At 42.1% G+C, this 57671-nt stretch carries 49 protein-coding genes and 1 riboswitch; of the genes, 31 read left to right on the top strand and 18 right to left on the bottom strand.

Features of this window, described 5'->3' with window-relative positions; translation table 11 throughout:
- Window positions 1-128: 128 nt before the first annotated feature.
- Window positions 129-320: a hypothetical protein gene (locus QAI40_RS00720; RefSeq protein WP_299978327.1), complete on the bottom strand. Its 192-nt coding sequence runs from the start codon at window positions 318-320 to the stop codon at window positions 129-131.
- A gap of 330 nt (window positions 321-650) precedes the next feature.
- Here QAI40_RS00720 and QAI40_RS00715 point away from each other — a divergent pair, with 330 nt between their 5' ends.
- Genes QAI40_RS00715 through QAI40_RS00705 form a run of 3 tightly spaced genes read left to right on the top strand, consistent with a single transcriptional unit; the run spans window position 651 to window position 4431 of the window.
- Window positions 651-2519 (top strand): bifunctional acetyl-CoA hydrolase/transferase family protein/GNAT family N-acetyltransferase, encoded by a 1869-nt coding sequence (locus QAI40_RS00715; RefSeq protein ID WP_299978330.1) that lies wholly within the window; start codon window positions 651-653, stop codon window positions 2517-2519.
- A gap of 15 nt (window positions 2520-2534) precedes the next feature.
- Window positions 2535-3167 (top strand): LysE family translocator, encoded by a 633-nt coding sequence (locus QAI40_RS00710; RefSeq protein ID WP_299978332.1) that lies wholly within the window; start codon window positions 2535-2537, stop codon window positions 3165-3167.
- Window positions 3168-3216: 49 nt separating this feature from the next.
- Complete coding sequence (locus QAI40_RS00705; protein WP_299978335.1) at window positions 3217-4431, top strand: glycosyltransferase; 1215 nt, start codon at window positions 3217-3219, stop codon at window positions 4429-4431.
- Between the two features lie 75 nt (window positions 4432-4506).
- Here the strand turns inward: QAI40_RS00705 and QAI40_RS00700 are convergent, their stop codons facing one another.
- The gene (locus QAI40_RS00700) at window positions 4507-4935 is read right to left on the bottom strand and encodes a universal stress protein (protein WP_299978338.1); all 429 of its coding nucleotides are present in this window, start codon (window positions 4933-4935) and stop codon (window positions 4507-4509) included.
- A gap of 173 nt (window positions 4936-5108) precedes the next feature.
- On the opposite strand from QAI40_RS00700, the gene QAI40_RS00695 reads away from it, so the two are divergent.
- The 4 genes from QAI40_RS00695 to nadA are packed head-to-tail and all read left to right on the top strand — an operon-like array spanning window position 5109 to window position 9185.
- Window positions 5109-6362 carry an O-acetylhomoserine aminocarboxypropyltransferase/cysteine synthase family protein gene (locus QAI40_RS00695; RefSeq protein WP_299978341.1) on the top strand — a complete coding sequence of 418 codons (1254 nt, stop codon included), beginning with the start codon at window positions 5109-5111 and terminating at the stop codon, window positions 6360-6362.
- Between the two features lie 3 nt (window positions 6363-6365).
- Window positions 6366-7532, top strand: coding sequence for a homoserine O-acetyltransferase MetX (metX, locus tag QAI40_RS00690; protein WP_304511420.1), 1167 nt, complete (start codon window positions 6366-6368; stop codon window positions 7530-7532).
- Entirely contained in the window at window positions 7522-8136 is a 615-nt protein-coding gene (gene metW, locus QAI40_RS00685; protein WP_299978347.1) for a methionine biosynthesis protein MetW, read from the top strand. Before metX ends, metW begins: the two co-directional genes overlap by 11 nt.
- Before the next feature lie 2 nt (window positions 8137-8138).
- Window positions 8139-9185: a quinolinate synthase NadA gene (gene nadA / locus QAI40_RS00680; protein WP_299978350.1), complete on the top strand. Its 1047-nt coding sequence runs from the start codon at window positions 8139-8141 to the stop codon at window positions 9183-9185.
- Window positions 9186-9248: 63 nt separating this feature from the next.
- Here the strand turns inward: nadA and QAI40_RS00675 are convergent, their stop codons facing one another.
- Window positions 9249-11144, bottom strand: a complete 1896-nt coding sequence (locus QAI40_RS00675) for a hybrid sensor histidine kinase/response regulator (RefSeq protein ID WP_299978353.1) — start codon at window positions 11142-11144, stop codon at window positions 9249-9251.
- Between the two features lie 321 nt (window positions 11145-11465).
- Between QAI40_RS00675 and QAI40_RS00670 the strand changes: the two genes are divergently transcribed.
- The 3 genes from QAI40_RS00670 (at window position 11466) to QAI40_RS00660 (ending at window position 14339) form a co-directional block, all read left to right on the top strand.
- Window positions 11466-12470, top strand: a complete 1005-nt coding sequence (locus QAI40_RS00670; protein WP_299978356.1) for a methyltransferase — start codon at window positions 11466-11468, stop codon at window positions 12468-12470.
- 72 nt (window positions 12471-12542) lie between these two features.
- Complete coding sequence (locus QAI40_RS00665; RefSeq protein WP_299978359.1) at window positions 12543-13958, top strand: pyridoxal phosphate-dependent decarboxylase family protein; 1416 nt, start codon at window positions 12543-12545, stop codon at window positions 13956-13958.
- 255 nt (window positions 13959-14213) lie between these two features.
- Window positions 14214-14339 (top strand): hypothetical protein, encoded by a 126-nt coding sequence (locus QAI40_RS00660; RefSeq protein ID WP_299978362.1) that lies wholly within the window; start codon window positions 14214-14216, stop codon window positions 14337-14339.
- 17 nt (window positions 14340-14356) lie between these two features.
- On the opposite strand, the gene QAI40_RS00655 is transcribed toward QAI40_RS00660, so the two are convergent.
- The 8 genes from QAI40_RS00655 to QAI40_RS00620 form a co-directional block, all read right to left on the bottom strand.
- Window positions 14357-14848, bottom strand: coding sequence for a hypothetical protein (locus QAI40_RS00655; protein ID WP_299978365.1), 492 nt, complete (start codon window positions 14846-14848; stop codon window positions 14357-14359).
- A gap of 66 nt (window positions 14849-14914) precedes the next feature.
- A complete protein-coding gene (floA, locus tag QAI40_RS00650) occupies window positions 14915-15901 on the bottom strand; it encodes a flotillin-like protein FloA (protein ID WP_299978367.1) in 987 nt (328 codons plus the stop codon).
- 18 nt (window positions 15902-15919) lie between these two features.
- Window positions 15920-16396 (bottom strand): NfeD family protein, encoded by a 477-nt coding sequence (locus QAI40_RS00645; protein ID WP_299978370.1) that lies wholly within the window; start codon window positions 16394-16396, stop codon window positions 15920-15922.
- A gap of 16 nt (window positions 16397-16412) precedes the next feature.
- Entirely contained in the window at window positions 16413-17873 is a 1461-nt protein-coding gene (locus QAI40_RS00640; protein WP_299978373.1) for an NfeD family protein, read from the bottom strand.
- A 66-nt stretch (window positions 17874-17939) separates the two neighbouring features.
- Window positions 17940-21062, bottom strand: coding sequence for an efflux RND transporter permease subunit (locus tag QAI40_RS00635; protein ID WP_299978376.1), 3123 nt, complete (start codon window positions 21060-21062; stop codon window positions 17940-17942).
- Window positions 21063-22115 carry an efflux RND transporter periplasmic adaptor subunit gene (locus QAI40_RS00630; protein WP_299978379.1) on the bottom strand — a complete coding sequence of 351 codons (1053 nt, stop codon included), beginning with the start codon at window positions 22113-22115 and terminating at the stop codon, window positions 21063-21065.
- A gap of 214 nt (window positions 22116-22329) precedes the next feature.
- Window positions 22330-22815: a pyridoxamine 5'-phosphate oxidase family protein gene (locus tag QAI40_RS00625; RefSeq protein ID WP_299978381.1), complete on the bottom strand. Its 486-nt coding sequence runs from the start codon at window positions 22813-22815 to the stop codon at window positions 22330-22332.
- A 25-nt stretch (window positions 22816-22840) separates the two neighbouring features.
- Window positions 22841-24055, bottom strand: coding sequence for a PAS domain-containing sensor histidine kinase (locus QAI40_RS00620; RefSeq protein ID WP_299978384.1), 1215 nt, complete (start codon window positions 24053-24055; stop codon window positions 22841-22843).
- A gap of 391 nt (window positions 24056-24446) precedes the next feature.
- Between QAI40_RS00620 and QAI40_RS00615 the strand changes: the two genes are divergently transcribed.
- Both QAI40_RS00615 and QAI40_RS00610 read left to right on the top strand, forming a co-directional pair.
- Window positions 24447-25352, top strand: a complete 906-nt coding sequence (locus tag QAI40_RS00615) for a glycine cleavage system protein H (protein ID WP_299978386.1) — start codon at window positions 24447-24449, stop codon at window positions 25350-25352.
- Between the two features lie 15 nt (window positions 25353-25367).
- Complete coding sequence (locus tag QAI40_RS00610; RefSeq protein WP_299978389.1) at window positions 25368-26285, top strand: glycine cleavage system protein H; 918 nt, start codon at window positions 25368-25370, stop codon at window positions 26283-26285.
- Here QAI40_RS00610 and QAI40_RS00605 read toward each other — a convergent pair.
- From QAI40_RS00605 to QAI40_RS00585, 5 genes are all read right to left on the bottom strand, one after another.
- Entirely contained in the window at window positions 26266-26814 is a 549-nt protein-coding gene (locus QAI40_RS00605) for an archaemetzincin (protein ID WP_299978392.1), read from the bottom strand. The genes QAI40_RS00610 and QAI40_RS00605 overlap by 20 nt on opposite strands.
- Window positions 26815-26835: 21 nt before the next feature.
- A complete protein-coding gene (locus QAI40_RS00600) occupies window positions 26836-28188 on the bottom strand; it encodes a sigma-54-dependent transcriptional regulator (protein ID WP_299978395.1) in 1353 nt (450 codons plus the stop codon).
- A gap of 336 nt (window positions 28189-28524) precedes the next feature.
- Window positions 28525-28986 (bottom strand): CBS domain-containing protein, encoded by a 462-nt coding sequence (locus QAI40_RS00595; protein ID WP_299978398.1) that lies wholly within the window; start codon window positions 28984-28986, stop codon window positions 28525-28527.
- 288 nt (window positions 28987-29274) lie between these two features.
- Complete coding sequence (locus QAI40_RS00590) at window positions 29275-30120, bottom strand: DMT family transporter (protein ID WP_299978401.1); 846 nt, start codon at window positions 30118-30120, stop codon at window positions 29275-29277.
- Between the two features lie 18 nt (window positions 30121-30138).
- On the bottom strand, window positions 30139-31074 hold the full coding sequence (locus QAI40_RS00585) for a LysR family transcriptional regulator (protein ID WP_299978403.1): 936 nt from the start codon (window positions 31072-31074) through the stop codon (window positions 30139-30141).
- Between the two features lie 115 nt (window positions 31075-31189).
- On the opposite strand from QAI40_RS00585, the gene QAI40_RS00580 reads away from it, so the two are divergent.
- The 5 genes from QAI40_RS00580 to QAI40_RS00560 all read left to right on the top strand — a co-directional run bounded on the left by QAI40_RS00580 (window position 31190) and on the right by QAI40_RS00560 (window position 35861).
- Entirely contained in the window at window positions 31190-32029 is an 840-nt protein-coding gene (locus tag QAI40_RS00580) for a DMT family transporter (RefSeq protein ID WP_299978406.1), read from the top strand.
- A gap of 113 nt (window positions 32030-32142) precedes the next feature.
- On the top strand, window positions 32143-33042 hold the full coding sequence (locus QAI40_RS00575) for a TRAP transporter TatT component family protein (protein WP_299978409.1): 900 nt from the start codon (window positions 32143-32145) through the stop codon (window positions 33040-33042).
- Window positions 33043-33065: 23 nt separating this feature from the next.
- Window positions 33066-34085: a TRAP transporter substrate-binding protein gene (locus tag QAI40_RS00570; protein ID WP_299978412.1), complete on the top strand. Its 1020-nt coding sequence runs from the start codon at window positions 33066-33068 to the stop codon at window positions 34083-34085.
- Complete coding sequence (locus QAI40_RS00565; protein WP_299978415.1) at window positions 34075-34584, top strand: TRAP transporter small permease; 510 nt, start codon at window positions 34075-34077, stop codon at window positions 34582-34584. Before QAI40_RS00570 ends, QAI40_RS00565 begins: the two co-directional genes overlap by 11 nt.
- Window positions 34581-35861, top strand: coding sequence for a TRAP transporter large permease (locus QAI40_RS00560; RefSeq protein ID WP_299978418.1), 1281 nt, complete (start codon window positions 34581-34583; stop codon window positions 35859-35861). Before QAI40_RS00565 ends, QAI40_RS00560 begins: the two co-directional genes overlap by 4 nt.
- Here QAI40_RS00560 and glnE read toward each other — a convergent pair.
- Window positions 35858-38749: a bifunctional [glutamate--ammonia ligase]-adenylyl-L-tyrosine phosphorylase/[glutamate--ammonia-ligase] adenylyltransferase gene (glnE, locus tag QAI40_RS00555; protein WP_299978420.1), complete on the bottom strand. Its 2892-nt coding sequence runs from the start codon at window positions 38747-38749 to the stop codon at window positions 35858-35860. The genes QAI40_RS00560 and glnE overlap by 4 nt on opposite strands.
- Before the next feature lie 172 nt (window positions 38750-38921).
- On the opposite strand from glnE, the gene QAI40_RS00550 reads away from it, so the two are divergent.
- From QAI40_RS00550 to QAI40_RS00500, 11 genes are all read left to right on the top strand, one after another.
- Window positions 38922-39086, top strand: a complete 165-nt coding sequence (locus QAI40_RS00550; protein WP_299978423.1) for a YjbQ family protein — start codon at window positions 38922-38924, stop codon at window positions 39084-39086.
- A gap of 365 nt (window positions 39087-39451) precedes the next feature.
- Window positions 39452-40594 (top strand): glutamine-hydrolyzing carbamoyl-phosphate synthase small subunit, encoded by a 1143-nt coding sequence (carA, locus tag QAI40_RS00545; RefSeq protein ID WP_299978426.1) that lies wholly within the window; start codon window positions 39452-39454, stop codon window positions 40592-40594.
- Entirely contained in the window at window positions 40581-43823 is a 3243-nt protein-coding gene (carB, locus tag QAI40_RS00540) for a carbamoyl-phosphate synthase large subunit (protein ID WP_299978428.1), read from the top strand. Before carA ends, carB begins: the two co-directional genes overlap by 14 nt.
- Window positions 43816-45231, top strand: coding sequence for an amidophosphoribosyltransferase (gene purF, locus QAI40_RS00535; protein ID WP_299978459.1), 1416 nt, complete (start codon window positions 43816-43818; stop codon window positions 45229-45231). Before carB ends, purF begins: the two co-directional genes overlap by 8 nt.
- A gap of 1 nt (window position 45232) precedes the next feature.
- Window positions 45233-46228: a radical SAM protein gene (locus tag QAI40_RS00530; RefSeq protein ID WP_299978431.1), complete on the top strand. Its 996-nt coding sequence runs from the start codon at window positions 45233-45235 to the stop codon at window positions 46226-46228.
- Between the two features lie 66 nt (window positions 46229-46294).
- Window positions 46295-48496, top strand: a complete 2202-nt coding sequence (locus tag QAI40_RS00525) for a cache domain-containing protein (RefSeq protein WP_299978434.1) — start codon at window positions 46295-46297, stop codon at window positions 48494-48496.
- A 92-nt stretch (window positions 48497-48588) separates the two neighbouring features.
- Window positions 48589-49260: a response regulator transcription factor gene (locus QAI40_RS00520; RefSeq protein WP_299978436.1), complete on the top strand. Its 672-nt coding sequence runs from the start codon at window positions 48589-48591 to the stop codon at window positions 49258-49260.
- A 335-nt stretch (window positions 49261-49595) separates the two neighbouring features.
- The gene (locus tag QAI40_RS00515) at window positions 49596-51221 is read left to right on the top strand and encodes an AMP-binding protein (RefSeq protein WP_299978439.1); all 1626 of its coding nucleotides are present in this window, start codon (window positions 49596-49598) and stop codon (window positions 51219-51221) included.
- Between the two features lie 120 nt (window positions 51222-51341).
- Window positions 51342-51629 (top strand): hypothetical protein, encoded by a 288-nt coding sequence (locus tag QAI40_RS00510; protein ID WP_299978442.1) that lies wholly within the window; start codon window positions 51342-51344, stop codon window positions 51627-51629.
- Between the two features lie 12 nt (window positions 51630-51641).
- Window positions 51642-53279 (top strand): solute symporter family protein, encoded by a 1638-nt coding sequence (locus QAI40_RS00505; RefSeq protein WP_299978445.1) that lies wholly within the window; start codon window positions 51642-51644, stop codon window positions 53277-53279.
- A 102-nt stretch (window positions 53280-53381) separates the two neighbouring features.
- A complete protein-coding gene (locus QAI40_RS00500; RefSeq protein ID WP_299978447.1) occupies window positions 53382-53930 on the top strand; it encodes a hypothetical protein in 549 nt (182 codons plus the stop codon).
- An 18-nt stretch (window positions 53931-53948) separates the two neighbouring features.
- On the opposite strand, the gene QAI40_RS00495 is transcribed toward QAI40_RS00500, so the two are convergent.
- A complete protein-coding gene (locus QAI40_RS00495; protein WP_299978450.1) occupies window positions 53949-55184 on the bottom strand; it encodes a DEAD/DEAH box helicase in 1236 nt (411 codons plus the stop codon).
- Between the two features lie 230 nt (window positions 55185-55414).
- On the opposite strand from QAI40_RS00495, the gene QAI40_RS00490 reads away from it, so the two are divergent.
- The 3 genes from QAI40_RS00490 (at window position 55415) to QAI40_RS00480 (ending at window position 57135) form a co-directional block, all read left to right on the top strand.
- Window positions 55415-55735: a PadR family transcriptional regulator gene (locus QAI40_RS00490; protein ID WP_299978453.1), complete on the top strand. Its 321-nt coding sequence runs from the start codon at window positions 55415-55417 to the stop codon at window positions 55733-55735.
- Window positions 55728-56240, top strand: a complete 513-nt coding sequence (locus QAI40_RS00485; RefSeq protein ID WP_299978456.1) for an ABC transporter ATP-binding protein — start codon at window positions 55728-55730, stop codon at window positions 56238-56240. The genes QAI40_RS00490 and QAI40_RS00485 overlap by 8 nt, the downstream gene beginning before the upstream one ends.
- Window positions 56241-56373: 133 nt before the next feature.
- Window positions 56374-57135, top strand: coding sequence for an ABC transporter permease (locus QAI40_RS00480; protein WP_304511423.1), 762 nt, complete (start codon window positions 56374-56376; stop codon window positions 57133-57135).
- 91 nt (window positions 57136-57226) lie between these two features.
- A riboswitch (cobalamin riboswitch) is annotated at window positions 57227-57418 on the top strand.
- Window positions 57419-57671: the final 253 nt, after the last annotated feature.

Here is a 57671-nt window from a genome sequence, read left to right as displayed (position 1 = left end):
TACCCGATTCGATGTCCCATATCGGCCTATGCCAAGGGGATATATCAGAAAGAACAATGCTGCCCTATAGTCAAGTTAATCTAGCGCTGTTTGATTTGTCAAACGCTGCTATCTAAAGTGCAATATCCTCATTTCAAGCCATCAATTGCTCGGAATATTTGATCTCTTTGCCCTGCGGCTACATTAGCTCTGTATTCTGCGGGGCTCCATTTATTTTCAAACTTGACGCCCTTCTTTTCGTCGTACTTGTGGTGACAAGTAGAAGTGCAAAATTCGAAACCATCTTCAAGTTCATCGCCACATCCTTTACATTTACCCATGGTCTTTCCTCCTAGTAGTGTTATTGCCCGTGCTAGATTCTTCTTGAATCGAACAGTGTTAATAAGTGGAAACTTTCCATGATATTGATTGTAATAGATACTATAATTTTCCACTTATTTTGATAATAAGTTAAAAATATGGAAAATTCTGCGCCCCTATAAAATTTTGCTTATTTTTTCCATTTATAATGCTATTATCATATCAGACATAGAAAACAAACCAAAATTTAGTCCCAATCCAAAGCTCAAGTTGATGGATCAGGGCCGGGAACGAAGACATCACGTCATGGAGTCCGCTTGAAGGTCTGAATTTGTGAAGGCAGAGGATATATGATGCTTAAAAAAACACCATCATGGAAGAAAAAGATCGTCTCTCCGGGCGATGTCTTAAAAAAAATTGAACCGGGAATGAACATCTTTATCGGCACGGGTGCTGCTGAACCCCGAACCCTTGTGAACTGCCTCATGCATGCAAAGGGATACCGCCTGCAGGACCTGACCCTGATCCAGCTTGTCAGTTTCGGGGATGCCATCTCATACAAAGCATTACAATCCAAACGGTACCGCCTTAAAACCTTTTTTTCCGGATGGGTATCGGCTGAAGCCATCTCAGCCGGCCAGGTCGATCTGGTCCCCTCAAGATTTTCAGCCATCCCCCTGCTTATGAAGGAAGGACAGATTCCCATTGATGTTGCCTTTATTCAGATAACACCTCCCAACAAGGCTGGTTACTGCAGCCTGGGTGTAGGAGTTGATGTGGCCCGCAGGGCAATGGCCCAGGCTGATCTTGTGGTGGGTGAAATCAATCAGGAAATCCCTTTTACTTTTGGAGACACCTTTGTTCCCTTTGATTCCTTTGACATGGTTATTGAATCCACTGATCCGCCGTTTTATTTCCCCAGGTTTCCGGTGGAGCCTGTATTTGACAAGCTGGCTGCCAATGTTGCATCGGTCATTGAGGATGGTAGCTGCCTTGCCTTTACCTTTGGTCCCATTTTCGAGGCTCTGCCCAGACATCTTGCCAATAAAAAAGATCTGGGTATTCATACCCCTTTTTTTACTGATGCATTAATGGAACTTGTAAAAAGCGGTGCCGTTTCCAATCGGAAAAAAGGCCTTTTCAGGGGAAAGTCTTTAACTGCCTATGCCCTTGGCAGTAAAGAGTTAATGCAATTTCTTGACAAAAATCCCATTGTTGAATTTCAAAGCATTGACAAAGTCTTCCATCCCCTGGAAATCGGAAAAAATCATCGGTTTGTCTTTATTATCCCGGTAAGACGAGTTGATCTTTCAGGCCGGGTGGTCCTTCATAGCACCAAAGGGCATGTCACAGCAGGCCCCGGACAGATGGCCGACTTTTTTAACGGGGCAGAAATCTCCCAGGGCGGTTATACCATTGTTGCCCTTCCCAGCCGAAACCGTCAGGGAGCTCCCAATATCCGCCTCTCAGTGGAGGACTCTCCTGATTTATTAAGTCTTCCCGAATCCATTGATCTTGTGGCAACAGAACAGGGGATCGCCCATCTACGGGGGAAAACCTTAAGAGAACGGGCCCAGGCCCTTATTGAAATTGCACATCCCGAGGACCGGCCTGCACTTGTTGAAGGGGCCAAAAAAACCAATATCCTGTACAAAGACCAAATATTTCTGGCAGACAGCGCTCATTTTTATCCTGCTGATATTGAAACCCGGCATAGGTTCAGGGATAACATTGACGTGCGTTTCAGGGCGATCAAACCCTCTGATGAAGACCAGATGAGACGGTTATTTTACAGATTTTCCGATAAGGCCATCTACTACCGGTATTTCAGCCCCATAAAAACCATGCCCCATGAAAAAACACAGGAATACGTGAACGTTGACTATCGGGATGCGCTCTCCATTGTTGCCCTTGTAGGCGAACCGGGACAACAGACCATTATCGCCGAAGCCAGGTTTGTCAAACATCAGAACAAACCCTTTGTGGATACTGCATTTGTCGTTGATGAAGCATATCAGGGATACGGGATTGCCACCTATCTGTATCAGATGCTGGCAAGATTGGCAAAAGACAGGGGTGCACAGGGCATGACCGCTGATGTTCTGGCATCGAACCGGGCCATGCTCAAAGTATTTGAAAAAGGCGATTTCCCGGTTCAGGCCAAGGTAGAACAAGGCATTTATGAATTAACCATTGATTTAACTGGCCCAAAAAACTAGAATAGGACAATAAAAATGACATTTCAATCCTGGCTGATTTACCTGACTCTGGTCTTTGTGGCAACCTTCACACCCGGCCCCGCTGTATTTTTCATCATGACAAAATCAACATTATATGGATGGAGAAAGGCAAGCTTTGCTGCTCTTGGAAATATTACCGGCCTTTTTTGCCTTGGGATTATTGCAGTCACCGGTCTTGGGGCAATTTTAAAAACCTCTGCGATTATATTTGATATGGTGAAATTCGCAGGTGCTGCCTACCTGATCTATTTAGGGCTGGTACAATTTTTCACCAAAAACTCTGATAATGCCCTGGCAGACACCCCCTTAACCGCAAAGTCTGTTGCATCCGGGAAAATCTTTTTTCAGGCACTGGGCGTTGCTGTCAGCAATCCAAAAGCCATTATATTTTTGACCGCTTTATTCCCACAGTTTCTTGATGTAAGTAAAGCTCTGGCCCCGCAATTTTTCATTTTGGTATCTGTGCTGATGACCTCTTCATTCTGCTTTTTAATGTTCTATGCCATTGTCGCACACAAAATAAAAGACTGGCTAATAGAACCCTCAAGGATAAATCTGTTTAGAAAGGCCACCGGATCTGTTTTTATTAGTTTTGGAGTATTGCTCGCCGCAGCATCAAGGGACTGAAGCTCTTCCTGGGTAATAATCCGGATACCAAATCCTAAAGGTGATTTCAATGAGAATAGTACTTGCAACCTGTGGGTCCAGAGGAGATGTTCAGCCCATGATCGCTCTTTCCCTGGCTTTACAATCCGCAGGACATGATGTTCTTCTTGTGGGCCCCCCGGAAAAAGCTCTGTGGGCAAGGCAACTGGGATGTTCATACATGAAATTCGGCAGGAATGTTACCGCTTTCTTAAACAATATGAAGGATGCCATCAGCCTTCGCACGAACATGGCTGCCATATTTTTTGTACGGCAGGAACTATATTCTCAATTTAAAATTTTGCCCCCAATTATTAAAAACGCGGATCTGGTAATTGGATCATCTTTAATGTTTGCTTTGTCTTCAATTGCCCAGGCCATGAACATAAAGTATCGATATATTGCCTTTACTCCACAGCTTTTCCCTTCAGGCGACCATCCGTTTTTAACCATAAAAACTCAAACGTTCCCTCGATGGTGCAATGAGATATCCTGGAAAACTGCCAGCCTGCTGGACAAGTTCAATATCACTTTTTTGATAAACCGGCACAGAAAAAAAATGGGGTTGGCACCCATTGATAATGCATGGGACCATATTTTGGGAGACCATACCATTGTTGCCTGCGACAAAGAGGTTGCCAGGGTACCATTGGATGTTAAAAAGACCTTTGTTCAAACCGGATATCTGCATCTGGATTTACCCAGTGAGCCCCAACCGGATCTTGACCGGTTCCTTGAAAATGGTTCCAAACCAATCTATGCAGGATTTGGAAGTATGCCCCCTGAAGACCAGGCCAAAAATATCCCTTTGCTTGTAAAAGCAGCAAGGCGCGTTGGCAAACGAATTATTATTGCTAAGTTCTGGGAAGAATCGTCAGAACATAAATTTTCCCGGGATGTCTTTTTTATTAAAAACTATCCCCATTTAAAACTTTTCCCAAAAACAGCCGCAGTCATCCATCACGGAGGCGCCGGAACAACAGCCGCCGCAGCCATATCAGGCGTTCCTCAAGTGATTGTCCCACATATCCTGGATCAATACTTTCACGGACAAAAAATTTACAGGTCCAAGATGGGACCGAAATCTATCTGGCGTGCAAAATTAACCGCAGATAAATTAGTCGCGGCGCTGGAAAATTGCCTCTGCAACCCAAAAATTAAACAAACTGCTAAAAAAAAAGGAGAATCAATTAATCGGAACAAATCTTTACAATTGACCGTTAAAACAATTGAGCAGTCTTTTTGATCTGATCTGTTTTGTAAACAATCCCTGCAAAGATCCTCGGTGCCTTAGCAGCATCTGAACTATAGTGAAAGATCATCAGCCTTTTGCTATAAAAACAGGACAGTCTGATTTATGAAGCACCTGGTGCGCAACACTGCCAAGAAACAATCCGGTAAAATTCGTAACACCTCTTGACCCCATAACAATCAGGTCAATTTTCTCAATTTTTGACACATCAGTTATTATGTTTCCAGGAGTCCCTTCAAGAATACGCACATCAAACTTCACTTCTCCCTGCTCAAGCATTGTTATAAACGGCTCAACAAGCTCTTCAGATGCTTTGTTGATTTCATTAATTGCCTGCTGGAAATAGGGTTCTGCCAAGACAATCGGGAACCTGGCATGGCAATGCAGCAGAATAATTTCGGCATCTAAAAGTTTTGCAAGTTTAATGGCATACTCGGTTGAACGGATTGAATGATCTGACCCGTCGACAGGGTTCAGTATTGTTTTTATCTCCATCATATCCTCCTTTCCAGCCTGTTTGTCAGGCCAGCATAGATATAGGATAAGTATACTATTGTCCTAACACGATGTCACTTGATTTATTAAAAAATCAAGTAAATCTTGACAAAAGCCTACCACAATGTGATACTTATTGCTTCTTTAAACAACCTGACGAATTAAGGAAAACGATCATGAACAAAAAAGGAGATTATCATTTTGAAACAAGAGCGATTCATGAAGGGTTAAAAGACACCCCCTGGGAAGGAGCCACCCTCCCACCCATTTTTCAGACTGCGGCCCATTACCATGAGAGTGCGGACAGCTTAAGCAAAACATTTGCCGGCCAGACCCAGGACCATATTTATATGCGGTTGAGCAATCCCACAAACCGGTTTCTTGAACAAAAACTGGCCTCCCTGGAATCAGGAGCAGGCGCTGTTGTGACCGGCTCCGGAATGGCAGCCATTAACAATGCCTGTATGACCCTGCTTTCCGCCGGAGATGAATTTGTAGCCAGCAGATCGCTTTTTATGTCTTCATATACGCTTTTTACAAACATTTTTAAAAAATATGGTATCCGTGTAAAGCTTGTTGATCCGCTGAACCTTGATGAGATTGAGCAGGCTATCAACGAAAAGACGCGATTTGTCTATATGGAAACCATCACCAACCCGGGAATGGAAATTGCCGATATCAAAAGTATTGCTGACATTGCCCATAAAAGCGGAATACCACTTCTGATTGATAATACATTAGCTTCCCCCTGGCTTTGCAGGCCCATTGAACTGGGTGCTGACATTGTGTTGCATTCAACAACCAAGTACCTGTCCGGCCATGGTGCTGCCCTGGGGGGTGTGGTGGTGGATGCCGGAAACTTTGACTGGGCTCGGGAAAAATTTTCTGATTTTGCTCCTTTTGTTGAACAAAAAGGGAATCTTGCTTTTCTGCACAGACTGTTTAAAGAGTATCATGTCAACTTTGGCACCACTCCCGCTCCGTTTCATTCTTTTCTTACCGCCATTGGATTGAACACATTAGGCCTTCGCATGGAACGCCACATGGATAATGCAATTAAGGTTGCCCGTTTTCTAAAAGAACAGCCAAAGGTTGAATGGGTCAATTTTCCTGGGTTTGAAGACCATAAATGTCATGAAATCGCCAAAACTCAGTTCAATAATAAGGGCTTTGGTGCCATGCTTACTTTCGGGCTAAAGGACCAGGAATCCTGTTTCAGGCTCATCGATCATCTTGATATGATTTTAAACCTGGCCAATCTCGGGGACTGCAAAACCTTAATTATTCATCCCTACTCATCCCAGTACATCTCCTTTCCCGAAGACCTGAAAAATAAACTTGCCGATCCTAAACTACTGCGGTTTTCCCTTGGAGTGGAGCATGCCCAGGATATTTGCAATGATCTGGCACAGGCTCTGGAGGCTGTTTAACAGATGAGTGAGTATATCGACCAGGATCAGACCGGAGCTAGTGTGGGCATTGTTGAAAAACAATTCTTTACCTTTGCTGCCCCACCTGGCAGGCTGAAGCTTGAAGGCGGTGCCAGCATCGGTCCTCTCACCATTGCCTATGAAACCTGCGGGACTTTGAACAAGGATAAAAACAATGTCATTCTCGTACTCCACGCACTTTCAGGAGATTCCCACATGGCGGGATATTATGATCCTAAAGATACCAAACCGGGCTGGTGGGATATCATGGTGGGCCCTGGAAAAGGAATAGATACGGACAAGTATTTTGTGATCTGCTCCAATATTATCGGCTCCTGCTCCGGATCAACGGGTCCGGCATCCATAAATCCTGAAACCAGCAAAACGTATGGAACTCATTTCCCCCTCATTACCATTGGCGACATGGTTGAAACTCAAAAAGCTCTGATCGATCATCTGGAAATTAAATCTCTTTTATCAATGATTGGCGGATCAATCGGGGGCATGCAGGTTCTTGAATGGTGTGTCCGGTATCCGGATATGGTCAAATCAGCCATTCCCCTCGCAACAACCACACAACATTCAGCCCTTGCCATTGCCTTTAATGAAGTTGCACGGCAGGCCATCATGGCTGATCCCAACTGGAATGACGGACATTATTATTCAGGCAAAAAACCGGATATGGGTCTTACCATTGCCAGGATGATCGGACATATTACTTATCTTTCCGATGAGTCCATGCGCCTGAAATTCGGCCGGAAGCTTCAAAACAGATCTGCATTAAGTTTTGAATTTGGTGCCGAATTCCAGGTGGAAAGCTATCTTCAACACCAGGGCAACAAGTTTATCGAACGGTTTGATGCCAATTCTTTTTTATATATCACCAAGGCTGCAGATTACTTTGATCTGGCAAGACAATATGGTTCAGGGTCTCTTGTTAAGGCTTTTTCAAAATGTAAATCAAAATTTCTAGTCGTCTCTTATACCTCTGACTGGCTCTACCCTACCTATCAGTCAAAAGAAATGGTTAAAGCTATGAAAAAAAATAATCTGGATGTCAGCTTTTGTGAAATTGATGCTCAATGGGGGCATGATGCATTTTTGCTTCCCAGTGACAGGCTTGATAATCTGATCAAAGGCTTTTTAAGGAGTGCATCCCATGAAACCTGATCAGCTCAGATATGACTTGAAAATCATTGCCTCCTGGATTGAACCTGAATCCAAAATACTAGGCCTTGGTTGTGGAGAAGGAGATCTGCTTTTTTGGCTTAAAAAAGAGAAAAATGTCAAGGAAAGGGGCATAGAGATAGAAGAGGCAAAGGTCGTAAAATGTATTGAAAAAGGGCTCTCGGTTTTACAGGGAGACATTAATGAGGAAGTTGAAGATTACCCGGACAATGCCTTTGACTATGCCATCTGTTCCCAGACCCTTCAACAGGTCTATGAACCGCCAAGCCTGATCCATTCCATGATGCGGGTGGCAAAAATGGGTGTGGTCAGTTTCCCGAACTTTGGACATATCAAGGTCAGGATGCAATTGGCATTTACCGGCAGAGCACCGGTGACAAAAGAGCTTCCCTATTCATGGCATGACACCCCTAATATCCGGGTCTTAAGCCTGAATGATTTTGAAAAATTTTCCAGTCAGGTCGGATTTAAAATTCTGAAAAGGGCTGCCATTAATACAAGGAACAACCATCGCCAAGGCAAAATGGTAAACTTTTTGCCCAACCTGTTTGCCACCTATGGCATCTTTTTAATCGGTAAGGAATAAACATGGAAAACACTAAAGCAGACAAAAAAATAATTGATAAAATCATCAAAATCAAACAGGGACTTGGAAACAGGCTTATCATCTTGACCCATCATTATCAAAGAAAAGAGGTCGTTGATCTCGGGGACCACCGGGGAGACTCTTTTGGCCTTTCCCAGCAGGCGGCCGGGGACGAGAGGGCTCAATACATTATTTTTTGCGGGGTCCATTTTATGGCAGAAAGTGCGGCTATTCTTGCCAAAGACCACCAGACCGTACAAATCCCTGATATGAATGCCGGTTGCTGGATGGCGGATATGGCAGATGCATACCTGGTTGAAAAGGCCTGGAATGACGTTGCAGCCATTGTGGGAAACGATATTGTAACTCCCTTGGCTTACATGAACTCTGACGCCTTTATCAAGGCCCATTGCGGGAAAAACCAGGGGGCTGTCTGCACTTCTTCCAACGCGCCCAAAGCTTTTAAATGGGCATTTAGACAAAGAGAAAAAATCTTTTTCTTCCCGGATGAGCATCTTGGCAGGAACACAGGAAACCATCTCGGGATCCCGGAAAATGAAATGATTGTATGGGACCCTGAAAAACCATTGGGTGGCAATACTGAACAAGATATTAAAAAGGCCAGAGTCTTTTTGTGGAAAGGATATTGTCTGGTTCATACACGGTTTACCATCGATGACATGGAAACCATTCGAAAAAGCTTCCCTGACGCAAAAATTGTTGTACATCCGGAATGCACACAGGAAGTTGTCAAGGCGTCTGATGCAGTGGGTTCTACAAGTTTTATCGTCACCTATGTGGCCGATGCCCCAACAGGTTCCACGATCATCATTGGCACCGAAATCAACCTGATCAAACGGCTTGCCATGGAATATCCAGACAAACAGATTCTTCCATTAAAGGATTCACTCTGTCCCAACATGTATAAAATCAATTTAAAAAATCTTTTAGCCTGCCTTGAAAACATTGGGAAAAAAAACATTGTCAAGGTTGATGAAACAATAAAAAAGGATGCCTTTACCGCACTTGAAAATATGCTGAGCTTGTAAGCTTGAACGACCACTATTCCAGGGCTATCACAGTAAGCTTTTAACCTTTACTTTTAAAAATTATTATTTCCCAAGTTCTTCTTTGATCACAAGGCCGATTTTTTCAACGGAATATGGTTTTTTTATATATTGGCCTGCCCCTAGTTTCTGGGCCTCTTTTATCCTCTCGCTCTCTAAGAAACCACTTACAATGACAACCTTTTGACCGGGTTTTAGCTTTATAATTCTCCTATAAGTTTCAAGCCCGTCAATACCGGGGTCCATTATCATATCCAATAACAAGAGGTCATAAGAATAATTTTTCAAATATTCAACAGCCTCTTCTCCGCTTGAAGCAGTTTCAACTGTGTAGTTCAGCCGGGTCAAAATGGTTTTTACAATCTGTCTTTGTTCTTTTATATCGTCTACAATCAGTATGGTTTCTTGATTGCCCATGTATTCTTCGATAGGGACTGGTTCATTTTTCTTTACAATTTGCTGTCTTACAATTGGAAAATACAGATAAAATTTTGTGCCTTTGTTTTGGATGCTTTCAATATTAATATAACCGTAATGATCCTGAACAGTTCCCCACACGACTGCCATGCCAAGCCCAGTTCCACTACGTCCCATTATTTTTTTTGTATAAAATGGTTCAAATATCCTTTGCAGATCTTTACCATCGATCCCTATCCCCTTGTCTTCAATGGTAACAACAACAAACTCTCCTTCTTTTATCGATTCATATCCTTGTATGGGTTTATCAATATGCTGATTCCAGGTAGAGATTATAATTTCCCCTCCGGACGGTTGGGCTTCTGCAGCATTGGAGACCAGGTTCATGATTGTTGTTCGCAAGTGGATCTCGGACCCATTTATGTTAATCAAATTTTGAGCAAGGTTGGTTTCTATCCTAATATTAGTATAATATAATAACAGTTTATGATGTTCGGGAGACTTTAGGTAATCCACAATAATGTTATTCAGGTTTATTACTTCGGTAGCCATCACCCCTCGCCGTGCAAGAGTCAAAAGATCGCTAACTATGGCAGATGCCTTTAACCCGGAGGTGTGAATCAAATCCAAAGGCCTTCTAAGACGATGATCTTTGGGAAGGCTCATCAACAAAATCTCGGGATAAGATACAATCCCTGAAAGAACATTATTCAAATCATGGGCGACACCACCAGCCAGAAGACCTAAAGCCTCCATTTTTTCCATGTGAACAAGTCGTTTCTCCAATTGTTTTTTTTCTTTTTCAGCCTTTTTTCTGTCAGCGATATCAAGGATTGCCGTCTGGGTAGCAGGCTTACCTTCCCATGAAATCAAAGAAGATCTTATCTCACAAATTATCTCTTCCCCATCTGGTTTTACCAACCTTACTTCATAGGCATCAGATATTTTTTCCCCTTTTATCCGCCGTTGGTATCTGTCGAGTACATTTGCCATATCATCAAGATGTATAAAGTCTAAAAAAGAAGTTTCAACAATGCTTTCCAGCGTTAATCCCAGTTTGTTTCTTAAAGTTTTGTTGATAAAACAAATTTTACTATCTCTTACTACAACGATGCCTTCAGCAAGATTTTCCACTAGCTCCCGATATCTTTCTTCACTCTTTTTTAATGATTCCTCATGTACTTTGTTTTGAGTTTCATCAATCAGAAATGAAATCAGGGCCGGCTTTCCGCAATATTCAACAATCCGAGACCTGATTCGGATCCAAAAGATATCCCCTTTTTTACCTATGATTCTATACCTGAGTTTCTTAGAATGGTACTGGCCTGTCATTATATCATTTTGTCTGGTGATAATTTTTTCATGGTCTTCAGGGTGAATCAATTCAAAAAAAGATTTTTTTTCGACTTCTGTAGCTGAATATCCTGTAAATTTGTATGCCCATTCATTCATATGGCAAATATTGCCATCCTGTGTCAAAACCACTCCCAGAGGAATATTCTGGGCAATTAGATCACCTAACATCTTTACCTCTTAAAAAATTGGATGATTAAAAAAATCCTTAACTTCCAGTCAAGCATGATTATAAAATCTCCTATCACTTTTAAATCAAATTTACAAAACAAAAAAATGTTGGGAAGCCCAGCATCTTATATTTGACTTTAATTGTAAAAACTCCAAGGATTTTAATACAAGTCTTTACTTTCAAATCCTGAAGTCTTCCCACATTCCGTCTTGTTTGAAACCGGATTGTCCGGTATAATCCTTTTGTTCCATTCTTATGACAAAGCGAGCATCGGGATTAACGTAATTGACAATCCATATTTTTTAAAGAAAGGGGAATACATGAAACAGTTTAACTGGAATCCGGGAAGTCTTCTTGAAATGTCAGGATATTACTGGAAAACCTGCACACTTCACACCGGTGTAAAACTTGATATTTTCACAGCTATCGGATCAGATGCCTTATCTGTTGATGACATCAATGAAAAGCTGAAGGTAGACAGAAGAGGCCTTTCCATGCTGTTAAATGCGCTGTCTGCATTAGAGCTCCTTGTAAAAAAAGAGGGGACATATTCCAATTCTCCCCCAGCCTTAACCTTTCTTTCAAAAGACTCCCCGCAATATCTCGGATTTATGATCATGCACCACCATCATCTGATGGAGTCATGGCATAAAATGGACACGGCCATTATTGAAGGAAGGCAAACCAGGCGCAGGTCTTCCTTTTCCGATGAAAAACGGCGGGAAAGCTTTTTAATGGGCATGTTTAATATCGGCATGGCCGTTGCGCCCAAGCTGTCAAAAGAGCTTGACCTTTCAAGTTGTAAAAGACTTCTTGATTTTGGCGGAGGCCCCGGAACCTATGCTATTCATTTCTGCCTTGCCAACCCTGAATTAAGCGCGTCTGTCTATGACCTTGAGACCACCCGTCCCTTTGCTGAGAAAACAATCAATAAATTTAATGTTTCAGACCGGGTCGATTTCATATCAGGAAATTATATCGAAGATGGATTTACTTACCCCGGTGCCTTTGATGCTGCCTGGCTCTCCCACATCCTCCATGGGGAAGGACCGGAACAGGCTCAAGAAATCATTGGAAAGGCAGTTTCGGCTTTAAAGCCTAAAAGCAAAATTTATATCCATGATTTTATCCTGAATGACAATATGGACGGCCCGTTATTTCCGGCTCTTTTTTCCATCAATATGTATTTGGGAACACCAGAAGGCCAGTCATACAGTGAACCCCAAATATCCGACATGCTCAAAGCACATGGGGTAAAAAACATTAAACGACTTTCTTTTGAGGGGCCGACGCAATCCGGTATTTTAAGCGGTATTACTTCATAAATAAAAGCCTAGGTTCTGGCTTCATCAACAATGGCTAAAAGAAACGATATGATCTGCAAAATGGAGTAAGATATGAGTTTTTATGAAGACGGAAAAAGTGTTTTAAGTCACCTCGATGAATATTATAATCAAAGTATTAATATAGAAAAACCGGTCATCAGACAACTGACCATCAGCGAACTTCATGAAAAGCTAAGCCTTGCCACCCACCTGGAAAACGGGGATTTGTCCGGTGGAAGGCTTGATTCTTTCTTAAAAGACTATCTTGACAATACAACAAGGCTGCATCATCCGGGGTATTTGGCCCACCAAGTAGGGATATCCCATCCAACTGGAGCTCTTGGATCATTGATTGACGGATTTACCAACAATGCCATGGCCATCTACGAAATGGGTCCGGCGGCAGCGGCCATTGAATTTTTTATGATCAACTATTTATTGGAAAAAATCGGGTGGAAACCCATGCCCAATGATATTGAAAAAAGACTGTCTTTTTTTCATGGTGGCGGCGTGTTAACCCATGGGGGCTCTCTTGCTAATATGACCGCGCTTTTAACCGCCAGAAATCATCTGGACAGCACCGTTAGAGAAAACGGCAATCCATCTGATCTTGTTATCCTTGCCCCTGAATCCTCCCATTACTCAATTGCAAAGGCTGCGGGGATTATCGGAATTGGTGAAAATAACGTGATTCGCCTTGAGACAGATATCCATGGCCGTGTGATGGTTTCAAAAATAGACAACGCCTTTCAAAAAGCCGTCAACAATGGAAAGCGGATTGTCACTCTTGTTGCCAATGCCTGTTCCACGGGCACGGGCCTTTATGATCCCATTGATGAAATTGCTGATTTTTGCAGAGAAAAAGATATATGGTTCCATGTTGACGGTGCCCATGGCGGAAATGCGCTTTTTTCCAATAAATACAAAACATATCTTCATGGCATCCTAAAAGCAGACTCCATGATCATTGATGCTCATAAGATGTTAAGAACCCCTGGTATATGTGCTGCTTTGCTGGTAAAAAATGCTGCTGCCCTGGACCATACATTTGAACACAAGGCCAGCTATCTTTTTCATGAAAAAAAACAACCTGGGTTTGATTTTATCGGGCAGGTGATTGAATGTACAAAGGCGGGACTTGGTTTAAAATTTTATATGACACTTGCAGCCATTGGTGAAAAAGGAATGGAAGTCTATATTGACAACACATATGATCTTACCCGGCAGGCTTTTGAATACATAACTGCACAACCTGATTTTGAAGTGCCTGTGCGACCTGAAAGCAATATTCTCTGTTTCAGATTTAAGGCGCCCGATGATGTCCAGATCATGTTGCGAGATCATTTAATTGAAGAGGGCAGCTTTTATATTTCTTCCACTGAGTTAAATGCTAAACGGTATCTTAGAATTGTTATTATCAATCCTGCAACAAAAATGAATGATATCAAAAAATTGATCTCATCAATCCGAAGTGCGGCCACAACTTAATTTTCCTCTTCTTTCTTAAACGAATTGCAGTAAATAATTTTTGACTGGTTATATACCTTGATGTATACTTGCATTATATATTGAGCTTCATACTATTCTTTTTTCATTTGATCGCAAATTCAGTAATAACTTCAAATAGTTAACGTTTTATAAACTCATAACTTTTTTATATAACACCTAGCATTTATCAATAAGAAAGGATCAGCAAAAAGAACACCAAATCTTAAAGAAAATATTATCCGGACAAAAAAGGAAATGAGGAAACGGGCAGAAGGTGAACTATTAAAACGGGTCGATGCCATTCGCCAATATCTTACAGATCCTGACAGGGAAATATATATCTCCCATGAAAAAATATTTAAAAACTATATGGCAAGATAACATCCCGAAAAACTTTTCTATTTATCCTTCAATGCCAAGGGTTTGGACAGGATTTCAGACCAGATAACGGCATTTTGTAATGGATTGAATTTAAAACAATACTTTTCCCGCAAAGGATACAAAGGCTCTTTAATGTAAGGTTCTTGTACGGATCTTCGAGAGTGAATCCTCTTTTTTAGCGGGCGGTCTACTTCTTTAGGTTCAGGCTCCCTGAAATCAGCATCCTCACCGACACTTTCAAAGACAGGGGGGGATTCTTCATCTTCTGCAAGAGTTTCCCAACCCGTATCCTGTTCCTTAATCCCTTCCTTTTGTTGCCGGGCCTGTTCTTCAAGGTCCTTGACAAACTGGCGGATCTGCTCACCGATCCGATCAATTATGGATGGATTTTTTTTAATTGTTTTTGGTGCAGCCGTCTTTTTCTTTCTGGCCAGAATCTGCTTTATAAGTGACGGCAATACAAAAAAGGCCATGACAAAAAGAAAGACAATGATTTTATCAAAATCCATGGATCAGTCCTTTATTGGTCACCGGTCCCCGCCCTTTGAAAAGGTGAAGGGACCGGTTTGTTTGAGTTATTTTTTAGGGTCCTGGTCTGAGTCTGACTCAGGTGTTGCAATCTGGTCTCTCATTTTGGTATCTGCGGAAATATTCTGCATCCTGTAATAATCCATAATACCCATATTACCGCTTCTAAAGGCTTCTGCCATTGCCAGGGGCACCTGGGCCTCTGCTTCTACTACCTTGGCACGCATTTCCTGAACCCGGGCTCTCATCTCCTGTTCCTGGGCAAAGGCCATGGCACGCTTTTCCTCGGCTTTTGCCTGGGCAATTTTCTTGTCTGCCTCGGCCCGGTCAGTTTCAAGTTCGGCCCCTATATTTTTACCCACATCCACATCTGCAATATCAATGGATAAGATTTCATAGGCAGTTCCTGCATCCAGGCCTTTTTTCAAAACTGTTTTTGATATCGAATCAGGATTTTCAAGCACCTCCTTATGGGTTACAGCCGACCCGATGGTGGTCACAATACCTTCTCCCACCCTTGCAAGAATGGTTTCTTCTCCAGCCCCACCTACAAGGCGGTCGATATTGGCCCGAACAGTGACTCTTGAGATGGCTCTCAGCTGAATGCCATCTTTTGCCATGGCTGTCACAAGGGGGGTCTCAATAATCTTTGGATTGACGGACATCCTGACGGCCTCAAGCACATCCCGGCCGGCAAGATCTATGGCAACAGCCCGATTAAAAGTAAGTTCAATATTGGCTTTGTCAGCTGCAATGAGTGCCTGGACAACACGACCGACATTACCACCGGCAAGAAAGTGGGACTCAAGACTGTCAGTGGGTATTTCAATACCAGCTTTGACGGCCATGATTTTGGATTCAACAACCAGCTTTGGCGGAACCTTTCTAAGCCTCATAAAGATAATATTTAGCAGCCCGACCTTTGCACCGGACACCAATGCCTGTAGCCACAAAGCTATATATGAAAAAATAAAATAAAACAGTGCCAGGCCGATAATTCCTGCAATAATTAACAAAACGAACATAATATCCATTGTACCTATCTCCTATATTTAAAGTTGTTTTCCTACTATAATCTGATTACCTGTGACACCTGTGACAACAATTTTTGTATCCGCATCAATATATTCCCCATCAGTCACCACATCCAAACGTTGTGAGTTTATCTTGGCTATTCCTGCCGGGCGAAGATTGGTGACTGATTTTCCTTTCATATTAATATATGCTTCCAGCCCCTGTTTTTGTGAAACCACCCCGTCCTGTTTTGATAATTTCCGCCTCAGTGCCAAAGGGGACTTGGCCAGTATTTTCAATCCGACAATAATTAACAGGGGCACAAGGACAATGTCCAGGCCAATAAAAATCAATCCAGTTGTCGTGGATATGGTTGTAAATACAAGGTATAAGGAATAAAAAAACACGCTGAGTGCAATTGCCGACAGCAGCCCCAATGATGGAATAAAAATTTCAGCAATGACGACCAAAATTCCAATTATCTGAAGAAGAATGGGAAAGATATAGGGTTTCATTCAGGGCCTTTATATTTTAAGACGTTTTGAGTTTAACTATTACACGATTATGTTCAACCCTGTCAATCACAACCGGTGTTCCCCGGTCAATAAATTCAGCCTGGGTGATGGCATCGATTTTTTTATTGTTTATCATTACCTTTCCTGAGGGACGAAGAAATGTATGGGCAATCCCTGTATCTCCCGCTTTCAAACCTAAAGGCGTTGTGGAGTCTACATGAGAATTCGATAAAGTTGCCTCAAGATATGGTCCTTTTACTATTTTTGAAACTCTTGGCAAAACAAAACGAATCATGAACAGAGAAATTAAAAAGGCAAGCATAAAAGATCCCAATACCTGGGCCAGATTTTTCATCAACAAGGCGCCTTCCCAGGGAAAGGAAGGATCAGGAATCACAAACCCCTGAAAAGAAAGAACAAGACCTGCCGCAATCACTATCAAACCGGTAATACCTGCCACACCAAATCCGGGAAGGACAAACACCTCTACACCAAGAAGCAGAACACCGATCATCAGGAGCAGCAATTCCGTATAGTCGGCAAGACCCACCAGGTATTGACCAAAAAAGACCAGGCCAAGACATGTAATACCGACAATTCCGGGTATGCCAAACCCGGGGGCCTTTATTTCCGTATATATGGCACCGATTCCTATGAGCATAAGTATTGGTAAAAACGGCTGCAAAAACCTTACAAAGGTTTCAGACCAGGATTCTTCAATAGTAATGATCTGGGTTGATTCATAGCCTAAAATTGAAAGCACTTCCTCTATATCGTTAACACTTTTTTGAGAAAATCCAAGATCAACGGCTTCAATATCATCCATGGTTAAAAGCTCTCCCTTGGCCACAATTGTCTTTTTAGATGTGATCTTTTTTTTCTCATCTTCTGTCAGGTCGTCATAGGCTTTTTTCCTCATAAAACTTTTTTGGCCGTCCATAACCACCTCATAGACTTCCATATCAATAGTGACCATGGACTCTGCCAGAACTACAGGATAATTGTTTTTCTTTGCCAGGGCACGAAATTTTGCCCTGAGAACAGTTTGAATTTTTTCTCCGGCCATTTTCTGGCCTTCCTGGGTCTGGATGATGGGAGCACAATCCCCCAGGATGGTATTATCTTTCATAAATAACAGATTTGAGGAAAGCGCAATCAGGGCGCCTGCGGAAATGGCTCTTTTTTCCACAAATGCAATGGTTTTACCTTTTGGGACATTGGAAATCGTGTCCACAATCTCCAGTGCCGAATCAACCCTTCCGCCAAATGTATCCATTTTAAACACAAAAACAGCATCTGTTTCGTTTTTGATCTCTTCCAATGCTCTTTTGACATAGGCAGCCATGCCCGGTTCCACCGTTCCTGAAACAGGGATGATATAGATTTTTTGCTTGTTTTGAGAAGCATAAATAGTGTTTCCCAAAAAAAGAAACCAAAAACCGGCCAGGATAAAAATTAAATATTTTTTTTGATTCATTTGAGCTTTTCTCTTTAAAATAAAGGACTACCTTATTTTACAAGATAAATAATTTTCCCTTTAAGGTCAAGAGAGCTGTTCTGAGTTCTTGATTTTATCTGTTTCGGAATCAATGACAAAAACGAGCAGGGAAGGGATCACAAAGAGGGTAAAGACCGTTGACATGGCGATACCGCCAAGCAGAATCGATCCCAGTCCACGATACAGTTCGCTGCCTGAACCGGTAGACAATACCATGGGCAGCATGGCCAGAAGGCTGGTTGTGGCGCTCATGAAAATAGGTCTGATTCTGATTTTGACAGCATTTGCCACTGCTTCTTTTCCGAAGAGGCCGTTATAACGGACATTATTCAATGATTGGTGGACAATAAGAATCGCATTGTTTACCACTGTACCGATTAAAATAATAAACCCCAGCATGCTCAGGACATCAAACCCCTGGGGAGCAATAAAGGTGTTAACCGCATAAAGCCCGACAAAACCGCCAGCCGCAGCCAGGGGTACGGTGAAAAGAATGATAAAGGGATATAAAAAGTTTTCAAACAAGGCTGCCATCAAAAGATAGGTAATGATCAAAGCCAGAAGAAGGTTCCACTGAAGAGCCTGCCGTGTCTCCACAAGTTTGTCTGCATTGCCGCCCACACCCACCCTGACATTTTTGAGTTTTCCTGTCTTTTCCAAAGAAGGGATAATATCATTTTCAATCAGCTCCATGGCACTCTGTAGGGCCAGATCGGCAGGCGGGGTAACCTGCAGGGTAATGGTACGGCTGCGCTCCAGGTGATTTATCTGGGGCATGCCCTCTCCATATTCTATCCCTGCCACATCCCTGACCCGGATCAGATCTCCAAAGCTGTTGACAATGGTGGAGTTTAAAATATCTTCCGGCGAGCTGGCAAAAGAGGGCCGGCCTTTGAGTACCAGGTCAACCTGTTTGATTCCCTCGGGACGATATTCCTCAATTTTACGGCCATCCATCAGAATATCGACATATACACCCAAATCTTGGGCTGTAAGACCATTGGCAGCCAGTTTTTCCTTATTTGGAATGATTTTTACTTCAGGATAACTGGCTTCAAGGGATGGCACGGGGCGGACCTGGGTGTTTTCCATTTTTGCGGTTATGGTCCCGAAAAGAGCATATGCTGCCTGGATAATATCATCCATACCCTTTCCTGAAATATTGACATCCACTGTTCTGCCTTTTCCAATACCAGACTCGAAAATTCCCGCCTGAATGCTCACGCCAAAGACCCCGGGAATTGAGCCCATTACCCGGCTGAAAAGGGGGATGAGCTCTTTGGCACGGGTTTCATGGGTGCTGATCCCGCCAAAAAGAGTGATACGATCAGCGCCCACAAAAAACATATGTTTAATCTGGGGGAACCCATCTTTACCATCTTCTTTGAAATAAGGTTCTGTTTCTTTGTATATATATTTACCCATGCTTTTGAGTTTTTCTACAGAATAGCCAGGCGGTGGAATGAGAATATTTAAAATAAGGTTTCTGTTGCCCTGGGGCAGATATTCGGCACTTGGCAAAAGATAGAAGGTCAAACCAATGGAAAGACTTGTAAATAAAATAATGGTTGCCAGCCGGGTAAGGGTATTTTTCATGCACAGGGTGCTTAATTTCAAAATCCCGCCGGCCAGAAGGGAACCCACAACGCTTTTTTGCAGCCACCCGGTTTTGATATTGTTTTTTTTCCTGTAAAACAGATTAAACAGGGTTGGAATCACGGAAATGGAAACAATGAGGCTTAAAAAAATGGAAGAAGTAATGGCAATGGCAATATCCCGGAACAATTGCCCTGCCTCTTCCTGGATAAAAATGACCGGCAAAAAAACAGCCACAGTGGTTGCAGTGGAAGCAAGGACTGCCCCCCACACCTCTTTTGTCCCTTCATAGGCAGCATCAAAAGCGCTTTTGCCAGTCTTGCGGTGCCGGTCAATATTTTCCAATACCACAATGGAGTTATCCACCAGCATGCCCACGGCAAATGAAATCCCTGCCATACTAACAACATTCAGGTTCCTTCCCAGCAGCCATAGAAAAACAAAACAGCCAATGGCAGAAATGGGAATGGCAATGCCCGTGATCAATGTGGTCCTTACACTTCTTAAAAACAGCAGAAGAACACAGATGGCCAGTAGGCTGCCGATGAGGATATTGCGTTTAACCAGGTTGGTGGCAGTATTAATGTATGGCCGTTGATCATAAACCATTTTCAAAATCAGCTTGTTGTCAGCAAGGATGGTTTTATTCAAATCATGAACCGCTTTTTCCACGGCATCTGTCATGCTAAGAACATTGGCTCCCTTTTCCTTTCTCACTGCAACCACAACCACCTGTTCTCCACTGTGCAGTACTGAGGCATCTTCTTTTTTATAGCCTTTTTCAACCTGTGCCACGTCTCCAAGGTATACCCGATTTATTCCATCATCAAAAATGACCACATCAAGGGCATCCTCCGGGGTTTGAAACTGGCTTATGGTCCGGATGCGATAATTTTTCTTGGCCATGCCCAGAATTCCTGCGGAAATATTCTGATTTGCTCTGCGGATGGATGCAATGATCTGGTTGATGGACACATTATAACGGGCCATTTTCTGGGCATCAATGATCACATCCAGAGTGGTATCAGTGCCTCCAAATACAAGGAGAGAGCCAACTCCGTTAACCCGCTCCAGATGCTGCCGGACATTATCTTCAAAAAAAGTCTTGAATTGATTGATAGGCTCTGTGTTGCCTGGTATTGTCTTTAAGACCATCCAGATAATGGGAGAACTATTGGCCCCGGAAGACTCTATGGTCGGCCGGGTTACGTTTTCCGGATAATTGCCCACCTCGGACATTTTATTGGACACCCTAAGCAAAGCGTCATCAAGGTTAGTTCCGATTTTAAAGGACAGAGTGATGGTACCCAGGCCGTTGTAACTGGAACTCTCCATTTTGGTGAGACCCTGCAGTCCTTTTAAAACTTTTTCCTGCTTTTCAATGAGCTCTTTTTCAATTTCATAGGGTGTGGCACCATACCAGGCCGTGTTCACGGTAATCAGCGGGGTTTCGACATCAGGCGTAAGCTGGACCGGAAGCTTTTGAAACCCGATAAGACCGAACAGAACCGTCAGGATGACGCCCACTGCCACAGTTACGGGTTTATGGATAAAAAAACGGATAATATCCATCTAATCTTCTCCAACAATGGTAACGGACTGACCAGGGCGCAATCGTTCGTTCCCTTCAACTATTACGGGCAGACCCTCTGTAAAATGCTTATTATCCGCACCGATCCTGTTACCCAGATAGGTCACGATATTTACCGGCAACTGAACCGCCTTTTCTTCTTTTATCGTATAAATAAAATCCTTCCCCTGAAACTTGATTAATGCGTCTCTTGGGATAATGGCCAATTTTTGTCTGCTGCCAGTGGAAATAAACACAGTGGCCGACATGTTCTGCGCCACCTTGGTTAACATGGGAATCCGTATTTTTATGAAAACATTTTTGGTTTTTGCATCCGCTATCGGAGACAGATTATCAATGGTTCCAGTCATTTCTTTGTTATAGGCGTTGATGGTTACCGGTACGCTTTGACCGATGGAAACAAACTTCAACAAAGTTTCCGCCACAGGTACTTTTATAAAAAGGTCATTTATGGACCCGATACTGGCAAGTGGTTTCCCCTGCTGGACCCAGTCTCCTGAATCCACATTTTTTTCAAGAATAATGCCGTCAAAAGGAGCATTAATCACACTTTTTCTTTTTTGAATCATCAATTTTTCCAGAATTATTTTGGCAGACATTTTTTTTAAAAGGGCCTCTTGATAAACAAACCTGGCATCATCATAATCTTTTTCACTGATCCCGCCTTTTTTATATAAAGACTCCATTCGTTCATAATTCTTTTTTGAATGGGTTATATAAAGTTCAGCCTGATCAATCTGGTTTTTGCGAATTAAAATTTCTTTTTCAAGTATTTCAGTGTTCAGATATACCAGAGGCGTTCCTTTATTAACCCGATCGCCGGCCTTGACATCGATTTGGGTTACCAGTCCGGAGACTTCTGAAGAGACATGACTGATCCGTTCATAATAAAGCGTACCGATAAAAGACCGATTCTGGGCCACCTTTTGAAAAACAATTTTTGAAATGACCACCCTGGCAGGGGGCTGCTCCCGGGCGTAAACCATGGAGCCATTAATGATGACCAGAACCAACAGAGCTTGAAAAATACGCATACATCCTCTCATTATACTATTAAAATTTCATTTTCCATCGTTCCCATATTATTTGAACCGGCTTTTGACCGGGATAATACCTACCACCACGACCTTGAAACAAAAAATATAAGTTAATTTTAGAATAGTTATTTTTTACCGGAATAAAAGTCAAGATTAAAAAGACGCTGTCTTGCTCATTAAGAAATAAAACTTGTGAGCTTTACAAAAATGGTCAGACTATTTTGTTCAAATCTATTTTTATTCTCTTATCGGTTGTTCTGGAATTGTCTGACAGAAAAATTTTATCCGGATGAAAGCAATAGAGATGTGATTTGAATTTTTCTAAAAAAAAGTGCTTGTTTTCAATTATCTGGTGACCGAATATCTGCTTTAAAAAACTGAACTTGGCGACATATTTTTTGACAATCGTGAGATATAATTTTTTTTTTGATACTTTCTCAACCCCCCCTGACATCTGGAATCCAAAAATTTGGTCCATCCGGTCTGAGTCCTGAAAAATAGAAGCAGAAATGATTTTCTGATCTTTTGCGTATTGTATATGCCTGGAATTTTCATTGGAAAAAAAATAGAAGGCATTGTCGTGAAACACAAAATAGACCGGGGATGACCACGGGATATCATTATCTGAAACAGCAAGGGTTAGGACCCTTGTTTCCCTGATAAGACATCTTGCTTTATCTTTAATTTCTTTTTCCAAATAGTAATCCGTGCCATCATAGATATTAGGTGGTTAATTTATCCGGTGGCGTGCCCGTGGACAAAGGGAGATTTGATTTTATTTTTTGGGGATCCAGCTCCTGGTAAAGGGTGATTGAAAAACAGGTTCCCTCTCCTGATACAGAATCCACATAAATCTTCCCACCGTGTTCCTGGATAATCCCATATACCACAGAAAGGCCCAGCCCCACACCTTTGCTTTTTTTCTTTGTGGTAAAAAAAGGTTCAAAAATTTTTGATTCGGTTCCCTTTTGGATACCAGACCCGGTATCTTTAATCTGCAATCCAATGGCTTTTTGATTTTTTTTACTAAAGGTTTTAATAGTCAGGTACTTTGTCCTGGAGGTTGACATGCTTTCCACAGCATTGGAAATCAGGTTCATCAGCACCTGCTTTAACTGATCCTCAGAACCGCTGATCAAAGGCAGGTTATGTTCAAGTTCTTCTATGATACGGATGTGGCTTATTTTTAGAAGGTTGGAATTTAATAGCAAAGTCTGTTCAATCAGATCGTTGACATCAAATTTGGTCAGTTCAATTTTCGACTGACGCGCAAACACCAGAAGATTACTGACAATACGGCTGATCCTTCGTGTTTCAGTCTCCATCAGTTCCAGGTATTGTAAAAAAAGATCAATCATTTTTTGATCAATAGTGTCTTCTTTTAATATCCGTTTGCTGAGTATCACAAGATTTAATATGCCGGCAACGGGGTTGTTGATTTCATGGACAACAGACGAGGATAATTTGCCCAAAGAGGCCATTTTATCCTGGTGAAGAAGCCTTTCATGGGTTTCTTTCAACTGGCGGGTTCTTTCCTCCACTATTTTGACAAGATAGGCTTCGTCCAGCTTACGCTTGGTAATATCCCGGCTGATTTCAATGAATTTAGCAATCTTTCCTTTTTTTTCCCAGATGGGGAATATGGTCAACTCCGTGTACCGGGGTTTGTTATCACTGTCCAGCCTTGTCAGCTCAATCTGGCAACGTCTTTTATTCCTGATAACTTCTTCAAGGGGGCATATATTGTGACAATTGCTGGGTTTCCTTTTATCCTCCTTTAGCACTTCAAAACATTTTCGGCCGATGACATCCTCTCTGGAACATCTCATATGTTTTAAAAAAGCCGCATTTGTTTCCAGGATCTCCCTTTCCGGGGATATGATTAATACAAAATCTTTAATACCACTGAGAATGGTTTGTAACTCTTTTTGAGGCATTTTTACAATCACATCCTTTTAAAAAAGGGTTATAAGCAATCGGAAATATAGTTAATTTTTAACACGGGATGAATTATGAAAGCAAGGTTCTGATAAAAAATAAAGTGTTGGAAAATTAGAATCCTGTGTTGGAAAATTCAACGGCATTGAAAACGCCTGCTGATGAATGGATTTCATCGCCTTGATTCGCAAGGAACATTATGGGCTGTGGTAAAATTCTACAATTTAAAATGTCGGTAATCTGCTGCATTTATTTGTCAGCACATCTCAAATCCCTCAACTCGCGCGGGTATCAATATTAAATTTGTCTTTTTTTTCAGGCTGGTATTCTTTTTGCTCTCTTAAATAGGCAAAAGAACAAAAAAATAAATCATAAAAAGGAGAAAAGACAATGACACAATTAATGAGAACCAAAAAATCCGAAAACATCTGGAAAGCCCAAAAAGACAAAAACGATCATCCCTGTATCTGGATGCAGGCAGGCGTTGCAAAGAAAAAAAACTGTAATAATTTTTATGATTGCACCAATTGCAAGTACGATGATTCCATGGCCAAAATGGCAAAGGCCGGCAAACACATCTCCTGGCAGGAGGCCTTGAGAAACAGGGACAGCACGGACAGAACCTGCAGGCATGCGCTGACCAACAGGACCGAAAACAAGATCTGCCCCATGAACTACAATTGTCAGCGGTGTGATTTTGATCAGTATTTTGAAGACATCCTTTCCCCGAAAACCGGTCATTCCATGGTGGTTATGAAAGATGTCAAAGGCTTTGATATTGCCGACGGATATTATTTTCACGACGGTCACACATGGGCCAGCATCGACAGCGGCGGCCTTATCCGTATCGGGCTTGATGACTTCTCCTTCAAGGTGCTGGGTGGCCCGGACGCCTTTGACCTGCCCCTGACCGGCCAGGAACTGAACAAAGACAAGGTAGGCTGGGGCTTGAAAAGAAAAGAAAACCTGGCCGATATTCTTTCCCCTGTGAACGGGGTCATCACTGAGGTCAACAACAATATCAGAAAATCGCCGGATCTTTCAAAAAATCATCCTTATGGTGACGGATGGCTCTTTACCATTCACAACTCCGATATAAAAGGAGCCGTAAAAAATCTTATGGCCGACAACGACAGCATGGAATGGCTGGGAGAGGAAGTGACCACCCTTGAAAGCATGATTGAAAAAGTAACAGGCCCTTTGAGCGCAGATGGCGGTCTGTTAAAGGCAGATGTATACGGAAATCTGCCGACGCTTGGCTGGCATAACCTGACCCGCACCTTTCTTAGAACTTAAAAAAGGAGGCTGTAAATGGAAACAAGATTAAAAGAAAAAACTCCTGCCTGTCTCTGGATGCAGGCAGGAGTGGTTAAACAAAAAAAATGTATAAGGGATTTTTTGTGTACAACCTGCAGATTTGACCGGGCTTTAAGAAAAGTCTGCCACGAAAACGAACATCATCAAAAACAAAGTGCGATCTTACAAGGAAAAAAGGACAATCTTGTTTTCTGGAAAGAAAAGCTTAAAAAACAGCCCTTGGCGAGAAGGCCGTGCATCCACCATATGAAAGGCCGCATTGACTTTAAAACATGTCCCAAAACCTATAATTGTATTGATTGTGAATTTGATCAATACTTCCATGATCAGTTTAAAGTATATACGGTCTTAAAACCTGTAGAGTTCAATGATATCAGTGGAGTATCCCTGCCTGTAGGGTATTATCTCCATTCGGGACATACATGGGTGAAAATAGAAGACCACAACACTGTTCGTATCGGCATTGATGACTTTGCTTCAAGGGTTTTGGGGAAATTTACCACCATTAAAACTCCTCTGATGGGCAAACAGGTTTTCCAGGGAAAAAATGCCATTCATATATCCAGGAACGGGCATAAGGCATCATTTTTTTCACCTGTCAGCGGGGTTATCACCGAAGTCAATTCACAGGTGAATCAAAACCCGGGCCTGATCAACCATGATCCGTATATAGACGGATGGGTATTAAGTCTTTATTGCCCGAATCTGAAACAAGACCTGAAACAATTGATGTTTATGGATTCAAACAAATCGTTCATGAACAGAGAAGTAGACAGGCTGTATGCATTTTTAGAAGAAGAAACGCAGCTTGCGGCAGCAGACGGTGGAAGGCTGGGCTCCGATCTTTTTGGGAACCTGCCAAAAATTTCATGGAACAGGCTCTTAAAGCTCTTTATCTGCAAAGAGCCTTGATGTTGTCGGCCAAAAAAATGTTGCAATACCGGCAAAACTGGCTTGATTTCCTGTCAACATCATCAAGCCTTCTGCAATAGTGCATAATGCACATTTCATCTTCACAGTGCCGAAGGTCAAACGTATGCCCAAGTTCATGGATAGCTTCCTTTACAATCCTTTTGCACCCCTTGTTTACAATCTCAACTTCAAGGTCGGCAATCAGCCTGGCAATCGATATGATGCAGGCTTTTCCCCCAAGCTGGGCCTCACCATAGACATGGGTGAGAATAGGGATGAAAAGGTCTTCCTTGGTCACGGCAATAATCTTGGTGCAATCATTGGGTGCATTTTTCGCAAGCTTATCAAGGATTTTTGTTGAATGATACTGATTGCGCTCTGCATCATACGCAAAAAAGATATCATCTAAAACCTTCTCCACCCTGGCGTTGAACTTGAAAAACCCCCCTACATCCGTTGCAATGGTGTCAGTCATCCAGAGCGGGATATCCCCAATGGGCGAAACAATAATGGTATCAATATTATTCATTTGCCAATGCTGTGACCATCGCTATTTGTCACGATAGTCTTTCAGGCCATATCGTTTGATCTTATTGTACAGGGTTGATCTGTCAATACCAAGGATGGTGGAACTCTTGGAAATATTCCAACTGGTTTCATCCAAAATTTTGGTAATATGATGTTTTTCCACATCAGTCAGTGAGAAATACTTCTTTTTCAGTTCGTTTTCCAGCGTCTTTACAATGGGAAGATCCAATGGGGTAATGGTACCGGTTTTACAGACCACCACCGCTCTTTCAATGGCATTGGAAAGCTCCCTTACATTTCCGGGCCATTCATACAGCATGAGTTCATCCATGGCATCCCTGCTGATTCTTTCCACCCCCCTGTTGATCTCCTGGGTGGTCTTCATCAAAAAATGCTCGGCCAGCAAAGGAATGTCTTCTTTTCGTTCCCGTAAAGTCGGCATGGTAAAAGCAATGACATTCAGGCGGTAATACAGGTCTTCCCGAAATGTTCGATTTTTAATGGCCTGTTCAAGGCTCGCATTGGTCGCCGCAATCACCCTGAAATCGGCTGAAAGGGGCTGGGTACCCCCAACCTTGTAAAATATTTTATCCTCCAGAACCTGGAGAAGATCAATCTGCATCCGCATGCTGATCTCACCGATTTCATCCAGAAACAATGTCCCGCCGCTAGCCATTTCCAGGCGGCCTTTCCGGGTTTCCTTGGCATCTGTAAAGGCCCCTTTCTGATGACCGAAGAGTTCGCTTTCCATGATATGTTTTGGAATTGAGCCGCAATTCACACTGACAAACGGGCCGTTGGAAACCCTGCTATTGGAATGAATGGCCTTGGCGGCAAGGCCTTTTCCCGTTCCGGTCTCACCCGTGATCAGAACCGTGGTATCCGTGTCCTTGACATCTTCTATCATGTTGAAAATTTCCTGCATGGGCCGGGACTGACCGATCATACTTTCAAACCGGGTTCTTTGCTCGTACTCTTCCTTTAAAAACAGGTTTTCTTTTATTCTGGCCCTGTGATCAATCAATTTCTGGATGAGCACCCCGAGTTCATCCGGATCAAACGGCTTAAGAAGATAATCAAAAGCATGGGATTTCATGGCTTGGACTGCCGAAGGGATGGAGCCGAAAGCCGTGATCATAATCACGTCAATATCGGGATAGTGTTCCTTTACATGCGTAAGGACATCCATTCCACTGATGCCATCCATCTGAATGTCCAGCAAGAGTATGTCAAAGCTATTAATTTTTAGCGTTTCAATAGCTTCTTCACCACTTGACACACTGCTTACATGATACCCGTCTCTTCTCAACCAGCCGGAAAGGGATTCGCGAATAATCAACTCATCATCAACCACCAGAATTCTTGTTTGTTCCATCCAAGTCTCCTTCTTTGTTGACACGATTCGAAAATAAAGACAAATATTAAAGAAAGTATATAAATATTAAATACTTGTTGTCAAACAAAGTTTATCACCTGTAAATATTCTACCATATCAATCAGGGTGCAAATCATGTGAGCTGATATGTGCGATCAAACAGGAAGCCGCTGCAAAACTGCATGCAACAAGCCATAAGGTTGCTCTGAAGAGTGCTAAAGCAAAAAGTCTGGCACATACACTGGTAAAAAAGATCAGTTCCAGGACAAGGACAAGGACAACCCCTGAGGATTGTGCTTTCAGGATTCTTTATTATCTCCTATGATAAATTGAAATTCATGAAAAAAAATGAAAATAAATATCAGAGAGATATACAATACCAATAGGCCTCCCACCCTTTAATACAGGAAGTCTATGGTATTTATTTTTTACCATGCGATCCAGTATAACCATGAGATGTTCATCAACTGAAGCTCCAACTATATTGATGCTCATAAGTTGACGTACTTCTTTTTCTTTAAGATTTTTCATGGCTATATCAAATTGTTCATCCCATGATACGTGTTCCCCGCTTATCCCATAATTTAAAAAAGCGGGCCGCAGATGATAAAGAATATCAGCCATTGTTATTATCCCCACAAACATCATCACTTTATCAAGCACCATAAGGCTGATGGTCTTATCACCTGTTTCTCTGATTTTGCCATTTAAAATCATTTGAATGGCTTTTTCAACAGTTTCATCAGAACGGATTGTATCAAATTCAGTGACCATAATATCTTTAACAAATGTTTTCATGGTTTCCTCCACGAATATTAATCCACAAAATCAAACCTCCTGAATAATTTATCTAAGGTAAGCCATACGATATGGGATTGCAAGTACCATTTGGCCTGGATTGAAATATCGAAAAAAGGTGGCGGTGGAGAACCAGGATGCACAAACAGATGTTTCCATTTTCATTTCCTTTTTGATCATATTGCTTGTTCGTAGTTATATTATGCGCAACTATATAATGCATGGTGTATTAAAATATCAAGCCCATTGTTACAAAATTAAATCTTTTTGGGGGAAAGCGACTTTTTATTAAGATTTTGAGTATAGGGCTACAAGAACGGCGGAAGATAAAATCAATGCTGTTCCTGCCATCTGCAACCATCCGATATGCTGTCCTAAAAAGAGTGATGCAAGGACCATTGTCGTTACCGGTTCAAAAGTGGACAGCATGGATGCATTAATGGCACCGGACAATTTTATTCCCTGAAAATAGGCATATATTGCAACCGCGGTTGAAAGAATGGCAATGGCCATGATGTTCATCCAGTAGAACCCTGCTGTTGGGAAAAAAAACCCTGCCTTTATATTATAGAGAAGATAAAAGCATGCAGCAGAAGCAATGACAACAAGGCTGGATGTAAATGTGTCATTTCTTTTCATCACTCTGGCTCCGGCAATGGTATAGACGGAGTAAATCAATGCAGCACCAACTCCGAGCATGATTCCTTTCATGTTTCCATTGGTATCAACCCCAATGACCAGTATGACCCCTGAAATGGCAATACATAAAGCAAAAAGCTTATTTTTTGTTAAGATTTCATCCAGGAAAAAAACAGACAGGATCGCAACAATGACCGGATATAAGTAAAGCAAAATTGCCACAAGTGATGGTGGAATGAGTGTAAGTGCCTTAAAATAACAATATGATTGCCCCGCATATCCTATGGCTCCCATGGCAATGAGTATATAAAGGTCTTTTCCTTTTGGAAATTTTCTTTTTTGTAACACTGCGATGGGCAGCATGACCATCACTGCAATGACAAACCTGAAAAAAAGCAGGGAATGGGTACTGATCCCGGACAAGTATGCGAACTTTGCAAAAATGGCCATGGCACCAAAGGATGCCGCTGAAATCAATATTAAACCTATTCCCAATGAATGACCCATATCTGATTATTTCAAACTCTCTTTTGTCTTTATCTGTTTTTTAAAAAAGGTTTGAAACGTTTCTTCAGTCAGCGTGGGCTTCTTGTCTCTGAGTTGTACAAAAGAAATTTCATTAATCACTTTTTCTTTAGTGGGAAAAATCGGAACTATTTTTCCTGTTTCAATTTCATTCCAGATAAGATGATCTGCTGTAATGGCCAGCCCCATTCCAAGTCTTACACAATTTAAGAGTGCCTGGTGGCTTTCAATGGCCATGATGATATTAAACTTTGAAATTGATTTTTTAAAATAATGCCAGAACCAGTGTTTCAAAATAAAGGGTTCATGTTCGTCTGTAATAAAGTCCATTGACATAAGGGTTTCAAAAGAAATATTTTTTTTCATCGTATTTTCAAAATACTCTTTTGAACTTGCCAGAACAAAGGTTTCTTCTGCCAGGGGATCTATTTTGTATTGTTCCGGTCTTCCCAAAAACTGGTCTTTGGCTGAAAAATAATCAATCACCGCAAAATCAAGCGACCCCCTATTTAACATATCCAAGAGCTGGTCCGGCTCTTCAAGCCTTATTTTAAAGGTCACCTGATTGTATTTTTTTCTAAAGGTTTGACAAATGGCCGGGAAATATGTCTTTCCAAATTCAAGAGGTGCGCCAATTCTGAGCAGTCCGTAGGGGTGATCCATTGGTTTTGCAATATTTTTAATTTCACTGCCTAAGGTTTCCATAAATGGTTTGACCATGTCAAACAGCTTATCTGCTGCCCGGGTGGGAATAATTTTTTTGTGACGTCTGATAAACAAAGGGATTTTTATTTCAAATTCAAGTTTTTTTATATGCTGGCTTACGCCTGGCTGGGTAAGATGAAGATTTTTTGCCGCCATATTAATGCTTTGCAATGAATAGACATGGTAAAATACTCTTAATCTGTTTAAATCGGGTAACATAATCAATACTTATCCAATCGATAATAAAGATTAATTTTACTAATCTATAACTTTAATCTACTTTTAAAACAAGAAAAAGAACCATTTAATTACGAACACCCATGAGGGCCAGCAAGTGTTACCGATTACATTATCCATATTTGCCTGTTTCGGCTGGGGCATCGCAGATTTTATCGGAGGGCTTAAAAGCCGTAACCTGCCTACACTCAGCATTTTGATGATCTCCTCGTTGGTGGGGACTTTTCTTCTTGGCGGTATTCTTTTTTTGTTGAACAAACCCCTGCCCAATGATCCGCTGCTTTTCTGGGCCATTCCGGCAGGTATCATAGGGGTTGTCGCCATATTTCTATTATATCGCAGCCTTGCTGTGGGGACCATGTCCATCCTGGCTCCCATTAGTGCGACAGGCGTTATTCTGCCGGTCATCTGGGGAATTTTTTTTGGAGACACCCTGTCCGGTTTAAGCCTGTTGGGTATTGTCATTGCCATTTTGGGTTCGTTAATGGCTGTCATGGAGAATAATTCGGGGAAAACCGGAGGGAAACTCACCAAAGGAGTCGGGCTTGCTGTCGGCTCGGCATTTTTAGTGGGATTCTATTTCATAACAATGGACAAGGCCTGCACCAGTCACCCGATCTGGGCATCCATGATCATGAGATCATCCGCACTCATCCTTTTGATCCCTTCGCTCTTTTTTGCAAAAGTTAGCGTTAACGTCGGAAAAGTTCAACTACCCTATATTCTTCTAATGGGCTTCATGGACACCATGGCTGCGTTTTGCTTTGCCTTGGCGACCTCAAAAGGAATGCTCAGCCAGGTTGCTGTCATAAGCTCCATGTATCCTGCCGTTACTATTATTCTTTCAATGATTATCGCAGGTGAGAGAATACAGAAAATCCAGTTTTCCGGAATCATTCTCGCCATAACAGGTATCGCGCTTATATCTGCATTTTAATGATTTACCGTGAATCCCTAGTTGCTTTTTTTTATCAAACAAGTTAATTTTCAATCTGAATAATAAATTGCTGTTATTAAAATCTCCAAATAGATAAAGGATTTGATTTATTGATGATTCTTCTTCGGTTGGTGAACCATAATTTCAAACAATCCGTATCATCTGCTGTTGTCTTTGTTTTTTGTATAATCAGTCTCTTTCTCTCGTCAGGATGCGCGGTCATCATATCATCCGCCACATCAGACATGATGGAACATCTTTCCGACACGATTTTAAACAATGACGATTTATCCATGGTAAAAACCGGAGCCCCGGCATATTTGCTGATGATCGACAGCCTGATCAGCAAAGACCCGAAAAATGAAACCCTGCTGTTCACGGCTAGCATGTTATACACTGCCTATGCAGACCTGTTTGTAAAAGATGTTGGCCGATCCCGAAAAATGGCTGCCAAAGCCTTGAATTATGCCAATCAGGCCATTTGTCTTGAAAAAAACAATGCCTGTATGCTTAAATCAGAAACATTTAAAGAATTTGAAAAAATCATGTCAACTATGGAGAAAAAACATGTCCCCGCCCTTTTTGCCCTCGGCAATGCCTGGGCAGGGTGGATCATGGCCAATAAGAATGACTTTAATGCCATCGCAGACATGTCACATATTGAAATGATCATGCAAAGAGTAATTGAACTTGATGAGACGTATAAAGACGGGGCTGCATATTTATACATGGGAACGTTGGCAACCTTGCTGCCGCCTGCTCTTGGGGGCAAACCCGAGCTGGGGAAACATTATTTTGATAGCGCTATCAAATTATCCCGGGGGAAAAATCTGATGGCAAAGGTTCTTTATGCAAAATTGTATGCAAAGATGGTATTTGACAGAAAACTTCATGATCAATTGCTAAAAGACGTAATAGCTGCCGACCCCTATGTGCCGGGCTATACCCTTGTAAATACCCGGGCTCAAATACAGGCCAAAGAATTGATAGATGATGCAGATGACTATTTTTAAATGATGTTAAACCGGAGATATCCATGATTCAAATCCTTAAACGATTGGTGTTGATACTGTTTATTATGCTCATAACAGATAATGTCTATGCCATCAGACTGAAAATTGCCACCCTGTCGCCCGAAGGCTCCATGTGGATGGAAAAAATGCGGATGGGCGCAAAACAGGTTGCTGAAGAAACCGATAATCGTGTGATATTCAAATTCTATCCCGGCGGTGTCATGGGCAATGATAAAACGGTTTTAAGAAAAATCCGTATTGGCCAGCTGCACGGTGGAGCTGTTGTGGGAGGAAGCCTTTCTCAGTTTTTCCCGGCAAACCAGATATATGCACAACCTTTGAAATTTAAAAGTCTTGAAGAAGTAGGCTATGTCAGAAAATATATGGACCAGTATATCATTGACGGCCTTGATAAAGCCGGATTTGTGACTTTCGGGCTCATGGGCGGTGGATTCGCATACATTATGTCACAAAAACCCGTAGAGACGGTACAGGATCTAATAAATCAGAAAGTATGGATTCCGGACAATGATAAAATCAGCCGGGATTCCATAAGGGCCTTTGGTCTCACTCCTATTCCCCTGCCCATTGCAGATGTGCGGACCAGCCTCCAGTCCGGTTTGATTAACACGGTGGCAACCTCTCCTGTTGGCGCTATTGTCCTGCAATGGCATACCCAGATTAAATATGTAACGGACATACCCCTGATTTATCTTTATGCCGTACTTGCGATTGATAAAAAGAAATTTTTATCAATCGCAGAACAGGACCGAAAAATTGTCACACTCGTCATGACCAAAGCATTAAAGGAAATTGATATTCAAAACAGAGATGATGATATCAAAGCAATCCAGGCGTTAAAAAACAGAGGGATAATATTTATCACACCTTCACAGGACGCCTTGAACGACTGGCACAGAGTAGCCGGGAATGCATCAAAAAAAATGATCGAATCCGGGATCCTGCCCCAGGATGTGGTTGATCAACTGGATGCGCATCTAAAAAATTTTCATTCAAAAGCAGACCTAACCAATGATCAGTAAAAAAACGTCTTTCTCCCAATATATCATTACGATTCTTCAAAAAATTGAGGACAGTATTCTTATCGGACTTCTGCTTTCAATGATCTTCATGGCCGTACTGCAAATTGTCTTAAGAAACCTGTTTGACTCCGGAATTCTCTGGGGTGACGAGCTTATCAGGGTACTGGTTTTATGGATCGGCCTTATCGGTGCAATGGTTGCCAGCAGAAACAACCATCACATCAGTATTGACGTTATATCCCGGTATCTTCCTGATCAGATAAAAGAACAGACAACTTTTATTATTTATATTTTCACAGCACTGGTTTGTGCTGTGATGGCATATTTCAGTCTGAAGTTTGTGATGATGGAAAGACAGGACGGTCTTATGGCATTTACAAATATCCCGGCCTGGATCTGTGAAAGCATTATCCCGGTTGCATTTGCCATTATCAGTCTCAGGTATATCTTCTTTTCTTTCACCTGCTTGCTTAAACGATTTAAGCGCATCCCGCAATGATATATTTAATCATCGCTATACTGATTCTTCTTGCTCTTCTGGGGGCACCGCTTTTCAGCATTATCATTGCTGCCGCCATGACGGGTTTTTATTTTGGCGATATTGATTTATCCGTCATGGCCATAGAGCTGTATCGCATTGCAGACACCCCGATTCTCCTGGCATTGCCCATGTTTACCTTTGCCGGATATATGCTTGGAGAGAGCAACACCTCGGGACGTCTTGTCAGGCTGACCCAGGCCTTTTTCGGATGGATGCCGGGAGGGCTTGCCATTGTTGCATTTATTGTCTGTGCCCTTTTTACAGCCTTTACCGGGGCGTCAGGCGTCACCATTGTAGCCATGGGGGCGTTGCTGTATCCTGCTTTGAAAGAGGCCGGATACAAAGATAAATTCAGCCTTGGGCTTGTAACGACTTCTGGGAGCTTAGGACTTTTGCTTCCCCCATCCCTTCCTCTGATTCTATATGGGGTTATCGCCCAGCAGATGAGTTCGGGAGAAGATATCTCAATTGAAAAATTGTTTATTGCCGGCATCCTGCCTGCCATTTTAATGATACTCCTTCTCTCCTTATGGAGTATCTGGGCCAACCGGAAAGCCCCTGTCCCCTTAACATCTTTTTCTTTAAAAAAGGCCTTATCAGCCGTCAGGGAATCTATCTGGGAAATTCCTCTGCCTGTATTTGTGTTTACCGGCATTTACTCAGGATTTTTTGCCGTTTCCGAAGCGGCTGCCGCGACAGCAATGTATGTATTAATCGTGGAAGTCTTTATTTATAAAGAAATCCGGTTGTCTCGACTTACCGGCATCGTCAGGGATTCAATGGTAATGGTGGGAGGAATCCTTTTAATACTGGGGGTTTCCTTAGGCTTTACAAATTACCTGATTGATGCTGAAGTGCCCATGAAGTTGTTTGACCTCTGTCAGACCTATATAACCAGTAAGCTCGTTTTTTTAATTCTTTTAAATATCTTTCTTTTGATTCTCGGGGCCATGCTGGATATTTTTTCAGCCATTATCATCATGGTCCCTCTTATGCTGCCTGTTGCACTGGAATATGGCGTTGATCCCGTTCATCTGGGCATCATTTTTCTTGCTAATATGCAGATCGGATACTTTACCCCGCCTGTGGGGATGAACCTGTTCATTGCCGGGTACCGGTTTAATAAACCCATTATTGACATTTACAAAGCCACCATCCCGTTTATGCTGGTACTGCTTCTGGCCGTCCTTATCATTACCTACTGGCCCTGGCTCAGCCTTGTATTGATTTCTTAACCTTCTAAATATTGATCATACATATCGATGACATGTTCTCTTACCTCTGAAAAATGAGTTTGAGGAAGTTCAAGGCTCTTTTCCTGGAGGTTGAATCTGTGTATGGCCTTTCGCATGACAAGATAGGCATTTTGGAGCCGTTCGCTTTCGCACCCCGTAATAATCCCTTCTGCATCAAGGCTTTCCAGGAGCCTCATATTATCTGTCCAAATGATTATATCAGGACAGGCATGGGCATTTTTTAAAATTAAATACTGAACCAGAAACTCAATATCCACAATACAGCCCCTGGACTGCTTTAAATCAAAAAAATCTTTCGTATACTTTAAGTGCTCATCCCGCACTCGTTCCCGCATATCACCGACTTCTCTTTTTAACGCTTTGGTATCCCTTTTCTCTATCAGAATACTCTTCCTGATCTCATTGAACTTTGAACAAAGCCCTTTGTCACCTGCAACAGGTCTGGCCCTGATCAATGCCTGATGCTCCCATGTCCAGGCCTGATTTTTCATATAATCTTCAAAGGCATCAATGTGGGAGACAATCATTCCCGAATTGCCCCCCGGTCTCAGCCTCATATCTGCCCCATACAGAGTCCCTGCAGGCGTATGCATGGTTAAAGCATTGATGATTCTCTGGCCCAAATTTGAATAAAACCTGATATTATCAATGCTCTTTGTTTTTCCCTTTGTAAGGCCTGATTCTGCCTTATGTAAAAAAACAATGTCAATATCTGATTTATATCCCATTTCCAGCCCGCCGACTTTTCCGTATGCAATAACGGCAAACCCGCAATGATCAAGGGTTTCATCCGATAAGCCTTGTGGAATACCATATTTTTGTGCCACAATATCCCATGAACTTAGAAGCACTTGAGAAAGAACAGTCTCTGCAATATATGTCAGATGGTCACTGACTTTCATCAATGGATAATTTCCGCTTACATCTGCAGCAGAAACCCGCAAGTAATTGACTTGTCGGAAAACACACAATTCCTCGATCAGGAATTCTATATCACCTGATGGAACACCTGCCATGCGGATCTCCATCTCTTTTTCCAGGGCCTGTTTGCCGGGAGGGGAATAGAGTGTGGCAGGATGCATGAGTTCATCCAGCAATGCCGGATGCTTTGAAAGGAATGTAATGATCCAGGGACTTTTTTGGGCAAGTATGATCAATGTTTCAAGTGCGCGTTTGTTTTCTATGAGCAAAGACAGATAGCAGGTTCTTCTTTCAATGGTTATGATCAGATCAATTAATTTGACTAAGACAGCATCGGGATCATTTTGCTCACCGATTTTCCTGATCAGTACCGGAATCAGTCTTGCCAGTTTTTTCCTTCCATTGGATGTCAGCCTTTTAGTATTTGGATGTTCTTCAAGGGATCTTAAAATATTTAATACCCTGTCAGGTTCCTTAAAGCGACCAATGGCTATGGAGTCTGCGGCAAACTGGGGATCATTAATATTGACCCATAATTCTTTAAGATCCAGCATTTCTTTGTCTGGTTTCTCCTGTTCCTCTGAAACCAGCAATTGACTGAAATGATAATGAACTCTTTGCATGTGATCATTTAAGTCTTGTGCAAAATTATCCCATGCATCACATCCCATGGAAAGCGCCAGGACTTTTCTTTGATCTTCTTTTTCAGGAATATCATGAGTTTGAAGGTCTGCATAGGCCTGAAGCCTGTTTTCAACCATTCTTAAAAACACATAAGATTCTTTCAGATCTTTTTTTGTTGCCTCATTAATACAAGAATGGCTTTCTAACAGATCCAGAACCTTTAAGATTTTTCGTTCCTGGAGTTTGGGCTCAACCCCGCCCCTGATCATTTGAAACAATTGCCCGAAAAATTCTATTTCCCTGATGCCTCCGGCACCCAACTTGATATTGTTTTTTAATTTCTTATTTTTTACCTGTAGCGTAATTCTGTGCTTCATATCCCGGAAGGAATCAAAAGACCCGTAATCAAAATACCGCCTGTAAATAAAGGAATTCAAAGTTTTTAAAAGTTTAACGCCTGCCTCAATATCACCGGCAACCGGCCTTGCTTTTATCATGGCATATCTTTCCCATCCTCTTCCCTGGGCCTGATAATATTCTTCAAAGGCAAAACTGCTCATCACCAGGGGTCCGCCATCGCCATAGGGCCTTAGTCTGGTATCAATCCTGTAAAAATTAATACCATGGGAGCCTGCTGAAAAAAATCTTAAAAACCTGCGACATACTTTTGTGAAAAATTCTTCATTGGAAATGATATTCTCCCCGTTTGTATACCCGGATATAGGATAGACAAAAATAAGATCAATGTCCGAAGAAAAATTTAATTCTCCGGCACCCAGCTTACCCATGCCCAGTACAATCATGCCCTGGAAATTTCCTTCGCTGTCCACGGGAAGGCCATAGCTTTCACAGACCTCATCATATATAGCCGCCATGGTCGTATCAACAATGGCATCTGCAAGATTTGAAAGATCGAAAAGCGTTTCGGAAAGCAAAGCTTTCCCTGTTAAATCACGCCATGCGATTCTAATGGTTTCGTACAACTTGATCTGCAAAAGAATTTCCTTGACCGTTGCCACATCCATGTCTTTGGAAATTTTCTTTTCAAGCCTTGCCACAATCGTATGTTTTGAATATGATTTGAACAGATCTTTTGAGTCGACAAGATCTTTAAAAATACCTGGATTTCTAGTAAAACTTGATGCAATAAATTCACTGTAAAGAAAAATCTTTATAAGATCAGATTTTAAATCAGGATTCAGATTAATTTGAAGCCCATCCCTTTTCAGGCTTGCCTTAAAAGAATCAACCCTGTTTTTTACCGTTTTTAAAAGATTTGTATCAAGCCCGGGGAAGACCTTGTCAATTACGCTATGATCCATTTATACCCTATTATTTCAGGTTAAATAAATAGTGCCCGATCAAAAACCACCAACTTTTCGTTCAACCACTAAACAGCACCATAATATTGCCGACAAATTTTATCAAGAACACAATTTTCTCTTGACTTGAAAAGGGGTTTCAATAAAATGAATTCATTTTAAGGAGATCCCTATGAATGCCACAAAAACATTTTTTGATACCATTATCGGGCCTTCCATTGTCGTGCCTGTCAGAGATAGTAAAGCCAGGCTCGGCACCTGGCAGCAGATTGTGGTGATCAATCATGACAACCATGCCAGAAAAAGAATTGTTGAAGTGACGATTTCAGGTATTTAGTGCTAAAATTTATCAGCGGGCTGCATTGGTCAAATGCTGTGTATGACGTCATGCTGTAGCCCAACACTGTTGAACTCCGCTTGCCGGATAAGATCCAATTCGTATCAAAAAAAGGAGGAGTGGCAACATCATATTTGAAATAGCCGGTTCAGAATAAATTGATAATAAAATCACTTTTCAACTTACAGGCAATTGCCTTGAGAAGCAGACAGAACTGACTTGCAAAAATCAGTCCGGTTGTGTTATTTAAACGAACCTGATTTGCAAATAAATTTTGCAGGTTAAGTAAAACGATTCGGGTCTGGCCCGAAAAATTTATATAAGTTAATTTATATCAACACGATGGTGAACAGGTGTAAATTTTTATGAAAGCATTATTAGCCCTTGAAGACGGCAGAATTTTTCCTTGCAGGAGTTTTACAGGACCAGGAGAAGCAAAGGGGGAAGTCGTGTTTAATACCAGCATGACAGGTTACCAGGAAATTCTGACCGATCCTTCCTACTATGGTCAGATGGTTACCATGACATATCCTTTGATCGGAAATTATGGTGTCTGTCCTGAAGACATTGAATCTGACAGGATTCAGGTGGCGGCATTTATTGTAAAAGAATACCAGGATTTTCCGAGCAATTTCAGATCCAGAGGAACCCTTTCAGATTATTTGATCAAAGGTCATGTGCTGGGGATTGAAGACTTGGATACAAGGGCTCTGGTCCGCCATATAAGAAAATCCGGTGCCATGCGGGCTGTCATATCCACATCGGATCTTGATCCCGATTCCCTGGTTGAAAAGGCCAAACAGATCCCTCCCATGCAGGGTAGTGATCTTGTGGGCTGTGTAACCACAAAAAAACCCTATTTCTGGAAGTATAACCGGCCGGACTATATTGATACCACCAAATTGGAAGACCCTTTAATCTGGCATTTCAAAGGCAAAAAACATTCTGTTGTCGCCCTTGATTTCGGACTGAAATACAATATTATCCGATGCCTTGAAAAAGCAGGGTGTGAAGTGCTTGTGGTTCCGGCAACGACAGGTGCCAAGACCATTAAACATCTGAACCCTGACGGCATCTTTCTGTCCAATGGCCCGGGAGACCCGGAACCTGTGACCTATGCCGTCGATACCATAAAAGAACTCTTAGGATTTGTTCCCATATTTGGAATCTGTCTTGGTATGCAGCTTCTCGGAATTGCCATGGGCGGTAAAACCATGAAAATCAAATTCGGCCACAGGGGCGGTAATCAGCCCGTGAAAAACCTTTCAACCAACAAGGTTGAAATCACATCCCAGAATCATGGATTTGCCGTGGATTTAAATACCATTGGCAAAGATCATTGTGCCATGACCCATATTAACCTGAATGAAGATTCCCTTGAGGGTCTTAAAAATGATGCCCTAAAGGCCTTTGCCGTACAATATCATCCAGAAGCTTCCCCAGGCCCCCATGATGCAGCCTATCTTTTTAACCAATTTGCAAAAGTGATTGAAAATGCCAAAACGTGAAGACATTAAAAAAATCCTGATCATTGGTGCAGGTCCGATCATTATCAGCCAGGCCTGTGAATTTGATTACTCAGGAACCCAGGCCTGTAAAGCCCTGAAAGAGGAAGGGTATGAAGTAATACTGATCAATTCAAACCCTGCCACCATCATGACCGACCCTGAAACAGCGGACAAGGTTTATATTGAGCCTGTCACCCCTGAAACCGTTATCAAAGTCATTGAAAAGGAAAGGCCCGATGCCCTGCTGCCCACCCTGGGCGGACAGACCGGTTTGAACACAGCTCTTGAAGCGGCGAAGACGGGTATTCTTAAAAAATATAATGTTGAGATGATCGGGGCTTCTGAGGAGGCCATTAATAAGGCTGAAGATCGTGAGCTTTTCAGGAATGCCATGAATAAAATCGGCTTGAAAATCCCCAAAAGCGGGTTTGCCACCAATATACAGGAAGTTGAAGCAGTTTCAAAACGAATCGGCTTTCCCATCATTGTAAGACCCAGTTTCACCCTTGGCGGAACAGGCGGCGGGGTTGCCTATAATATGGAAGAGGTTGTCCGCCTTTCAGAGGCAGGACTTGCCGCCAGTCTCAATACCCAGGTCATGCTGGAAGAATCGGTCCTTGGATGGAAAGAGTACGAGCTGGAAGTCATGCGGGACCATGCAGATAATGTGGTCATCATCTGCTCCATTGAAAATGTGGATGCCATGGGCGTACACACGGGCGATTCCATCACAGTGGCCCCTGCCCAGACCCTTTCGGACAAGGAATACCAGATGCTTCGGGATGCTTCCATCGCTATTATCAGAGAAATCGGCGTGGATACGGGCGGATCAAATGTCCAGTTTGCCATCAATCCTGAAAACGGGGATATGATTGTGGTGGAAATGAATCCAAGGGTTTCCAGAAGCTCGGCTCTCGCCTCCAAGGCCACGGGATTTCCCATTGCGAAAATTGCTGCCAAACTGGCTGTGGGGTATACTCTGGATGAAATTCCCAATGATATCACCGGTGAAACTCTTGCCTGTTTTGAGCCTTCCATTGATTATTGCGTGATCAAAATCCCCAGATGGACCTTTGAAAAATTCCCTGAAACCCAAGACATTCTGACCACCTCCATGAAATCTGTGGGGGAAACCATGTCCATCGGCAGAACCTTTAAAGAAGCCTTTCAAAAAGGAATCCGGTCCCTTGAAATAGGCAGGGCAGGATTTGGTGGGGATGGAAAAGATCCGCTTCCCGGAAGTGTTGCCGGCAATGAATTAGAGTACAAGCTTTCCACACCCAATTCTCAACGGCTGTTTTATATAAAATATGCCATTGAACACGGCATGCCGATCACTACGATCTATGAAATGACCGGTATTGACCCCTGGTTCCTCAACCAGATGAAACAGATCGTGGATCTTGAAAAACAGATAACGCTTGCCGGCAAGGATCTTCCCCGGGATCTCTTTGAAAAAGCCAAAAAATACGGCTTCTCGGATAAACAGCTGGCACACCTTACCCATCTGACGGAAAAACAGATTGAACAGACAAGAAAAGACCTTGGCATTATTCCGGTTTATAAGCTGGTGGATACCTGTGCCGCAGAGTTCAGGGCAGCAACCCCTTATTACTACTCCACCTATGAAACAGAATGCGAAGCAAGGGTATCGGACAAGAAAAAGGTCATTATCCTTGGCGGCGGTCCCAATAGAATCGGCCAGGGCATTGAATTTGACTACTGCTGTGTTCATGCCTCCTTTGCCCTGAAAGAGGAAGGGGTGGAATCCATCATGGTCAACTCCAACCCTGAAACCGTGTCCACAGACTATGACACCTCTGACAAACTCTATTTTGAACCTTTAACCCGGGAAGATGTGCTTCACATTGTGGAAAAGGAAAAACCCTATGGGGTGATTGTTCAGTTTGGCGGACAGACCCCGCTGAACCTTGCCTCGGATCTTCAGAAAGCAGGTGTGCCCATCATCGGGACCAGCCCTGAAAGCATTGACCGGGCTGAAGACAGGGACCTTTTCCAGGCAATGATGGACAAACTTGGACTGCTACAGCCTGAAAACGGTATTGCAACCTCCTATGAAGAAGCAAGGCAGATCGCAAGGGATATTGGATATCCTGTCATGGTTCGTCCTTCTTTTGTCCTGGGCGGTCGTGCCATGAAAATTGTGTATGATGAAAACGACCTTGAAGAATACTTTTATCTGGCTGTCCAGGCTTCTCCTGATAAGCCGGTACTCATTGATAAATTCCTTGAAGAGGCCTTTGAACTGGATGTTGATGCCATCTGCGACGGTGAAAAAACCGTTATCGGCGGCATGATGGAACATATCGAAGAAGCCGGTATCCATTCCGGTGACTCTGCCTGCGTACTGCCACCATACTCCATTTCTCAAAAACACATTGACGAAATGACAGAGGCAGCCAAAGCCATTGCTAAAGAACTGAACGTTAAAGGCCTGATGAACATCCAGTTTGGTATCATGAAAGAAAAAGTGTACATTATAGAAGTCAATCCAAGAGCTTCAAGGACTATTCCTTTTGTATCCAAAGCCATTGGCGTACCCCTGGCCAAGCTTGCAACAAAGGTCATGCTGGGTAAAACCCTTGATGAACTGGGTTTTACCAGGGAAATTATCCCGCCTTACTATTGTGTTAAAGAGGCGGTCATGCCCTTTGACAGGTTTGACAATGTTGATCCGGTTCTCGGGCCTGAAATGAAATCCACGGGTGAAGTTATGGGGATTGATAAGGATCTTGGTGCTGCCGTTGCCAAGTCCCAGTTTGCCGCCGGACAAAAACTTCCCACCCAAGGCACAGTCTTTATCAGTGTCCAGGACAAGGATAAAATGGCTGCTCTACCGGTTGCCAAAAGCTTTCATGAAATGGGATTTAATATCATGGCCACACGGGGAACCGCCATTTTCCTTGAAAAGAATGATGTTCCCACAAAATTTGTCAAAAAAGTTTCTGCCGGCCGGCCCCATGTCGTGGATGCAGTGACAAACAACGAAATCCAGTTGATTTTAAACACGGGTGCATCAAGCCAGACCAAGCGGGACGGATATGAAATAAGGCGTGCTGCTATTAAATATAAAATCCCTTATGCCACCACTACAGATGGGACAAGAGCCATCTGCAGTGCTATCCAGGCCCTTAAAAAAGAAGGTCTTAGTGTTAACCCCATTCAAGACTATCACCAGGAAAACAGACATGCACAATCCAATGATTAAGGGAAAAAGGCCCAAAGATGAATGTGGTATATTTGGGCTGTATAAACATCCCGAAGCGGCTAAAATCACTTATTTTGGCCTTTATGCCCTCCAGCACAGGGGGCAGGAAAGTGCCGGCATTTCGGTAAACCGGGGTATAAATGATAAAATTTTCTCCCACAAAGGCATGGGGCTTGTCCATAACATCTTTAACATTGAGGACTTAGAACGAATTGAAGGGGGTTCTGCCATTGGCCATGTCAGGTATTCCACCACCGGGGATTCTGTGTTAACCAATGCCCAGCCCTTTGTTGTCAACCACAGGCACCGCTCCTATGCCGTGGCCCACAACGGGAATCTGGTGAATGCCCATATCCTGAAAGAAGAACTGGAAGAGCAGGGTTCCATCTTCCAGACCACCATGGATTCAGAGGTTTTTCTCCATCTTTTTATTAAAAGCCTGATTAAAGGGGATATTGAGAGTGCAATTTTAAAGGCTGTTTCAAAAATTGAGGGCGCCTATTCCATGATCCTTTTAACCTGTAAGGGCGAAGTCATCGGCATGAAAGACCCTAACGGATTCAGGCCTCTGGCTCTTGGAAAACTCAACGGTCATTATGTCCTGGCATCTGAAACCTGTGCCTTTGATCTGGTCCAGGCTGAATTTATCCGGGAACTTGATCCCGGGGAAATTGTCATTATTAATGAAGATGGTATTAAAAGCATTAAACACCCCAAGGCCGCCAAACATAAATCCTTATGCATATTTGAATATATCTACTTTGCCAGACCCGACTCCACCATTGACGGAAAAAATGTCTATGAAATGAGAAAAGCCCATGGACAACGACTGGCACAGGAAGCCCATGTGAAGGCAGACCTTGTCATGCCATTTCCGGATTCAGGCAATTACGCAGCCATTGGATATGCCAGGGAATCAGGAATCCCCTTTGAAATGGGCATGATCAGGAATCATTATGTGGGTCGAAGCTTTATCCAGCCCACCCAGTCCATGCGTGATTTTACCGTCCGTGTAAAACTTAATCCTGTCAGAGAGATTATCAAAGGCAAAGAGATTATCATTATTGAAGATTCCATCATTCGCGGTACCACGGCAAAAACCCGCGTCAAAGCATTGCGTGAACTTGGGGTTAAAAAAGTACATATGCGTATCTCATGTCCGCCTCATAAATTTCCCTGCTATTACGGCATTGATTTTTCTTCAAAAGGAGAACTGATTGCAGCGCAAAAACCCATAGATGAACTACGGGAGTATCTGGGTCTTGATTCTTTGCATTATCTTTCCATTAAAGGTATGCTCGAAGCATCAGGAGTGAAAAATCCGGAGCTAAATTTTTGCAAAGCCTGCTTTGACGGACAATACCCGGTTCCTTTTGATCCGAATTTTACCAAGCAGTGTATGGGATAATATGACAAACAGAACCGTTGCATTTTCGAAGGATTCTTCCAATCTCTTTTTTCACATCTTAACAAAGTGTAACCTTTCCTGTACCCATTGCTATATTAATAAAAATCAACACGGAGCCAACACTCTTGATATTGAAACCATACGGAACTGGCTCGCTCTTTTTTCAAAAAAAACCAGACAGACCAATGTCATTTTTTTAGGGGGAGAACCCACCCTTCACCCTGATCTTCACCTGGCCGTCAAAGAGGCGAAACGCCTTGGGTTCAAATCCATCACCATTGATACCAACGGGTATTTATTTCATAACATCCTGGACAAAATTTCCTGTGATGACATTGACTTTCTTTCATTTTCCCTGGATGGTGCCACAAAAAAAACAAATGATGCCATCAGAGGGAAGGGAAGCTATGACAAGGTGAGGGAAGGTATCCAAAAAGCCCTGGAAAAAGGCTTTTCCTGTTCAATGATCTATACGGTTTCAGATATTAATATTCATGAACTTGAGTTAATACCGGATATGGTGAAAAATCTTGGTATCAAACGGTTTTTTATCCAGGTGATCGGCATGAGAGGTGAGTCATCAAATCCTGATGGAAAACTCCAGGTATCAAAAGAAATCTGGCTTTCCACCATTCCCAAAGTGGCGGAAACGATTGCCTGCCATGGCATTATTGTAACCTACCCAAAGGTGTTTCTCGGCAATGATGAAATATTTCAATGCGCCGGCAATGTGGCTGATAATTATTTTATATTCCCCAATGGCAGGGTGTACCAGTGTCCCATCTGCGAAGACTTTCCCCTGCATTCATATGAAATAAGAAACAATAAATTGATTTCCACACCAAAGATCAATGAAAAAGATCTGTTCAGCCTTACCGTCCCGGAAGGTTGCGTCATGAATAAAATGATTCAGCCCCAAAACCTTTCTTACAACAAAAAAGGCGATCCTGAACATCAAATTGCCTGCTGTATGCTCAAAGAAGAAATCTCCAATTGACAATTGGCTCTGTTTTTGAAAAAGTTCTTTGGTTATGAGTTAATTTAAATAATTTTGGTGTGTATTATGAACCCGTTCCATATAGTTAAAAATTTCCGTATCCGATATAAACTGCTGTTTATCTATTCTTCCACATTTTTTGTGATCATGACCCTTGCAAGCCTGATCATTTATTCCATTGTCAAACGAAATGTTGAAAAAAATATTGAAAACGAGCTTCAAAACTCCACTGCTGCTATATTGAATAATGTAAAAACTGCCGTGTCAGTATCCATAAAAAATCATCTGCGGGCAACGGCTGAGAAAAATCATGAAATCATTCAGCACCTTTATGATCTACAGACAGCCGGAGAAATCGGTCGTGAAGAGGCCAAGGCGCGGGCTACAGATATTATTCTTTCCCAGAAAATCGGAACAACCGGCTATATCTGCATTCTGGACGGTACGGGCAGGGTACTCAAGCATCCTAAAAAATCTTTGGAGGGTTTGGATATTTCCGACCACAAATTTGTACAGGAAATGATTGCCAAAAAAAACGGATATATTGAATATTATTGGAAAAACCCGGATGATTCAACGCCAAGACCCAAGGCTCTTTACCTGAGCTATTTTGAACCCTGGGACTGGATGATCACTGTATCCTCCTATCGAAAAGAATTCAGCAAGCTTGTCAATATCAATGATTTTAAAGAAAGTATCTTGAGTTTAAAATTTGGGAAAACCGGATATTCCTATATCATGGATGCCAAAGGAAATATGATTATCCATCCCGAACTTGCCGGGGTCAATGTGTTTTCCGGCCAAGACTTTTCCAGTCGGTTTTTTAAAAAAATGCTGGAAAAAAAGAATGGAAAAATGATTTATCCATGGAAAAATCCCAGGGATGAACGGTTCAGGAAAAAACTGGTTCTTTTTAACTATATTCCGGAATATGAATGGATTGTGGCCTCCTCCAGTTATCTGGATGAGTTTTTCTCTCCTTTGAATACCATTAAAACCTTTATCATTATAGTGGGATTTGCATCATTGATTATTTTTATTCCCATCACCTTTCTCTTGAGTTCCACTATCACAAAGCCCTTGCGGGAACTGATGAACCGGTTTAATGAAGATATTATCGATGGATTTTCCAATCGCCTGGTTAAAATGGAGTCCCATGATGAGGTGGGTCAGCTCACATTTTACTATAACTCCTTTATGGACAAGCTTGAAACCCATAACAAGGATCTTAAAGCTCAGATTGCAGAACGTAAGCAGGCCCAGGAAGCCCTGCAGGAGAGTGAAGAAAAGTATTGGTCTGTTATGGAAGCAACACCTGATCCCATTGTAGTTTATGATATGGAAGGGAATGTCACCTATATGAATCCTGCATTTACAAGGGTGTTTGGTTATACACTGGAAGACAGCCTTGGGAAAAAAATGGATCATTTTGTTCCCAAGGGGCACTGGAAAGAAACCATGAAAGGAATCGGAACGATCCTGCAGGGCAAAGTGCTGCCGCGAACCGAAACTCAAAGGACAGCAAAGGACGGCAGGGTCATTGATGTGACCACCAGGGGATCGGTCTACCGGAATAAGGACGGAGAGCCCGTGGGATCAGTGATTACACACAGGGATGTATCAGACGTTAAACGCCTTGAAAAGGCTATCATGGAAATAGGAGAAAAAGAGCGGCAAAAAATAGGGAATGATCTGCACGATGATCTTTGTCCCCACTTAATCGGGATTGAAGGGTTAAGCAAGGTACTGAAAAGAAAGGTTGAAGGACAATCTGAAGAAGCAGGGCAGTTGTCGGATAAAATAACGGATTTAATAAAGGAAGCCACTTACAAAACACGCTGTCTGGCACGGGGGCTTTGCCCGGTTTATTTTAACAACGGCCTTGAGGCTTCATTGCAGGAACTTGTGACCAATACCCGGATCATGCACCGAATGGACTGCAGTCTTGACTGCAGGAAAAAAATCCCTGTAGGAGACACCGTGGTGACCATCAACCTGTACCATATTGCCCAGGAGGCTGTTCAGAATGCCATTCGCCACGGGAAGGCAGACAAAATTGAGATCATAATAAAAATACAGAAAGATCTATTTCTTCTCAGTGTGAAGGACAACGGGGCTGGAATGGACCCCTCAAAGGAGACAAACGGCATGGGCTTGAGAATCATGAATTACAGAGCCAAACTTATCGGCGCCTCTTTGTTGATCAATTCTGATGATATCTCAGGTACCCGGGTAAATCTGGCTTTACCTTTAAATGCCTTTAACTGATCCACTGAAATTCCGCTTAATATCAATCATAGTTTAACCATTGCATGAACGGTTTAAAAGTGGTATTTTCAGCCAACGTTGAAAGATGATTTATGCCAAATAAAAATAAAATACTACTGGTTGAAGATCATCCCATTTTCAGACTGGGGCTTGCCGAACTGATCAATCAGGAAGACGACTTTATTGCTTTTGGTGATTCAAGAGACGTGGAGCCTGCCATTAAGGAAATAGAAACCTTAAAACCTGATCTCATTATTGCAGACATCACATTGAAAAAATCTGACGGCATTGATCTTGTAAAATATGTCAAAAAATATCACAAAAATATTCCTGTTCTGGTGTTATCCATGCACGACGAATACTTATATGCTGAACGAGCACTGCATGCCGGTGCCAAAGGGTATATCATGAAACAGGAAGCCATGGAGTCTGTGGTCACAGCCATTCACCATGTTCTTGAAGGAAAAATCTATCTCACTGAAAAAGTAAAAGAGCATATTCTTTCCAATATTTCCGACACCCTGGAAACCAAAAAGAAAACACCCATTGACAGATTGACAGACAGAGAATTACAAGTCTTTAAAATGATCGGCAGGGGCTTTTCTTCCAGAGATATTGCAGAAAGACTCTTTTTAAGCATTAAAACCATCGGTACCTATCGGGAAAGAATAAAAAATAAACTTAATTTAAAGCACGCCAATGAACTGATTAGATGCGCCGTGCATTTTGAAAAGACCGGCCAGATCAGCACCCAGCTTGATTAAATCTATCCTTGTAGGTTCGCAAACCTACATTGAAATACCATTTTAAACTACAAATCCTGCAAAATCGCCTACATTCAAAATCCGGTTTTCACCGATTGTTTAATTCCTCCTACTTTAATACATCAAAGTTAACACGCTATCTCATGTTGTGAAAATTTTGAAGCTCATGTTGAAAATACTTAAATTAAGAAGGCCAGCTGATTGAGGCTGGAAAATATTTTTTTTATAAGACCATATTATCGGAGCAGAAAGGAGGTGAAGCATTTTTTAACCGGTTTTAACACTTAAAGAAGCCAAAATTAACTATACTTCAAAGGTAAAAGGTAAAATATATTATGACTATACAACCAAATATGACTGACTATAACAAAGAGTATAAAGAATTCAAATGGGATGTTCCGGAATATTACAATTTTGCCGGTGAAGTTATTGATAAATGGGCCCAGGACAAAGAAAAGCTTGCCATGCTATGGGTGGACGACAATGGTACCCAGATCAAAAAAACCTTCAACGATATCAGTGTTGCCTCCAAAAAACTGGCCAATGTTTTAAAAGCCCAGGGCATTGGACAGGGTGATGTTGTCATTGTTGTTCTTCCCAGAAACATTGAATGGTGGATCATTTTCACAGCCTGTATCCGCTGCGGTGCCATTATTGCACCGGGGACCACACAGCTCACCTCCAAAGATCTGGAGTTCCGTGCCAGCAAATCCAACGCTGCCTGTATCATTACCAATCCTGCCATTGCAGCAACATTTGATGAAGTGGAAGACAAATGTGACACTGTAAAATCAAAAATTGTTATTGAAGCTGCCAAAGACGGATGGCTCTTTTTTGATGATGCCATGAAAGATGCATCTGATGAATTTGAAACAGCCAAAACAAAAGCTGAAGACAATTGTCTGGTTTATTTTACATCCGGTACAACAGGGTTCCCGAAAATGGCTCTGCATACCCACTCCTATGCGATCGGACACCAGGTAACTGGAAAATACTGGCTGGATCTGAAACTTGATGATATGCACTGGAATGTATCTGATACAGGTTGGGCAAAAGCTGCCTGGTCAAGCTATTTTGGCCCGTGGAACCAGGGATCTGCCCAGTTTATCCATCACACAGACCGGTTTGATCCAATAACCACCCTTGATTTACTGGCCAAACATCCCATTACCACCATGTGCGGCGCTCCCACCATCTACAGGATGCTGGTATTGCAGGATCTGTCCCAGTACAAGTTCCCCACACTTCGACACTGTGTTGGTGCAGGTGAACCATTAAACCCGGAAATCATTGATGTCTGGGAAAAAGCCACCGGATGTATTATCCGAGACGGTTACGGCCAGACCGAGACGGTTCTTCTTGCCGGAAGTTTCCCGTGCATTGAACCGCGTTTCGGTTCCATGGGAAAACCAACCCCTGGTATTGATCTACACGTTATCGATGATCAAGGCAACATCCTTGGGCCAGACGAAGAGGGGGATATCGCTATAAGAGTGGTACCGGAAAGACCGGTCGGCCTTTTTAAAGAATACTGGAAAGAACCTGAAAGGACAGCATCTGCATTTATTCCGGGCTGGTATCTCACAGGCGATAAAGCCTATGTGGACAAAGACGGATACTTCTGGTTTGTAGGAAGGTCAGATGATGTTATCTTAACTTCCGGCTACAGGATCGGGCCATTTGAGGTAGAAAGCGCCCTGATCGAGCATCCAGCTGTTGCAGAATCTGCTGTTGTTTCAAGTCCGGATGAGACCCGTGGTGAAGTGGTTAAGGCCTTTATCATTCTGGCCCCCAATCATAAGCCCAGTGACGACCTGATTAAAGAATTGCAGAATTATGTCAAAAAGACCACCGCACCCTATAAATATCCAAGAAAAATAGAATTTGTAGAAGAATTACCTAAAACCATTAGCGGTAAGATACGACGAATTGACTTGAGAGACTCTGAGTGGGGCAGATAAAAACCCTTTCTATAATCAAAATGGTTAAAACAGGCTAATTCTGCAGGCACCCAATATCCGATTTACTGGGGGAGGGTGCCTGTAAAAATCAAATATCATATAAAATAAGGAAGCTTTTCTATGAAAGAAAAACTCTACAAAAAAGAAATTACACTCACTCTTGTGTTTTCTGTTTTACTGCTTTTAGTGGGTCACTCAGCATCTATTTTCGTTCTTTTTCCAGGGCTCCAGCAAGGCACATTATGGGGCTTTCCCATTCAATACATTGTTCCCATCCTTTTGGGATGGTTTGGTGTTGCGGCAGTCTGTCTGGCCATGACCATCATGTGTAATAAATTTGATGATGAAATGGAAGAATATGTCAATTCCCTTCCACCTTCCTCTGAAACCGAAAAGATTGATAAATAAGGAGACCATAATATGCCAGCTGAATATGCGTTAAGTAATGTATGGATAGGAATCGGTATTGTTTTTATCCTTTTTGTTATTTTCTACAGTGTGGGTTATATGGCCAGTCGTAAAACCATTTCCGATGAAGATTTTTACGCAGCAGGATTTTCCATCGGACCTGTTACCAACGGCCTTGGAATGGCAGCCACCTGGGCTAGCCTTGCAACTTTTTTAGGCGTCATTGCCCTGATTTTAAAACTCCAGGTGCCTTTTGTCTATCTCTGGATTCAATGGGCCATCTCCATTCCTTTGCTCACCCTTTTATACGGGACCAGTTTAAGGCGTATGAAGGCCTTTACTCCCGCAACCTTTATCAGACAAAGATATGGGAAACCCTCTACAGTCGTTATTGTCTGTTGGATGATCCTTATCATGATCATGTATGCACTGGGCCAGATGATCGGTCTTGGACGTGCATTCGAGCTTCTCTTCGGCGTTCCTTATAACATTGCCATCATTGTTGCAGGAATTGCAACTGTCGGATTTATCACTATCGGCGGTATGTACGGAGCCACCTATAATGCAGCCTTCCAGATGGTTGTCATGACCATTGCCATGATCGTTCCCATGGGTGCCATCATGAAAATCATGGGATCATCCGGATGGTGGTTCCCACCATTGGCTTATGGTGACATGGTTCCGGAAATGATTAAAAATATTCCTACATTCTTTGATATGAAATATGATTTCAGATGGTATTTTGCCTTGATTCCCGCGTTTACCTTAGGACCAATTGCATTACCCCATCTGGCCATGAAAGTATTTACTTCTTCCTCTGTAAAAAGTGCGCGCTGGGCAGTTGTATGGTTTGCCATCTTTTTGGGTCTTCTTTTCTCAGGAACCTATGTGGTCGGATTTGCAGGCAACTTCTTTACAGCCACCACAGGCAGGATAATTGAAAAGGCTGACCAGACCCTCTTAATTCTCAATGTGTTTTACAACCCTACACTTGTTGCCGCTTTTGTTATGGGTGGTGCAGTGGCTGCAGGACTTTCCACCATCGGTGGCAACCTCATGGCCATTGCAGGACTTGTGGGATCAGACCTTTTAGGAATCATTGCCCCTGATATGGAGACTTCCAAAAAAATGAAATGGGGATACGCGGCCCTTCTCATGGGTGGAGCCGCTGCCATTCTCATGGCTTTTAGCCCGCCGAAATTTTTGGTGACAAGTATCCTCTGGGCGTTCGGGCTCCTTGCAACCACGGCCACCCCGGCCATTTTACTGGGTGTGTGGTGGAAAGAAGCCAATAAGCTTGCATTAATCGTCTCTTCACTATTCTGCGGATTTCTTTTTATCCTGATCTCTCCCCATGTTCTCCCCTCTATTTGTGTAGGCAAAGGCCTTGTAGCAGCACTTGGCATGTCCGGCGGAATGGTCACTATACCATTAAGTTTTGCCATGTTTATCATCCTGTCCATTGTCTTTAACAGAATGTCCATGTTCCAATCCTATGCTCCCACATTGACAGACAAAAAAGTGATTGACAGAATCCATGGCTGGGGAACAGATTATGAAGAAACCAGATACAACGGCATTACCTGGCCTTTGATTATATCTGCTGTCTGTATCGGCATATTTTTCTGGGGTCTCCAACCCTGGAGTTAAATATTGTTTTTCGAAAGGCACTCTTTTACTGAGTTCAGCCTGACTATAGCATCCCGGGGCCGATAAAGTCCCGAGATGCTGCAAAACAAAAAGGAAACCCGTATGAACTATTTTAACCCCATGATCCGGCTTCTTCAATTTGATATAGCCCCCATAAAAAAGCTGGACATAAAACAGCTGCAATATTCCTGCATCATTAATGTGGCCATGCTGGGATTGATTTACGGATTTTCCGCCTTTTTTTTCAGCGAGATCATTTTAGTTGAAAAAGGCTTTGATGCGTCTTCTTTTAATGCCTTAAAAATTATTGTTGCAGGTATTCCCGTAGTGTTTTTAATGCATGCCAGTGCAGCACTCTTTGTCTGGGTATTTCTAAAAGCTATCGGCGGAAAAGCAAATTTTATACTGTCATACTTTAATATGGGTGCTGCATCTATTTCCCTGTGGCCGTTGGCACCATTTGTAGCTGCCCTTCAAACCGGCAGTCAGATGCCTTTGATGATTGGTCTGGCTATTTGTTTTTCTTTATATGGTTTTGCTGTGAATGTGCTGTTGATTAAAGAGACCTTTCAATTATCCCGAGTCAAGATGTTTATTGCCACATCTGTTACTATAATCTATATCGGGTGTTTCTTATATCTGTGGGTATAAGTTAATATTTTCAGAGGATCAATTTTTTTTTCGTTTTTTCTTTTTTTTCTCCCAGTCTTCCTGTCCCTGGATTAATTCCTGAATGCTTTGAGTCTCATTGGAAAGGGAGAGGGTATAGGTATACTCTTTTTTGCTGACGGGTATGGTTTGAATCTCTTTGTTTAAAAACTGCTGGATATCTTCAAGGCGTTCTTTTTCTTCTCTGCTGCAAAAAGAAATGGCAATCCCTTTATTAACCCCTCTTCCTGTTCTTCCCACCCTGTGGACATAATTTTCACTCTTTTCCGGAAGGTCATAGTTAATGACATAATGAATATCGGGAATATCGATACCCCTGGCACTGACATCCGTGGCAATCATAATCTTTGTTTTGCCTTGTTTAAAAAGGCGCATCACTTCTGTCCTCTCCTTTTGATCTTTTTCCCCATGAAGGGTTGAAGCTTTTATATCACCCCTTTCAAGGGCTTTTGCCACCCGTTCCGCCCGGACCCTGGTTCTGACAAAAACAATAATCCTTGCTTCCGGGTTATCACTGATGAATCTTCGTAAAAAAAACCGCTTATCATCCATTTCAACAAACATGACAAAATGGGATACGTTTTTGGAAACCGGGTCTTCCGGGGAAATTTGAATCCTGATGGCAGAAGATTTTACCTGGGAAAAGGCAAGTTTTTTAATCTCCTTATTAATAGTTGCAGAAAAGAAAAGGGTTTGATGTTTTTTAAAAAGCTTTCTTTTTACTGATTTGATATCATTGATAAATCCAAGGCCCAGCATCTGGTCAGCTTCATCGAGGACAAGGGTATCCACTCGTTGCAGGGTGATAGCCCCCTGGCTGATCAGATCAAACATTCGCCCGGGTGTTGCCACAAGCACATCAATGCCATCGCCAAGTTTTTTGATCTGGGGGTCCTGCTCAACCCCGCCATAAACTGCAAATGCCTTTGTCTTGGTGTGTTTTGAAAGATTATCGAACACGGATCCAATTTGAAAGGCCAGCTCTCTTGTGGGTACCAAAATAATACATTTAATTCCCCAGGACCGCTTTGAGCTCTTTGCCCTGTGGATCTTATCAATTATGGGAATGGCAAATGCCGCTGTTTTCCCTGTACCTGTCTGGGCAATGGCAAGCACATCCTCTCCCTTCATGATAGAAGGAATAGCCTTATACTGGATATCTGTGGGACGTTTAAATCCAAGCCCTGACAGATTTCGTTTGATAGCGGATGATATATGGTATGTGTCAAATTTCATGAAATATTTTGGCCTTTTAACGGTTAAAGCCCTAAAATACAGGCAAATCCTTTAAAATGCAATATCAGAATTTCCGACATTTGGATAATGCCCTTGACACAGATTTACCCTTGAATTTGCATCATCTGATCCTTTTTTATTGACAAAATTAAAGATCAGAATTACTTTATCAGTTATCGATATCGAATTTCAATATCGATAACTGATAACCAAAGGGCCCTGATTATCAAATGAAAAAAAAGATATTACAAAAACTCTATCACGGTTTTGTCCAGCTGCATATCCTGCACCACACAAAACAGGACCCTGTTTACGGAGCCTGGATGATGGAAGAACTGAAAAGACATGGATACAACATCGGTCCCGGAACCTTATACCCACTCTTGAATAAAATGGAACAAAGCGGTCTTCTTACAAAAGAGAAACAAATTGTAAGCGGTAAGGTCAGAAAATATTACTCCATCACTCCATTGGGACTGGAAGTTTTCAAAGATGCAGGAAAAAAGGCTGGTCAGCTTTTCCATGAAATTGAAGGCAGACAAAATGATTAACTTTGAATCTGTATATCTGAAACGAAATGATAAAGAGATTTTTTCCGGTTTGAACTTTTCTGTTCAAAAAAATGAAAAAGTATTGATTCAGGGAAAATCAGGTATTGGCAAAACAACTTTATTTAAAATTCTTCTTGGGTTTGAAACAATAGATAAAGGAAGAGTCTCTTTTAATGATCTTGATATAGTTAAAGAACATATCAAGGATATCCGGCATCAGATTTTTTATCTAAGCCAGGATATTGATCTTAAGGATGGAAGGGTAGGTGAGCTTCTCGATGAAATTTGGGAGCATAACTTATTAAAAAATCAAGACAAGACCCATTTTACGGAGCTGTTGGATTTTCTTGACCTGGGCGAAAAACTTCTGGATCAAACCGTCAAGGAGCTGTCCGGTGGAGAGCGCCAGAGAATCGGTCTGTTAATCTGTTTTCTTCTGGATCGCCCTGTCTGGCTTTTGGATGAACCGACATCAGCACTTGACGATATTATGAAAAAAAAATAGCCGACTTTGTTCTTGATCAGGAAAAAACAATTGTCCTTATTTCCCATGATACTGTCTGGAAAAAAAATAATACAATCAAAATAGAAAGGTGGTTATAAATTTGGGTGCTCAGGATCTTAATCTTTTATCGCTTATGTCGCTCTTCGTATTTCTTATCCCTGTTTTCTATATCAACAGACGATTAAAGTTTACAATAAATAAAACCCTGTTCACCTCAATCATCAGAATGTGTGTACAATTGGGTTTTGTCGGAATTTATCTTAAATATTTATTCAAATTTAATTCACCTGTTTTAAACACAATTTATCTTTTGATAATGATATCCATTGCCTGTCAGTCCATCATACGATCAAGCAACCTCAAGGTGAAACTTTTTTTTATCCCTGTATTCTTTTCTTTACTTATTCCGTTCACCATTATCTTAATTTTCTTTAATGGAGTGGTGGTAAGAATTGACAACCTGTTTGAAGCAAAATATCTTATCCCGATCGGTGGTATGCTGCTTGGTAACTGCCTGAGAAGTATTATCATCGGGCTGAACAATTTTTATTCAGGAATTAAAAAGGATGAGAAAGTCTACCTGTATTCCATATCAATATTTAATAGCCGTATCCAGGCATTAAAACCATATTTTACCCAGAGTTTTCTGGCAGCCATCACTCCGACCATTGCTTCCATGGCAACCATCGGACTTGTCTCCCTTCCGGGCATGATGACAGGGCAGATCCTTGGGGGTTCAATTCCGATTGTGGCAATAAAATACCAGATTGCTATCATGCTCTCAATTTTCTACACAGAATATTTCAGCACTATGTTGTCTGTTCTGTTTTCTTTAAAAGTGGGATTTAGTGAGCTTGATGTTTTAAATCAGGATATTTTTATCTCCAAAGGATAAAATATTTTCTTTCCAATAAGTAGTTTATTATATTGAGGTTATCCGCATTGCCGATCAAAAATTTTTCTTGACACGTGGCTATAATACGTCTATTTTATTAAATGTTTCAGGTGCTGCAAGGTGCAGGTAAAAGGGAATCCTGTGAGAGTCAGGAACGGACCCGCCGCTGTAACCGGGGATGAACGTCACATTTACCACTGTTAAATTAGGTTGTTTTAATGGGAAGGCGTGACAAGTAAAGAAATCCGGAAGTCAGAAAATCTGCCTGAATATTTGGTCATGTTGCTTGCGAGGATGAGGGCAGATCAATAAAATGAGGATAAAAACGGTTCCCATGTCAGATTAAAATCTGGTGTGGGATTTTTTATTTATGCCCTGTCCCGCGTTATTGTAATTAATAAAGGGTGTTGAAATCAATTTATAATTTACAGAATTTACATAATAATTTCAAATTGTTGTGTTGCAAAAGCCTCTGTTTTCGTGTATTATTTTTATTCGCAAAAACAAAAAATTATAAAACAAAAACAGAGGCAATA

Origin of the sequence: Desulfobacula sp. (assembly GCF_030611305.1) — a bacterium.
Classification (GTDB): domain Bacteria; phylum Desulfobacterota; class Desulfobacteria; order Desulfobacterales; family Desulfobacteraceae; genus Desulfobacula.
Note: the sequence above shows the minus strand (reverse complement) of the source record. Positions and strands in the feature narration are given on the sequence as shown.

Coding starts and splice junctions, on each gene's coding strand:
- QAI40_RS00595 (WP_299978398.1), bottom strand. CDS start 28,986: ATGAAAACATTTGTTAAAGATATTATGGTCACTGAATTTGATACAATC.
- metX (WP_304511420.1), top strand. CDS start 6,366: ATGAGTGAGTATATCGACCAGGATCAGACCGGAGCTAGTGTGGGCATT.
- QAI40_RS00620 (WP_299978384.1), bottom strand. CDS start 24,055: ATGCCTCAAAAAGAGTTACAAACCATTCTCAGTGGTATTAAAGATTTT.
- QAI40_RS00585 (WP_299978403.1), bottom strand. CDS start 31,074: ATGTTACCCGATTTAAACAGATTAAGAGTATTTTACCATGTCTATTCA.
- floA (WP_299978367.1), bottom strand. CDS start 15,901: ATGGATATTATGTTCGTTTTGTTAATTATTGCAGGAATTATCGGCCTG.
- QAI40_RS00510 (WP_299978442.1), top strand. CDS start 51,342: ATGAAAGAAAAACTCTACAAAAAAGAAATTACACTCACTCTTGTGTTT.
- QAI40_RS00605 (WP_299978392.1), bottom strand. CDS start 26,814: ATGAATAATATTGATACCATTATTGTTTCGCCCATTGGGGATATCCCG.
- QAI40_RS00705 (WP_299978335.1), top strand. CDS start 3,217: ATGAGAATAGTACTTGCAACCTGTGGGTCCAGAGGAGATGTTCAGCCC.
- QAI40_RS00550 (WP_299978423.1), top strand. CDS start 38,922: ATGAATGCCACAAAAACATTTTTTGATACCATTATCGGGCCTTCCATT.
- QAI40_RS00665 (WP_299978359.1), top strand. CDS start 12,543: ATGAGTTTTTATGAAGACGGAAAAAGTGTTTTAAGTCACCTCGATGAA.
- QAI40_RS00720 (WP_299978327.1), bottom strand. CDS start 320: ATGGGTAAATGTAAAGGATGTGGCGATGAACTTGAAGATGGTTTCGAA.
- QAI40_RS00640 (WP_299978373.1), bottom strand. CDS start 17,873: ATGAATCAAAAAAAATATTTAATTTTTATCCTGGCCGGTTTTTGGTTT.
- carB (WP_299978428.1), top strand. CDS start 40,581: ATGCCAAAACGTGAAGACATTAAAAAAATCCTGATCATTGGTGCAGGT.
- QAI40_RS00485 (WP_299978456.1), top strand. CDS start 55,728: ATGATTAACTTTGAATCTGTATATCTGAAACGAAATGATAAAGAGATT.
- QAI40_RS00495 (WP_299978450.1), bottom strand. CDS start 55,184: ATGAAATTTGACACATACCATATATCATCCGCTATCAAACGAAATCTG.
- QAI40_RS00525 (WP_299978434.1), top strand. CDS start 46,295: ATGAACCCGTTCCATATAGTTAAAAATTTCCGTATCCGATATAAACTG.
- QAI40_RS00660 (WP_299978362.1), top strand. CDS start 14,214: ATGAGGAAACGGGCAGAAGGTGAACTATTAAAACGGGTCGATGCCATT.
- QAI40_RS00490 (WP_299978453.1), top strand. CDS start 55,415: ATGAAAAAAAAGATATTACAAAAACTCTATCACGGTTTTGTCCAGCTG.
- QAI40_RS00700 (WP_299978338.1), bottom strand. CDS start 4,935: ATGATGGAGATAAAAACAATACTGAACCCTGTCGACGGGTCAGATCAT.
- QAI40_RS00645 (WP_299978370.1), bottom strand. CDS start 16,396: ATGAAACCCTATATCTTTCCCATTCTTCTTCAGATAATTGGAATTTTG.
- QAI40_RS00630 (WP_299978379.1), bottom strand. CDS start 22,115: ATGCGTATTTTTCAAGCTCTGTTGGTTCTGGTCATCATTAATGGCTCC.
- QAI40_RS00565 (WP_299978415.1), top strand. CDS start 34,075: ATGATCAGTAAAAAAACGTCTTTCTCCCAATATATCATTACGATTCTT.
- QAI40_RS00575 (WP_299978409.1), top strand. CDS start 32,143: ATGATTCTTCTTCGGTTGGTGAACCATAATTTCAAACAATCCGTATCA.
- nadA (WP_299978350.1), top strand. CDS start 8,139: ATGGAAAACACTAAAGCAGACAAAAAAATAATTGATAAAATCATCAAA.
- QAI40_RS00480 (WP_304511423.1), top strand. CDS start 56,374: ATGTCGCTCTTCGTATTTCTTATCCCTGTTTTCTATATCAACAGACGA.
- QAI40_RS00635 (WP_299978376.1), bottom strand. CDS start 21,062: ATGGATATTATCCGTTTTTTTATCCATAAACCCGTAACTGTGGCAGTG.
- QAI40_RS00695 (WP_299978341.1), top strand. CDS start 5,109: ATGAACAAAAAAGGAGATTATCATTTTGAAACAAGAGCGATTCATGAA.
- QAI40_RS00520 (WP_299978436.1), top strand. CDS start 48,589: ATGCCAAATAAAAATAAAATACTACTGGTTGAAGATCATCCCATTTTC.
- QAI40_RS00515 (WP_299978439.1), top strand. CDS start 49,596: ATGACTATACAACCAAATATGACTGACTATAACAAAGAGTATAAAGAA.
- QAI40_RS00570 (WP_299978412.1), top strand. CDS start 33,066: ATGATTCAAATCCTTAAACGATTGGTGTTGATACTGTTTATTATGCTC.
- glnE (WP_299978420.1), bottom strand. CDS start 38,749: ATGGATCATAGCGTAATTGACAAGGTCTTCCCCGGGCTTGATACAAAT.
- purF (WP_299978459.1), top strand. CDS start 43,816: ATGATTAAGGGAAAAAGGCCCAAAGATGAATGTGGTATATTTGGGCTG.
- QAI40_RS00530 (WP_299978431.1), top strand. CDS start 45,233: ATGACAAACAGAACCGTTGCATTTTCGAAGGATTCTTCCAATCTCTTT.
- QAI40_RS00560 (WP_299978418.1), top strand. CDS start 34,581: ATGATATATTTAATCATCGCTATACTGATTCTTCTTGCTCTTCTGGGG.
- QAI40_RS00615 (WP_299978386.1), top strand. CDS start 24,447: ATGACACAATTAATGAGAACCAAAAAATCCGAAAACATCTGGAAAGCC.
- QAI40_RS00610 (WP_299978389.1), top strand. CDS start 25,368: ATGGAAACAAGATTAAAAGAAAAAACTCCTGCCTGTCTCTGGATGCAG.
- QAI40_RS00655 (WP_299978365.1), bottom strand. CDS start 14,848: ATGGATTTTGATAAAATCATTGTCTTTCTTTTTGTCATGGCCTTTTTT.
- QAI40_RS00505 (WP_299978445.1), top strand. CDS start 51,642: ATGCCAGCTGAATATGCGTTAAGTAATGTATGGATAGGAATCGGTATT.
- QAI40_RS00600 (WP_299978395.1), bottom strand. CDS start 28,188: ATGGAACAAACAAGAATTCTGGTGGTTGATGATGAGTTGATTATTCGC.
- QAI40_RS00500 (WP_299978447.1), top strand. CDS start 53,382: ATGAACTATTTTAACCCCATGATCCGGCTTCTTCAATTTGATATAGCC.
- metW (WP_299978347.1), top strand. CDS start 7,522: ATGAAACCTGATCAGCTCAGATATGACTTGAAAATCATTGCCTCCTGG.
- QAI40_RS00715 (WP_299978330.1), top strand. CDS start 651: ATGATGCTTAAAAAAACACCATCATGGAAGAAAAAGATCGTCTCTCCG.
- QAI40_RS00675 (WP_299978353.1), bottom strand. CDS start 11,144: ATGTTAGGTGATCTAATTGCCCAGAATATTCCTCTGGGAGTGGTTTTG.
- carA (WP_299978426.1), top strand. CDS start 39,452: ATGAAAGCATTATTAGCCCTTGAAGACGGCAGAATTTTTCCTTGCAGG.
- QAI40_RS00670 (WP_299978356.1), top strand. CDS start 11,466: ATGAAACAGTTTAACTGGAATCCGGGAAGTCTTCTTGAAATGTCAGGA.
- QAI40_RS00710 (WP_299978332.1), top strand. CDS start 2,535: ATGACATTTCAATCCTGGCTGATTTACCTGACTCTGGTCTTTGTGGCA.